General features: G+C 55.4%; 36 protein-coding genes and 1 pseudogene (2 of these 37 cut by a window edge). 17 read left to right on the top strand and 20 right to left on the bottom strand.

Annotated elements, in window-relative coordinates:
• Both SV7mr_RS15315 and SV7mr_RS15310 read left to right on the top strand, forming a co-directional pair.
• A protein-coding gene (locus SV7mr_RS15315; RefSeq protein WP_419187432.1) for a YeiH family protein crosses the window boundary here: on the top strand, positions 1-591 show its end. It extends 1,029 nt beyond the left edge of the window; 591 of the gene's 1,620 nt are visible here — the last part of the coding sequence; the start codon falls outside the window, past its left edge; it ends in the stop codon at positions 589-591.
• A 4-nt stretch (positions 592-595) separates the two neighbouring features.
• Complete coding sequence (locus SV7mr_RS15310; RefSeq protein WP_145273910.1) at positions 596-823, top strand: hypothetical protein; 228 nt, start codon at positions 596-598, stop codon at positions 821-823.
• A 54-nt stretch (positions 824-877) separates the two neighbouring features.
• On the opposite strand, the gene argS is transcribed toward SV7mr_RS15310, so the two are convergent.
• Together argS and rsfS are read right to left on the bottom strand one after the other, a co-directional pair.
• The gene (gene argS, locus SV7mr_RS15305) at positions 878-2,875 is read right to left on the bottom strand and encodes an arginine--tRNA ligase (RefSeq protein ID WP_145273907.1); all 1,998 of its coding nucleotides are present in this window, start codon (positions 2,873-2,875) and stop codon (positions 878-880) included.
• A gap of 22 nt (positions 2,876-2,897) precedes the next feature.
• On the bottom strand, positions 2,898-3,338 hold the full coding sequence (rsfS, locus tag SV7mr_RS15300; protein ID WP_419187431.1) for a ribosome silencing factor: 441 nt from the start codon (positions 3,336-3,338) through the stop codon (positions 2,898-2,900).
• 739 nt (positions 3,339-4,077) lie between these two features.
• On the opposite strand from rsfS, the gene SV7mr_RS15295 reads away from it, so the two are divergent.
• Entirely contained in the window at positions 4,078-5,412 is a 1,335-nt protein-coding gene (locus SV7mr_RS15295) for a Gfo/Idh/MocA family protein (protein WP_145273904.1), read from the top strand.
• Positions 5,413-5,587: 175 nt separating this feature from the next.
• Here the strand turns inward: SV7mr_RS15295 and SV7mr_RS15290 are convergent, their stop codons facing one another.
• Positions 5,588-6,796 carry a DUF1444 domain-containing protein gene (locus tag SV7mr_RS15290; protein ID WP_145273900.1) on the bottom strand — a complete coding sequence of 403 codons (1,209 nt, stop codon included), beginning with the start codon at positions 6,794-6,796 and terminating at the stop codon, positions 5,588-5,590.
• Positions 6,797-7,409: 613 nt separating this feature from the next.
• Between SV7mr_RS15290 and SV7mr_RS15280 the strand changes: the two genes are divergently transcribed.
• From SV7mr_RS15280 to SV7mr_RS15255, 6 genes are all read left to right on the top strand, one after another.
• Positions 7,410-8,036 carry a TetR/AcrR family transcriptional regulator gene (locus tag SV7mr_RS15280; RefSeq protein ID WP_145273894.1) on the top strand — a complete coding sequence of 209 codons (627 nt, stop codon included), beginning with the start codon at positions 7,410-7,412 and terminating at the stop codon, positions 8,034-8,036.
• Between the two features lie 4 nt (positions 8,037-8,040).
• Entirely contained in the window at positions 8,041-9,525 is a 1,485-nt protein-coding gene (locus SV7mr_RS15275; protein ID WP_145273892.1) for an efflux RND transporter periplasmic adaptor subunit, read from the top strand.
• Complete coding sequence (locus tag SV7mr_RS15270; protein WP_145273889.1) at positions 9,522-12,695, top strand: efflux RND transporter permease subunit; 3,174 nt, start codon at positions 9,522-9,524, stop codon at positions 12,693-12,695. Before SV7mr_RS15275 ends, SV7mr_RS15270 begins: the two co-directional genes overlap by 4 nt.
• 425 nt (positions 12,696-13,120) lie before the next feature.
• The gene (locus tag SV7mr_RS15265) at positions 13,121-14,842 is read left to right on the top strand and encodes a BBP7 family outer membrane beta-barrel protein (RefSeq protein ID WP_145273886.1); all 1,722 of its coding nucleotides are present in this window, start codon (positions 13,121-13,123) and stop codon (positions 14,840-14,842) included.
• A gap of 193 nt (positions 14,843-15,035) precedes the next feature.
• Complete coding sequence (locus tag SV7mr_RS15260) at positions 15,036-19,214, top strand: beta strand repeat-containing protein (RefSeq protein WP_145273884.1); 4,179 nt, start codon at positions 15,036-15,038, stop codon at positions 19,212-19,214.
• Positions 19,215-19,523: 309 nt separating this feature from the next.
• Positions 19,524-20,438, top strand: coding sequence for an alpha/beta hydrolase (locus tag SV7mr_RS15255; RefSeq protein WP_145273880.1), 915 nt, complete (start codon positions 19,524-19,526; stop codon positions 20,436-20,438).
• A gap of 151 nt (positions 20,439-20,589) precedes the next feature.
• Here SV7mr_RS15255 and SV7mr_RS15245 read toward each other — a convergent pair whose 3' ends face one another.
• From SV7mr_RS15245 to SV7mr_RS15210, 8 genes are all read right to left on the bottom strand, one after another.
• Positions 20,590-22,350, bottom strand: a complete 1,761-nt coding sequence (locus SV7mr_RS15245; protein ID WP_419187430.1) for a TolC family protein — start codon at positions 22,348-22,350, stop codon at positions 20,590-20,592.
• A 50-nt stretch (positions 22,351-22,400) separates the two neighbouring features.
• Entirely contained in the window at positions 22,401-23,759 is a 1,359-nt protein-coding gene (locus SV7mr_RS15240; protein WP_145273871.1) for an HlyD family secretion protein, read from the bottom strand.
• Positions 23,760-23,777: 18 nt separating this feature from the next.
• Positions 23,778-25,856: an ATP-binding cassette domain-containing protein gene (locus SV7mr_RS15235; RefSeq protein ID WP_419187429.1), complete on the bottom strand. Its 2,079-nt coding sequence runs from the start codon at positions 25,854-25,856 to the stop codon at positions 23,778-23,780.
• Positions 25,857-26,684: 828 nt separating this feature from the next.
• The gene (locus SV7mr_RS15230) at positions 26,685-27,881 is read right to left on the bottom strand and encodes a hypothetical protein (protein WP_419187428.1); all 1,197 of its coding nucleotides are present in this window, start codon (positions 27,879-27,881) and stop codon (positions 26,685-26,687) included.
• 91 nt (positions 27,882-27,972) lie between these two features.
• Positions 27,973-28,608, bottom strand: coding sequence for a hypothetical protein (locus tag SV7mr_RS15225; protein WP_145273865.1), 636 nt, complete (start codon positions 28,606-28,608; stop codon positions 27,973-27,975).
• A gap of 130 nt (positions 28,609-28,738) precedes the next feature.
• Positions 28,739-29,947 carry a 5-(carboxyamino)imidazole ribonucleotide synthase gene (locus SV7mr_RS15220; protein ID WP_419187427.1) on the bottom strand — a complete coding sequence of 403 codons (1,209 nt, stop codon included), beginning with the start codon at positions 29,945-29,947 and terminating at the stop codon, positions 28,739-28,741.
• Positions 29,944-30,480: a 5-(carboxyamino)imidazole ribonucleotide mutase gene (purE, locus tag SV7mr_RS15215; RefSeq protein WP_145273862.1), complete on the bottom strand. Its 537-nt coding sequence runs from the start codon at positions 30,478-30,480 to the stop codon at positions 29,944-29,946. Before purE ends, SV7mr_RS15220 begins: the two co-directional genes overlap by 4 nt.
• Before the next feature lie 31 nt (positions 30,481-30,511).
• Positions 30,512-31,192: an HAD family hydrolase gene (locus tag SV7mr_RS15210; RefSeq protein ID WP_145273859.1), complete on the bottom strand. Its 681-nt coding sequence runs from the start codon at positions 31,190-31,192 to the stop codon at positions 30,512-30,514.
• Positions 31,193-31,661: 469 nt separating this feature from the next.
• On the opposite strand from SV7mr_RS15210, the gene ubiE reads away from it, so the two are divergent.
• Genes ubiE through SV7mr_RS15195 form a run of 3 tightly spaced genes read left to right on the top strand, consistent with a single transcriptional unit; the run spans position 31,662 to position 34,217 of the window.
• Positions 31,662-32,474, top strand: coding sequence for a bifunctional demethylmenaquinone methyltransferase/2-methoxy-6-polyprenyl-1,4-benzoquinol methylase UbiE (gene ubiE / locus SV7mr_RS15205; protein WP_145273856.1), 813 nt, complete (start codon positions 31,662-31,664; stop codon positions 32,472-32,474).
• Between the two features lie 20 nt (positions 32,475-32,494).
• On the top strand, positions 32,495-33,205 hold the full coding sequence (locus SV7mr_RS15200) for a UbiX family flavin prenyltransferase (RefSeq protein ID WP_145273853.1): 711 nt from the start codon (positions 32,495-32,497) through the stop codon (positions 33,203-33,205).
• 13 nt (positions 33,206-33,218) lie between these two features.
• On the top strand, positions 33,219-34,217 hold the full coding sequence (locus SV7mr_RS15195; RefSeq protein WP_145273850.1) for a UbiA-like polyprenyltransferase: 999 nt from the start codon (positions 33,219-33,221) through the stop codon (positions 34,215-34,217).
• Positions 34,218-34,228: 11 nt separating this feature from the next.
• Here the strand turns inward: SV7mr_RS15195 and SV7mr_RS15190 are convergent, their stop codons facing one another.
• From SV7mr_RS15190 to SV7mr_RS15180, 3 genes are all read right to left on the bottom strand, one after another.
• The gene (locus SV7mr_RS15190) at positions 34,229-34,756 is read right to left on the bottom strand and encodes a hypothetical protein (RefSeq protein ID WP_145273847.1); all 528 of its coding nucleotides are present in this window, start codon (positions 34,754-34,756) and stop codon (positions 34,229-34,231) included.
• A 9-nt stretch (positions 34,757-34,765) separates the two neighbouring features.
• A complete protein-coding gene (locus tag SV7mr_RS15185; protein WP_145273844.1) occupies positions 34,766-38,227 on the bottom strand; it encodes a pyruvate carboxylase in 3,462 nt (1,153 codons plus the stop codon).
• 370 nt (positions 38,228-38,597) lie between these two features.
• Positions 38,598-39,425, bottom strand: a complete 828-nt coding sequence (locus SV7mr_RS15180) for a hypothetical protein (protein WP_145273841.1) — start codon at positions 39,423-39,425, stop codon at positions 38,598-38,600.
• 136 nt (positions 39,426-39,561) lie between these two features.
• Here SV7mr_RS15180 and SV7mr_RS15175 point away from each other — a divergent pair, with 136 nt between their 5' ends.
• Positions 39,562-41,028 (top strand): sulfatase-like hydrolase/transferase, encoded by a 1,467-nt coding sequence (locus tag SV7mr_RS15175; RefSeq protein ID WP_145273838.1) that lies wholly within the window; start codon positions 39,562-39,564, stop codon positions 41,026-41,028.
• Positions 41,029-41,070: 42 nt separating this feature from the next.
• Here SV7mr_RS15175 and SV7mr_RS15170 read toward each other — a convergent pair whose 3' ends face one another.
• The 3 genes from SV7mr_RS15170 to SV7mr_RS15160 form a co-directional block, all read right to left on the bottom strand.
• The gene (locus tag SV7mr_RS15170; RefSeq protein WP_419187426.1) at positions 41,071-42,882 is read right to left on the bottom strand and encodes a cyclic nucleotide-binding and patatin-like phospholipase domain-containing protein; all 1,812 of its coding nucleotides are present in this window, start codon (positions 42,880-42,882) and stop codon (positions 41,071-41,073) included.
• On the bottom strand, positions 42,882-43,844 hold the full coding sequence (locus SV7mr_RS15165) for a deoxyhypusine synthase family protein (protein WP_145273832.1): 963 nt from the start codon (positions 43,842-43,844) through the stop codon (positions 42,882-42,884). The genes SV7mr_RS15170 and SV7mr_RS15165 overlap by 1 nt, the downstream gene beginning before the upstream one ends.
• An 87-nt stretch (positions 43,845-43,931) precedes the next feature.
• Positions 43,932-45,518: an MBL fold metallo-hydrolase RNA specificity domain-containing protein gene (locus SV7mr_RS15160; protein WP_145273829.1), complete on the bottom strand. Its 1,587-nt coding sequence runs from the start codon at positions 45,516-45,518 to the stop codon at positions 43,932-43,934.
• 364 nt (positions 45,519-45,882) lie between these two features.
• On the opposite strand from SV7mr_RS15160, the gene recG reads away from it, so the two are divergent.
• On the top strand, positions 45,883-48,027 hold the full coding sequence (gene recG / locus SV7mr_RS15155; protein ID WP_145273826.1) for an ATP-dependent DNA helicase RecG: 2,145 nt from the start codon (positions 45,883-45,885) through the stop codon (positions 48,025-48,027).
• A gap of 2,103 nt (positions 48,028-50,130) precedes the next feature.
• On the opposite strand, the gene SV7mr_RS15150 is transcribed toward recG, so the two are convergent.
• On the bottom strand, positions 50,131-51,108 hold the full coding sequence (locus tag SV7mr_RS15150) for a hypothetical protein (protein WP_419187425.1): 978 nt from the start codon (positions 51,106-51,108) through the stop codon (positions 50,131-50,133).
• Positions 51,109-51,300: 192 nt separating this feature from the next.
• Here SV7mr_RS15150 and SV7mr_RS15145 point away from each other — a divergent pair.
• A pseudogene (locus SV7mr_RS15145) lies at positions 51,301-52,000 on the top strand (transposase); the annotation flags it as partial.
• A 666-nt stretch (positions 52,001-52,666) separates the two neighbouring features.
• Here the strand turns inward: SV7mr_RS15145 and SV7mr_RS15140 are convergent.
• On the bottom strand, positions 52,667-52,918 hold the full coding sequence (locus tag SV7mr_RS15140; RefSeq protein WP_145273819.1) for a hypothetical protein: 252 nt from the start codon (positions 52,916-52,918) through the stop codon (positions 52,667-52,669).
• Between the two features lie 1,398 nt (positions 52,919-54,316).
• Entirely contained in the window at positions 54,317-55,927 is a 1,611-nt protein-coding gene (locus tag SV7mr_RS15135) for a sialidase family protein (RefSeq protein ID WP_419187424.1), read from the bottom strand.
• A gap of 498 nt (positions 55,928-56,425) precedes the next feature.
• Between SV7mr_RS15135 and SV7mr_RS15130 the strand changes: the two genes are divergently transcribed.
• Together SV7mr_RS15130 and SV7mr_RS15125 are read left to right on the top strand one after the other, a co-directional pair.
• The gene (locus SV7mr_RS15130; RefSeq protein ID WP_145273813.1) at positions 56,426-57,514 is read left to right on the top strand and encodes a hypothetical protein; all 1,089 of its coding nucleotides are present in this window, start codon (positions 56,426-56,428) and stop codon (positions 57,512-57,514) included.
• Positions 57,515-57,618: 104 nt separating this feature from the next.
• Positions 57,619-57,671: the 5' end (the start) of a DEAD/DEAH box helicase gene (locus SV7mr_RS15125; RefSeq protein WP_419187423.1), read on the top strand. The gene runs 1,201 nt beyond the window's last position; only the first 53 of its 1,254 coding nucleotides appear in the window; it begins with the start codon at positions 57,619-57,621; the stop codon falls past the right edge of the window.

The raw sequence follows: 57,671 nt of genomic DNA, 5'->3' as shown, positions 1-57,671 counted from the left end.
GGCACGATTGATGCCACCGGAGCGGTTGCCGTGGCCGGTGACATGTTGGCATTGGAACCCGTTGCCGATGCGGCCCAGATCGGCGGGGCCCAGAGTGGCGCGGTCCCACCAACGGGCGACAGCGGCGCGGTTGCCAAAGCTGCGACCGACGAGGCCGTTCAAGTTGCGGTGACCATCAAGATGATTCAAAACATTCTGATTGGCTTGACGGCGTTTTTCGTTGCGCTGTACTGGGTGCGCTACGTCGATCGATCTGCGTCAGCAGACCAGAAATCGATTGGGCTGTCTGAAATCTGGTATCGCTTTCCCAAGTTTGTCTTTGGGTTTGTGGTCGCTTCGGTGATCTTCTCGTTGTTGTATTCGAATTTGACCGGCGGCGACGTGATGATTTCATCGATGATCAAGCAGTCATCAAAAGTGCTTCGCGGCTGGCTGTTTTGTTTGGCCTTTGTCAGTATCGGGCTGGAAATCAATTTCAAGCAGTTGTTGCCGCATTTCCGCGATGGCAAACCCGTGATGCTGTACATCTGTGGTCAGTCGCTGAACATTCTGTTGACGTTCCTGATGGCCTGGGCTGTCTTTGGAGGCTAACGTGATGTTAGAGACAACGAGCCAGTCATTGCCGAATCCTTGGCGAGGCCGATTGCAGTTGCTGTTGATCGTCCTTGCGCTGGGACTGGTCTACACGTTTGTCTTGCCTTGGTTGGCCGGCACAGATCTTGTTCGGCAACGCAACCAGCGCTATGAGGATCTGGGCATCGACCCGGCAGCAACCTTTTACACGGACCATCCGATGGTCGATCAGTTGCTGCGTGATCAATAAGGCATTGTCGCCTGCATCAGCGGGGATGGTCAGCTGAGCGCATCCGTTGGGCGATTACATGCGGGGGACGACGTTGATTCCCAGCAGGGTTAACGCTTGTTTGAGCACCCGTCCGGTCAACACGACCAAGCCCAGTCGCGTGTCTTGAATTTCCTGCGATGGGGCGTTCTTGACGTGGCACTGATTGTTGAACTTGGCGAATGCTTCAGCGGTGCTGTAGACGTAATCCACCAGTTGGTTGGGGGCGTAGTCTTGGTAGACGTTTTGCAAGGCTTCTTCGAAACGCAGCAACTCAATCGCCAGGGCGCGTTCGGCCGGTTCGGTGATTGTCAGGCCATTGGATTCAATTCGCTGTTGCACTTCGGCTTCGTCCACTCCGACGACACGGAGAATACTGCTTGCTCTGGCGTAGCTGTATTGTGCGTAGGCTGCGGTATTGCCGGTTAACTGAACCATTTTGGTCAGGCTGAATTTGTAATCGCTGGTCCGATCATGCGACAGGTCGGCATACTTAATCGCTCCGACGCCGACAGCTTCAGCAATCGCCTTTTGCTCGGTCGATTCCATCGGTGGATCAAAATTGGCGACACGATCAGGATCGCAAACGACTTGATATGCAGCATCGACGGCGTCATCAATGAGGCTTTCGAGTCCAATCAGGGAACCGCTGCGCGTCTTCATGGGCTTGCCGTCTTCGCCCAGGACGGTGCCAAAACTGACGTGAACCAGTTTGGCATCGGTCAGCTTCAGAGTATCGGCGACGACGAACAGTTTTTGGAAGTGTTCGCCTTGCCTGGCATCAACCACGTACAGCACTTCGTCCGGCTGGAAGGTGTCTTGGCGATATTTCAGAGTCGCCAGATCTGTCGTTGCGTACAGGAACGCCCCATCGCGTTTGCGGATGATCATGGGGCTATCGAATTGCTCCAAGAAGACACAGATGGCGCCATCGCTTTCGGTGGCCAGTCCTTGCTGGATCAAGTCGTCGACCAAGCCAGCCAGCATCGGATGGTAAAACGATTCACCGAGTGTGTGATCAAAATCAACGTTTAACCGCGCGTAAACGCGATTGATTTCGTCTTTGCAGTGCGGCAGGAACTCTTCCCACAGCTCCTGATTCTTGGCATCGCCCGCGTGCAATTTAGAGGTTTCCATCAGGACGGCCGTGCCGATGTCCGGATGCTGCTCGGCGCGCTGCGACATCACGGGGTCGGCTTCGGTGGCGGCGATCGATTCTTGGGCGGACTGCAGGCTAGCCTCGGTGGCTTGGACTTTCCGCCGCAGTGCTTCGGCGGATTTGCGTTTTTTCTTCGCTTCCTTTCCTTCGGCGACTTCGGCTTCTGCTGCGGCCGCCTGGTGTTGCGTTTTCAGCGTTTCGATTTCCGCCGCCAGCGTCTCTAAGCTGGCTTTGGCTTTCTGGTATCCCATCAAGTGATGCACAATGCGATACAGCTTGGCCAGTTCCGGGACAGGATCTTGGGCAACGGTTTCGGCATCACCAAAGTGTTTGTAGCCGTAGATAATGATACCGAACTGCGTTCCCCAGTCGCCAAGGTGGTTGTCGGTGACGACATCGTGTCCAAGGAATCGCAGCGTCTGGGCTAAGCAGTATCCGATGACTGTCGTGCGGATGTGCCCGACGTGCATTGGCTTGGCAACGTTCGGCGACGAGTAGTCGATCAGAATCTTCTTCGGCGCGGCCGTCTTTTGTACCAAGCAACGATCATCGCTGATCATTTGTTGCATGGTTTGCTCAAGAAACGGCTGCGACAATTTCAGGTTGATGAACCCGGGGCCGGCGATTTCGGGCGCTTCGCATCGATCATTCAAGTCGATCTGTTGGAGCACCTGTTCGGCAACTTGACGGGGATTGAGTCCCTCGACAAGTTTGCCGATCGGCATCGCGAAATTGGCCTGATAGTCACCGAACTTGGGATTCGCAGCCGGGCGAATCATGTCGGAAAACTGCTGCGGCGATTCCAGCTGTGATGCAAAAGAGCACTGAGCGATCGCTTCGGCGAAACGCTGGCTAAACAACGAGGGAAGATGCATGGGGCGGTCTAATCGTGATAGCTTACGAGGCCGAGACGCCGAGATCGGCCAATTCGATGGTGGTGCCGTCGGCCCACAGAGATTCTAGATCGTAGTATTCACGTGTTTCTTCATCGAACAGGTGAACGACCACGTTGCCGTAGTCCAAGACAATCCAGCGGCTCTCGTCGTAGCCTTCGACGCCAAGGCGGGTTTCACCCAGCTCTTTTTTCAGAGCCGCTTCGATTTGGTCGCTGATCGCGTGCAGCTGCCGACGGCTTTGCCCGGTCGCTAGCACGAATAAATCGAACTCCGAAGACTGACCGCATACGTCGATCACCGTGACATCGGTGGACTTGTTGTCCAAGGCCACCTGTGCGGCGGTGGACGCAAGTTTACGACTGCCCTCTACGCCATGTGGTCGCACGGAGCGCGAAGGAGTGGCCATGGGGTCGGCTGAATTGGATGGTTGTTGATTTGTCATGGCCACAGTCTAGCAATTTTGGGCTTTCTGTCAGGGGCCAGTTGCAATTCTGTTCGCACATCCCAGGGCAATTGGGTTAAACTATCGGCATCGGGAAAGATGACAGGGTGCAGCCCCCCTCTGGATGCCTGCCAGCTGAGCGACCCTTTCGGGGCATCGGCTTACGGCATTGTTTTGTCCGCATTGGCCGGACAGATGCACGAGGGCAATTTTTAGCAGGCGATTTTCAGAAGGCCATTTTCAGAAGGCAAGTGTCGGCGTGTTGAAGTCGCAGTGCTTCTGCGGCCGTGTTCCATGGCTGTCGCTCGGTCAACTCAGGTGAAGTGTGGCATCCGTCGCATGCGGGCAAAGTGACGCACTTACGTCGGCCAGCGAGTCGGATAGCCACCAAAAGGAGCGTTTTGCTGCTAGGAATGTTCACCGAAAGCTCGCAGAATTTCGTTTCGTTGTTAGACTTCGCACGTTGACTTAACCGGGGCCATTCGCCTTGGTTGCCGACGTCAATGCGGAGACTGGAGATTGAACCCCGCTTGGAGGCTTGCCCGTTTGAGGGGCGTCCGCCGATCGGTCGCGTGTTTCATTGTGTCACTCGGTTCCGATACATCCCACCCCCGCCACTTTGCGTTTGAATCGTCAATGGATCGTTGTTCTGTGACTTCAGAGTTGCTGAAGCACGCTACGGAATGACTTCCTGGATGGCGCTTAGTCAATCACCCCACCAACACCTTTCATTCAAGGCATGTCCGCAATGGAAAAACAATCAAAGACGCAACAAGATCAGCAAGCTGCGAACCGCCGTCAATTTCTTCGTACCGGTTCAGCAATCTCCGCTGGTGTTGCAGGTGCAGCAGCGATGACTCGTCCGGTTCGTGGTGCCGAGCCTGATTCGAAAGAAGACAACATCCGCATTGGGATCGTTGGTCTGGGTGGCCGTGGGACAGGGGCGTTGAACAATACGCTCACGATCAACAACAACATCGAAATTGTTGCCACCGCAGACATCGACCCCAACAAAAAGAACGTCCTGCAGCGTCTGAAGCAGACCTACGGTGACAAGGTGAATGTCAAAGAAGAAGACAATCACGTCGGCTTGGATGCTTACAAGCGCGTTCTGGACAACAAGAACGTTGACTTGGTGCTGATGACCACGCCTCCTGGTTTCCGCCCGCAGTACGTTTTGGAAGCCGTTGAAGCTGGCAAGCACGTTTTTGCTGAAAAGCCAAGTTGCGTTGATGTTGCTGGCTACCACACCTGCGTCAAGGCGCACGAGTTGGCCAAGAAAAACAAAACGGGCATCGTCACTGGAACTCAGTACCGTCGTCAAACCAACTACATGGAAGCGATCAAACGCATTCATGAAGGTGCGATCGGCGACGTGATCAATATGACCGCTCGCTACTGCAGTTCCGGCATTTGGTACCGTAGCCGCAAGCCCGGCATGTCGGATACTCAGTACCAATTGTACAACTGGATGCACTTCATCTGGCTCTCCGGTGACCAAATCGCCGAGCAAGCGGTGCACAACATTGACGTAATGAACTGGGTCATGCAGGGGCCACCAGAAACCGCTTACGCCAGTGGTGGACGATTCACTCGTCCCGAAGACAGCGAGATGTGGGACAGCATGTCAGTCGACTTCGGCTACTCCGGTAATCGTCAGATCTCGTTCAAGTGCCGCCAAATTCCTGGCTCAGCAGGCGACAACAGCAACCACATCTATGGTAGCGATGGGATGGCTGTGATCTACGGTGGTAACCGTGGCGCAACGATCTATGATCGTGCTGGCAAAGAAGTCTGGAAAATGGCTGGTAACATCGGTGCCGCCTATGAGCAAGAGCACAAGGATCTGATCGATTCGATCCGTGCTGGCAACCCGATTGTCGAGCTTCAGGAAACCGCTAACAGCTCGTTGACCGCTGTCATGGGACGCGTTGCGGCTTACACCGGCCAACGAGTGACCTGGGACTTCTTGACCAACAAGTCGGAACTGAACTTGTTCCCAGCGAACTTGGACCCCAACGGCGAACGCCCCGTCCCTGAATTCGCGATCCCTGGTAAGACAAAGCTGATCTAAGTGCACTGATCAAACGGTTAACCACGCCGAAATTCGCAATGTCCAACTCCGCAGTGCCGCAGTGCACTGCGGAGTTTTTCTTTGGCTGCGGAATCTGATTGATCGTTTTGCCGTGGGGCAGGTTTCCAGTGACCAACCAAAATGCAGCGGAACCAAAGGCCAAAGCACGCAGGTCTTAGTCCAGATCTAAGTCGATGTTCGCCAACTCGATCAGTTGTGGTTCGCTGGGGAACTGATCCACTAAATACCTTGAAGGGTAGATCGAGTCATCGAGCACGACAGCGTCGCCAAGGACGGTCAGCATTTGTTGCCACGACGTTGGGATGGTGACTCCTTGATCGCTGTCAAAGAGCATCACGACGTCGGTTTTCGGCAGCAGGCTCTTCGCCCCGCGGCTCCAAACGCTGTAAGTGAACACCTCGTTGTCACTGGCTCGTTGGGCGCCCGTGTAGGTCGGCAAGAAGGGAGCCTCTGGATCATTTTCCCACAACGCCTCTAGTAGCTCTTTTTGCTCGTTGTACAAACTGCCTAGAAAGTCTCGTTCGACCTGCTCGAACAGAGGACGGATGGCATGGTTTTGGGGCGGTTGCCAATCGTGCCATTGGCCGTCCCGAAAGGCCAAGGGTAAGGGACTTAGCGGCCGTTCAACCGGCTCGTCCTCGTCGGTGAGGTTGGCCACCTTATACAGCATTTCCAGGGCCTGGCGATCGTTTGCCTTGGCGACCAGGAAGCTGTCGCGAGTGGGGACCAGGGCGATCAGGTCTCCTTCTAGACCCAGTTTGCGAAGGCGATCGTTTAGCAGGATGCGTGAGGAGTCGTAGGCATCTCCGGTCATTGATGAGGCGAGAGCATCGCCAAGCTTTGCAAACGTCGTGGTGTCTTGATCCAAGTTGGCAATCGCCTGCTGCATGGCGGCGTCGAAACTGACGTCCCAGTGGGCGAGTTCCTCCTCTGAGACCGAACGCATCGCATGATCGGTATCGTAGACCAGCGTCACGGCCAAGTGGGATCCAAGCGGGACATTGGGCATGTCGAATGACTTGCCATCGGTGAGTTGTGATTTCAGGTTTTGAAACTCGAACATGGCCCGCGTCCAGATTTTGGGTCGCAGGTTGCGCTTGGCTTCTGAGAATTCACTAGGCAAGGCTTCGGGACGTTGGCCGAAAACGCCCGCGATCACCTGCAAGTGTTCTGCGCGTTCTCGTTTCTTTAGCTTGCAGTGTTCTAAATACAGATTGGCGATGTTGATCACGCCGTCGCCATCCAGCCTGCGCAATTCATTCTCGTCTGAATCATAGCCAAACTCAATTGCCGTCTGTTCTGCGATTGCACGGATGAGCCGAGTGGCAAACTGTGTTTTGGATGGTTTTCCGAAGGGAAGCATTGTCGTTGTAGAAAGTGTGGGATGGCGAGGGCACCTCTATTCTAGGGGTCAAGGATGCCGCAGTCTACGGAGTGGCAATCGCTGCCCGTCGTTTTTTGAAATCGGTTCCTGAACGAACGCCAGCATGGGCTTTGGAGTCCAGTCGTGGTGCACGGTGCTCGGTGCACGGTGCACGGTGCACGGTGCTCGGTGCTCGGTGCACGGTGCTCGGTGCTCGGTGCTCGGTGCACGGTGCTCGGTGCTTCGGGCGAGCGTTGTCGCACGCTCTGCCCCATCAGGAGGTGGCTACGGATCATGCCAGAGTCCGACGCGTCTGGATCGAGTCGGGGCTTCGAACCGTTAGGCAGTCAATGTGGAATCGCGAGCACTGTTAGACGGTCCACAAGGCGTGTGGCGGCTGGCTGTCGGGATCAGGCGTAGTCCTGTGGGCAGACTGCCGGGCGGTACAGCGATCCAGGTGGCTGGACGCCAGGTTGGCGCGCCTTGACCGCTGCCAAGACACCGCATGCGGCGACACGCCAGACAATTCTGGTGTGAAAAACACTTGCCCCGATTGCGTGCTGGGGTAGACTTTACGGTAAAGTAAAGTTTGGATGGATGGAGTGTGTCGTCAATGGCTAAAAAAGCAAACCAAAAGAAACCGCCAACTCAAGAGCTGATTCTCGCTGCGGCGATCAAGTTGTTCTTGGAGCAGGGCTACCGCGAATCCAACTTGGATGATGTTGCCAAGGTTGCCGGTGTGACCAAGCCGACGGTGTATAGCCACTTTGGATCCAAGCATGGGCTGTTGCTGGCCATTGTGCAGCAGCACGCCGAAGGCAATGCGCAGCGGATCTCCACGTCTCTTCAATCGAGCGGGGATACGGAAGCTGATTTGCTGCAGTTCGGCCACGTGTTCCTTTCGCGTTTATTGTCGCGTGATGCCATGCGTTGGCGACGCTTGGCGCTTTCCGAAACGATCGACCACCCGGAGATCGGCAAGGCGATTTACGCCGCCGGTCCGGCTCGCGTGATAAAGGCCATGACGAACTACTTGAAACAAGAGACGTTGGCCGGACGGTTGTGTTGCGAGGATCCCGCCATGGCGGCGGAGGCCTTTATCGGCATGTTGGTTGGTATTCAGCCAATTCGTGATTGCGCTGGAAAGCCAATGCCGGGAAAGGCCAAGCAAGAGAAGATTTGTCAGTCGGCGGTCAAGATGTTTCTGGCTGCGTATGGTTTAGAGGCGACAGGGAATTAGCATCATGTTGAAAAGACTTCTGCGGTCAAAGCGATTGCTGATCGTGCCGCCGATCTTGGTTGGGCTCGCTGTGATCGCAGTGTTGGTTTCTATGAAAAAAGAGATCAAACGCGTTGAACACACCGAGAAAGCCACGCCAGTGAAGGCAATCTATGCTGTCGTGTCACCTTTGGCCCCTGAGGTGGTTGGTTTTGGCACTGCCGCTGCGAATCGACGTTGGACGGCTGTGGCCGAAGTCGGGGGACAGATTGCCAAGTCGTATCTGCAGCTCAAGCCAGGGATCTCGGTGACCAAAGGGCAGCCATTGCTGCAAATCGATGACTCGGACTATCAATTGCGATTCCAGCAACGGCAGGCTGAGCTTCGCCAGGCCCAGGCTCAACTGCGCCAGTTGGAACTCGCCCGCGCGTCGGATGAAAAGTCGCTCCAGATTCAGCAGGCAATGTTGGTGGTGCGTGATCGCGACGTCAAACGCCTGGCAGAACTGCGTTTGAATCAATCGGCGTCGTGGTCCGAAGCGGACGTCGTCCAACTCAGCCAGTTGCAGCAACAACAAACGGTTCAGAATCTTCTCAACTCGCTTAGTACTTATGAGGCACAAATTGAGTCTGCTGAAGCGTCGATCGCTTTGTCAGCCGCTCGAGTCCAGGAAGCCAAACGCGATCTGGAGCGAACAACCATCGTCGCGAACTTTGATGGCCTATTGGCCAATGTTGCTCTCGAAGAAGGCCAGTATGTCGCGCCCAAAGAAACACTGTTGGACATCATTGAAACGACCAGCGTGGAAGTCGAAACGCAAATTTCTTTGGCGCAGTTGCGACGTTTAGTGGGAGGTCCGAAAACCGCTGTCCCCGATGGCGTTGCACCCAACATCGAATTCGCCCAGCAAGGCGTTTTGCAACCCGCCATGCAGTCATTGCCCGCCGTGCAGTCATTGCCCGCCGTGGAGGTCGAGGTGGTGACGCGTAGTGGCGCATCTGAGATGCGTTACTCAGGCGAAGTCGTTCGCGTCACACCGTCGCTCGACGAGCGTTCGCGAACTCTTGGATTGGTCGTTCGAGTCAGCAATGCCACAGCGGCAGGCAGGCGGGAGATCAGTCACGCCTCCGAGCTCCGGCCGGGATCATTTTGCGAAGTTCGTTTGCGATCGAATCAGCCAACGTCGGCGATTTCGGTTCCCAACGCTGCGTTGGTGGATTCCATGGTGTTTTGCATCACCGATCAGAACCGTGTGCAGCGGCGTCAGGTGCAGATCGGTTTTGAGGTCCAGGGGAGAACGACGATCACGTCGGGACTAAGTGATGGCGAGATTGTGATCTTAGATCCCGCCTCCTCGCTCGTGGATCGTCAATTGGTTGCGCCAACGTTTTCAGACGCCGCAGTGTTTTCCCCATCAAGTCCGTCTTCGTTGTTGAAAAATGCTTCGTCTGATCAAGCGGTTCGCAACAGGGCATCGGTTGGCGCGGCTCAGCAAGAGGTGGCGCGATGATTGATTTTTTTGCCAAACATCCAACCGCAGCCAACTTGCTGATGGTGATCATGCTGGCTGCCGGGCTGATGTCATTGGGCAGCCTGCGCCGCGAGACCTTTCCTGACTCGTTGCCAACCGAAGTCCAGGTCACGGTCGTCTTTCCTGGTGCGACGCCTGAAGAGGTGGACGAGTCGATTGTGTCGCGTCTGGAGGAGGAGCTGGACAGCGTGCAGTTTCTTAAAGAGATGCGCAGCCAGTCGCTTAGCAATGTTGGCACCGTCACGTTGGAGATGTCCGACCGTGGTGACTACGGGGCCTTTCGTAACGAAATTGAAAACGCTGTCACGTCCATCAATGACTTTCCTGATCTTGCAGAGCCGCCCGTTATCAAGCGTCTCAATACGCGGGACCAGGTTTTGGAAGTCCTGGTTCAAGCCACCGTTGATGATGACCTTGGCTCGCATCGCAGTTTGAAAGCCTATTGCGAATCGTTGAAAGATCGCATGATGGCACTCAAGGGGGTCTCGGACTGTCAGATTGCCGGATTCTCCGAGCCTGTTTATCGCATCAAGTTGTCCCGAGACCGCTTGTTGGCTCAGGGGTTGAGCCCCATTGATGTTGCCAATGCGGTTGGTTCTCAGAACGTCGATTTGCCGGCGGGAACGATCTCAGGGCGCGAAGAGGTCTTGATTCGCATTCAGGAAGAGCGCACGACGCCGAAAGAAATTGAGCAGATTGTTGTCAAAGCCGTCGCGGGTAACGCCGAAGTTCGCATCGGCGATCTCGGTGAAGTTGTCAGCGAGTTCGAATTTACAGAGGACCGCGTCGATGCGGACGGGAAACGCGCTGCGATCCTGAAAATTCTTAAATCAAAGTCATCCGATTCACTGACCGTGGCCGCTGAAGTCAAAGCGGTTTTGGATCAAGAACAAAGTGTCCGGCCCGATCTTGATTTTACCACGATCAATGATCGCTCATCGTTGGTCAGTGAACGTCTCTCGCTATTGATCAAGAATGGCTGGCAAGGCTGTATCTTGGTGTTTCTTGTGATGTGGTTGTTCTTCAACGCACGGCTTTCCTTTTGGGTGGTCGCCAGTCTGCCGGTCTCATTCATGGCTGCGTTTGCCATGGTGCCAGCTGCCGGGTTGACCATCAATATGTTGACCATGGTCGGCTTGTTGATGGCCATCGGATTGCTGATGGATGATGGGATCGTGATTGCCGAGAACATTGCTCGGCGGCGCGCGACCGGAGAACCAGCAATGCAGGCTGCGGTCAACGGTGTCAAAGAGGTGGCTGGTGGGGTTTTCTCCTCATTCTTGACCACGTGCAGTGTGTTGGGGCCACTGATCTTTCTTTCCGGTGACATCGGTCGAGTCTTAAAAGTGCTCCCGATGATTCTCTTGCTGGTCCTGGCGACCAGTTTGGTGGAAGCCTATTTGATCTTGCCTGCTCACCTGGGACACTCACTGCAGCACGAAAACGGTGACAGCAAAGGTTGGTTCCGGCAGCGCGTCGATGGGCTGATTGATGCCGGTCGTGATCGAGTTGGCGCGTTGGTTGGCTGGACGGTGCGCTGGCGCTACTTAACCGCCGGGTTGACCGCGATGCTGTTCCTGTTGTCAATCGGCTTGATCGTCGGCGGACGCGTTCAAGGAGAAGTCTTTCCAGACCTGGAAGGTGATTCGGTCGAAGCACGATTGTTGATGCGTGCCGGGACTCCACTCAGTCGCACTCAGCAGGTGGTCGCGGAAATGGAGGCCGCATTGGCAGCCACCAACGCGGTCTACAGTCCCCAGCAACCCGACCAACGCGATTTGGTCGAGGTTTCTCATGTGCGATTCAATTTTAATAGTGACGCTCAAGAGACCGGACCTCACGTCGCTACTCTGTCGGCTGACCTGTTGACCAACGAACTGCGGACCACAAGGATCGAGGACTTTTTACGCACCTGGCGCGAAAAAGTGGGTGAGATTCCCGATGCGCAAACCATTACATTTGATGAACCCTCCATCGGCCCCGGCGGACGAGCCATTGAAATTCAAATGATGGGTTTGCCATTGAGCGAACTGAGCCGATTGTCGCAAGACATCATCAGCGAACTGGAAACCTACGATGGCGTTTACAATGCCACCACAGACACACGTCTTGGGGCTCAAGAAGTGATTGTTAAGTTGCGACCCGGAGCGGTCGGATTGGGGATCACGGCGATCGACTTGGGGCGGCAATTGCGAGGCTCGTTTCAGGGGCTGCAAAGCGATCAAATCCAAGTCGGTGATGAAGGCTATGATATCGAAGTTCGCTTTGCCGATGAAAACCGATCCAGCGTGAGCGACTTGAAGGAGTTTCGCGTCTCGCTGCCGGGCGGACAAATGGTGCCGATTGGCGAGATCGCCACGCTTGAGTCCCGCCAAGGATGGTCGCGCATCTCTCGTTTCAATGGACGGCGCAAACTAAACGTCATCGCCAATGCCGATGCCAAACGCACCAACACGATGATCGTGCTGGCGAATCTGCGTCGGGATGTCATTGCCCCGATGGAAGCCGAATACCCGGGGCTGAGTGTCACCTATCGCGGCCAAGCCGAAGCCGCCGACGAAACGGGGACATCAATGTTGCGCGCAGCGATGATCGGGTGCTTGGGCGTGTTTGTGATTCTCTCGTTTCAGTTTCGAAGTTATCTCGAGCCGCTGGTGGTGATGGTGGCGATTCCGTTTGCCTTCGTGGGTGTCATCTGGGGACACTTCCTGTTTGGGCTCAGCATTAGTTTGCCAAGCGTGATGGGCTATGCCTCCTTGGCGGGGATCGTGGTCAATGACTCCATTCTTTTGATGCTGTTCCTGAAGTCAGAGCGTCAGCAAGGTGCTGACGTCGAGGCATCGGCTCGGGAAGCCAGTCGCGTGCGTTTCCGAGCTGTGATGATTACCTCGTTAACCACGATTGCGGGACTGATGCCGCTATTGCTGGAGAAAAGTCTGCAAGCACAGGTGTTGATTCCCATCGCTGTCAGCATCTGTTTCGGCCTGCTGGCTTCAACGCTGTTGATCCTTTTTGTGCTCCCAGCCTTGTATGTGATCCTGAATGACTTTGGTTTGACCGCTGGCGTGTCTGGGAATCCATCGCAATTGCGCAGGAATCAGGCCGCTGAAGCAATCGCCGCCAGCCGTTCCGAATCTGTCTACAAGTGAAAAGACGCGTGACTGCCGCAACTGATTCGTGGGAAATGCAGCTGAGATTCAACGGCTCTGCGGCCGGCAAGGGCAGTGCGCAACGCGGTGCGGTGATCTGTGACACGCGGCGATCTTTGAACGCCATGGCGTCTCGCTGGACCTGGCGGGCCAGTGATATGCCTATCGCACCCGGGTTCCCTAGGTTGCCCAGTCGGCTGTTGCGGTGCGGTGGTAAACTTTACGGGTTGGTAAGAGTTTGCTGATTCTGCGGATTTTTCCAGTTTTTCCTTTAGGGAAGTTTTCTAGGTCGACGATAGCTCACATGACAGGTCGGGCTCGGACAGCGTTTTGCTCATTCGCTGAACCGAGCGTGTCGGCCAATTGCGTTGTTTTCCTGCCGGAAGCAGGTTAGGCGCGAAAACCTCCCCACAAAAAGATTGGTAATGAACGTGAAGATCCCCACATCTATCACCTCATCGAAACGCACATTGGCGGTGTTTCTTTTCCTGGCTTTTAGCCTTACGACGCTTTCTCCGACGAGTCTGTTTGCCCAGTTGCCGCTAGGTGGCGACGTGGATCGGGCGCGAGCCAACTGGACGCCGGTTCGCAAAAGGCCCCAACAAGCCAGCCAACCAGCAATTCAGCAAGCAAGCAAGTCGAATCAATTGTCCAAAGCCGGGGCTGTCACGCTATCGGCGGCACCGACTCGGGCGACGACCAGGCAGGCGTCCAGCCAGCAGGCCGTGTCCAAGCATGCGGCAACTCGGATTCCGTTGACGGATCCTGTCAAGCCACAGGTCAGGCAGACCGCGCAGCAAGTTCCCGTGCCAATGGAGCTTCCAGCCGAGGCGATTGTTCCTGGGACGGTGGTCAGTGAATCGGTCAGTTATGGTTACGGCTGTGACGCGATTGGCTGCGACACCCTTGGCTGTGATGGGATCGGTTGCGACTCGATCGGCTGTGACTCGATGGGTTGTGGCGACGGTTGTGGTTGCAAGCTGTGCGGTGAAATTCCCAGTAGCCGAGCATGGCGTCCAGCAGTCACCTTTAGCCTGCCTCAGGACGGCTGGTTTAAGCTGGAAGGATTGGCGATGAAGGTTGATGGCATGGGGATGCCACCACTGGTCACCAGTTCACCGAGCGGAACGGCACAAGCTGATGCCGGCGTGTTGGGGCTGCCAACGACGACCATTCTGGTTGGGAATCACGAAGAGTTTGACAATGGGTTTGATGGAGCCCGGATTGACTTGGGATTTTGGTTTGATCGCTGCCACACCTGGGGCATGGGAATGGACATGTTCCGGTTGTCGGAGGCTTCGCACCGAGAGTCCTTCACCAGCACGGGCAATCCGATTCTAGCTCGCCCCTTTTTCAATAGCTTGACCGGGAATGAAGACGCCAACTTGTTAGCGTTTGATGACAACGCCAACCTGTCGATCACGGGACAGGTGTCTGTGGAAATGGAAAGCTTTTTGCGTGGTGGAGGATTCTACTTCCGCAAGGCGATGGGTTGTGAAGAGGGGCGACGACGATTCTTCCGGATCGGCCGCTATGACAACTTCTGCTCTCGCTCCGATTTCCGCTTTGGTTATCGATACATGGACCTGGCCGAACAGATCACGATCGCAGATTCGATTGTCAGCACCAGTTCGGTTGCACCGGGACAGATGTCCACTCTGGACGTGTTTCGCACCGAAAATCAGTTCAACGGCTTGGACTTAGCGGTTCATCACCGAGTGATTCGTGGCTTTTGGAGTTTTGAAGGCTTGGTACGCTTGGGCGTTGGCAACACGCTGCAGAAAGTGCGAATTGATGGTTCGACCACCTCGACCGACCAGTTCAATGCAACCACAACAGAGCAGGGCGGTTTGCTGGCATTGAGCAGCAACATTGGGAATTACACTCAGGACGAGTTTTCCGTGGTGCCAGAGATCAACCTGACGCTCGGTTATCAGTTGACCGAGCGGTTGAAAGCAACCATTGGTTACACGGGGATTTACTGGTCGAATGTGGTTCGCCCTGGTCAGCACATTTCGCTGGATGTGAATCCGGATTTGTTGCCACCGCCGATCCCAACCAACGGTGCCTTACGTCCTGAATTTGCCTGGGACACGACCGACTATTGGGCTCAGGGGCTTCACTACGGCCTTGAGTTCCGCTGGTAATCGGCATCCACTAAGAATCGCTAATCTTTTTCGCATTCCGTGGTCGATAAACCGATCACGCTCTGCGCTTTGAATAGCCTAGCGATTGAACAACCTTTCTTACCTAAACTGGTCCTACAGGGGCGGGTGCTAACTGACTGAATGATGGTCGTTAGCAAGTCACCTGGATGATGCAATCTGTGCAGGGAACCCTATGGCTTGGCAACAAGTGATTGAACGTTTGCGTGGTCGAAGCGGAAAGAAGAGCGACAAGAATCGCCGACGCGCCATGCGTCGACGCCTGCAGCATGAAACACTGAATCGCCGGATGTTGTTGGCCGGCGATTTGGGCGCGATCTCCGGTGTGTCGTTCGTCGACTTGACCGGTGATGGCTTGGACGTTTCCGATCCGCGACTCGATGGCGTGACGATCAACCTGTATCGCGACGTTGATGACAATGGCATTTTGGATGCCAACGACGGTGCGGCGATCGACACGACGACCAGTGACAACGACGGGTTTTACTTCTTTCGCGGCTTGACCGTTGACACGTATTTGGTCGAGCAAGAGTCCGCCGGCGCGGACTTGGTGGCTCCCGATCCGATTGTCATCGACGTGACCAACGCGGGCGGTTCGCTGTTCGAAACCATCGATGACTTCTCCGCGACCGCACAGAGCTTGATCGCTGACGGATCAGATCCGACGGATGAAGACTCTGCCCTTGCCAGCGAAGTGCTCGGAGGAGCACGTGACTTGGAGGTCACGCGTACCAGTGCGCAAGGCATTCTGTTCATTGCAGCGGATCCTAACGACGAGACACTATCGATCGGTTCGCAGACTCAAGGTGCTGGAACGCTGCTGATCCAGTACGACGGCAACGACGGATCAACGACGCTAGACCCCACGGGGCTGGGCGGTGTGTCCCTCGCTGACGGCAGTCCAGGAGATCCTGTTGATTCGGACGCTGGTTTGCTGATTCAGGCGACTCAAGAGAACGCTGGCGACACCATCGATGTTCGAATCTACACCGATGGGGCGAACTACGCCGAAGCAACCGGGATTGTGATCCCTGAACTCGGCAGCGGCGAGACGGATGTCTACCTGCGATACAATACAGACTTTACTTTGGTTGGCACTCCTGATTTCAATGACGTCGGTGCAATCGAATTCGAAGTTTCCATCGCTGCCAACAACGATAAAACCTTCGAGGCCTTTAACGTTCGCGGCCCGATGATTGAAACGGGCAACCTGCCCAACGAGCAACTGTTGACGCTTGGCGGGACGGTCTTTAACGACAACGGAACAAACGCCAATAACGGTGTTCTGGATGGAGCAGAGATTGGTGTCGCTGGTGTGACGGTTGAGCTGTACGCCGAGCCCGATGGCGGCGGAGCGATCGACCCCGACGCGCAAACTCCCGTCGCGACGACGGCCACCGATAGCAACGGTGATTACAGTTTCGACACGCTGTTGGCAGGCAACTACTTGGTTGTTGTGCCTGAATCAGAGTTTGGCAGCAGTGCGGTGTTGGAGGGCATGACTTCAAGTACCGGGAATGATCCCGCGCCAGATCCGGACGACGACGTCGACAATGATGACAATGGCACGTCCGTCTCGGGCACTGGCATTGTCACTGGCGAGATCACATTGGCTGCCGAGACCGAGCCGATCAACGATGGTGACTCGAACGCCAACACAAACTTTACCCTTGATGTGGGTGTGGTTCAGGCCGTCGATGTCAGCGTCACCAAGGTCATTGATCAAGATGACTCCAACCGAGTCGCCGGCGGCGAGGTCTTCTTTGACATTACCTATCAGAACCTCGGCACCTCTGATGCGACCGGCGTCACGGTGGTTGATACACTGCCCGCAGGTTTGACCTTGGATCAAGCCAGTTCGGACTTTGGCGGCTTCACTCCGGTGATTGTTGGCCAGGAAATCACGGTCAACGTGGGCAGCCTAGCAGCCGGCGCCGCGGGCACCATTCGCATTGCAGCCGACATCGATGTCGCTTTGGTAAACCCCGTCACCAATACGGTTGATGTCGATGCAACCGAAGCCGACGTCGATCCTAGCAACAACACGGCGACCGTGATTGTCAGTCTGTTGAATGCAGACCTGGCGATCACCAAGACAGACGACGTCACCGGTACGCTTGTTGCCGGTGACCAGATGACGTACACCATCACCGTGGTCAACAATGGGCCTGACACTGCGACTGGCATTGTCGCGATGGATACTCTGCCATCCGGTTTGTCCTTTGTCAGCAGCAGTTTCACCAGTGGTTCGGGCAGTGTCACAGACAATAGTGGCGTGTTGACCATCGACATTGATGATCTGAATGGCTCTCAATCGGCGGTTGTCGAAATCGTCGTCGATTCTGCGGTTGATGTTGCCGACACGCTGGACAACACCGTCACCGTTAGCATGACGCCGGATATTGATCCAGATCCAACCGACAACACCGCCACCGTGCAAACGGGGGTTAGCCGTGATGTCGACGCGTCTGTGACAAAGACGTTCACCGGCACGCCAACTGCCGGCGGCCAGTTGACGTTCGTCATTGATGTGACCAATGATGGCACCAGTCCCGCACGCGGCGTCCAAGTGCTCGATACGCTGGCAAGCGAGTTCACGTTTGTCAGTCTCAACGCTGGCAACAGCGGCGCGACGGTCAGCCAAAGCGGACAAGATCTGACTTTTGACCTGCCCGAAGTTGACGTGAACGAAACGCTGACCTTCGAATTCACGGTCGATATTGCTGGCTCGGCGTCCGGAACCATCAATAATCAGGCTGATGTAACGACGAGCGACAACGACACCGATGCCAGCAACGACAGCGATGATGTTGATGTGACGCTCGCAGCCGGTGTGTTTGATTTAGTCTTGACCAAGGACGTTGACCTGGCGACTGCCGTTCCCGGACAAGACAGTCTGGTGTACAGCTTCACCATTGCTCACGACACAGACAGCAATACGGATGCGGGGCAAGTCACGTTCACCGATGTGCTGCCTGCGGGCACGACGGGCTTGACCATCACCGCGCCCGACGCGACTTCAACAAACTACGATTCGGCAACGCGTACCGTCACTGTGGTCTACGATTCGGTGGCTCTTGCTGTAACCCGCTCGTTCACTGTGTCGGCCAGCATCAATGAAGAGGCAACGGGCACGCTGGATAACACCGGCAACATTGTGATCGACGGGGGCGACGACGATGCCAGCAATAACACTGCGACCGCCAGCACAACATTGACACCCCAGTTTGATGTCACCATTGATAAAACGGTTGACGATACGACTCCGGCTCCGACCACCGATGTCACCTACACCATCGAAATCGCAAACACTGGACCAAGTACAGCCACAACTGTTGAGTTGTCGGATGTGATTCCAACCGGCATGACCTTCGTCAGTGCGACGTTGGAAGGCCAAGCGGGTTCGGTCAGTGGTTCTGACATCACGTTTGCAGCGGTCTCGTTGGACAGCAACGAGACCCAGACCGCGACGATCGTGTTGACCGTTGACGCCAACGCCTCGGGCACCTTGACGAATTCAGCCAGTGTGACAGCCGACAGTGGCGAAACCGATACGACCAACAACACGGATTCGGTCAGCATCACCGCGACACCTGAGGCAGATCTGTCGATCGCCAAGACCGTTGACCAAGCGTCTGCTGAGGCTGGCGACACGTTGGTCTATAGCATTACCGTCACCAACGCCGGTCCTTCCACTGCGGTCGATGCGATCTCTGTTGATACGCTGCCTGCTGGGGTGACGTTCGTCAGCGGTACGGGGCCCGATGGAGCTCTGACCGAATCCGGCGGCACAGTGACCGTCGATGGCGGTGACCTCGACAGTGGCAGTTCCTATAACTTTACCATCACTGTCACCGTTGACAACACAACCATGGGCTCGGTCACCAACTCCGTGACAGTCAGCACAGCGACGGACGAAGACGACACCAGCAACAACACCGCGACCGCAGTGACCACGGTCACCGAAGCATCCGGTTCGATCTCGGGGCGAGTCTATCTGGACAGCAACGACAATGGCATCGTGGACGATGGCGAAGTTGGCATCTCAGGAGTCGTGATCACCGTCACCGGGACCAGCGATGATGGCGACGCGGTGGATCTTTCCACCACCACCGATGCCGATGGAAACTACGTCTTCGCTGAGCTGGCAGCCGGCACGTACGACGTTGAACAGGTGCAGCCAGCCGATTTCATCGATGGACAGACCACCGCCGGGACGGGAGCGACCGCCACGGTGATTGACAACGCGTTCATCGATCTGGATTTGGGCATCGGTGCTGACGCGATCGATTTTAACTTTGGTGAACTCGCCGCACAGTTGTCCAAGCGACGCTTCTTGGCTTCCAACGGTTAAGTCTGTTCACGCAACGTGCGATCTTTATGAATCTTCAAGGCCTCGGAACTTCCGGGGCCTTTTCTTTTGCCTCGCCGGCGGGGGCATCTGATGCACTCTGGGTGTGTTGGCCGGACTTGGGTGTGGTGCGTTTTCAGTGACCGGGTTTTGAATTGGAAACGAGTGAGCGTACCGCGGCGGATGGATCGTTTTTGTGGAATTGAGGGGACTCGTCTGCCACCTTGTGTCTTCAAGTCCAGAGTCGGTTATGATGGTCCGTCTTGATTGCCCGCTGTGACTTCCCCGCCCCCCCTTTCTTGAGAGACTTCGATGTCCATTGGTCGTTTCATTGTCGCCTGTTGGTTGCCCGTTTGTTTTTTGATAGTGATGCCCGTTGTCGCTTGTGGTCAGGATTCTGCGGCTGAGGTTGTTCGGATCTGGCCTGGGGAAACACCCACGTGGAAAGCTCCCACCGAGCCCGAGCGAGACACTAGTCAACCGAATTCACGCACTGTTGCGGGCCGGGGCGTGGTCCGATTGGGAAACGTCAGCAACGTTGAACTGCATCTGTACCCTGCCAAGGACGCGGACACCACGATTGTGGTTTGCCCCGGTGGTGGGTTTTCGATTTTGGCCTGGGACTTGGAAGGTACGGAGATTGCGCAGTGGTTACAAAAGCAGGGCATCAATGCGGCGGTGTTGAAGTACCGCGTGCCGACTCGCAATGAAGCGGTGAAATGGTTGCCGCCCGTTCAAGATGTTCAGCGAGCGATTGCCATGATCCGAGCCGGTGCAGTGAAGTCCATGCAGTGCCAGCACGTTGGCATCTTAGGCTTTTCAGCCGGTGGCCATGCCGCGACCCGAACCACGTTTGCAAAGCAGCGGCACTATGATGTTGCTCGCAAAGACGAATGGGTCGATGGCAAGCCAGTCTCGGTCAAACCAGACTTCGCCGTATTAGTGTATCCAGCTTACTTGACCACCACGCGTGACGGTGAAGCGTTGACCGATGGACTGGACGTTGATGAGAACACGCCACCGATCTTCTTTGCTCACGCCTATGACGATGGCCTGTCCTGCATGGGCTGTGTGAAGTTGTTTTCGGAGCTCAAACGCAAGGGAGTGCGCAGCAGTTTGCACATCTTTTCAACCGGTGGTCATGGATTCGGCGGCCGTCAGAGCAATCAAGAGAAAGATGCTTGGTTACCGCTCTGCAAAGCGTGGCTTAGCGACAATGGGTTCTAGACACCGAATTGACGATCGAATCGAGCGCCGCACAACGTAGCGCTCTGTGTAGTTTGGAGTGCCAGTGTAGTTTGGATTGCCAGTGTTGATTTCAGTGCCAGTGTTGATTTCAGTGCCAGTGTTGATTTGAGTGCCAGTGTTGGCCCTGGGCTCAGTCGCCATCGGCGTCGGCTTCCTCTGCTTCTTCCGAGGGCTTGATCATCGGATGCATGGGCAGTGAGTCGAGTCGCATTGCCTGTTCCAGGGGATCGAGTCCCAAGGCACGTTGCAGTTTGCTGAGGATTTGATACCAATCACGTTGGGCTTCGATCAGTTTGATTTCCGTTTCGTTGGCCTTCGTTTCGATCAGGTTCAGATAGACCAAATCGCTATAGCCTTCTTCAAATCCGATGCGATAGCGTTTCTGTGTTTCCAAGGCGTTGTAGAAAGCATTTTCGCTTTGGACGACGATCATCTGGGACAGTCGCAGTGAGTTGTACGAATTGCTGAGTTCCATGGCAACTTTGTCGCGAGCCAATCGTAGTTTCTGCTGGATCTGTGCGGCCTTGGCTTGATTGGACATGATTTTGCCAGAGGCTTTTCGTCGCTGGATCGGGACGTCACTTCGAATGCCAAGGATGAATTCGAAATCGCCTTTGTCATTGGATGACGAAGCGCGTGCACCGAGATCCTGTGACCCTTGTGTGAAGAAGTCCAGGTTGGGCAGCATCTCGTTGCGAGCTTGCCGTTGGTCCAATGAGACACGTCGCTGGTCAAGCATGATCAGGTCCAGTTCCGGACGACGTGCCAAGGCTTCCGAGAGCGCGGTTTGAAGGACAAATCCATCCAGCATGTCGATCTCTGGATAGCCTTTGGGAAGCCAGTGATCGGCGGGAACCATCGGGTTTCCCGATTCGTCACGCAAGTAGAGCGAAAGTTTAAAGCCCGCTTCGCGGTACTTTTGAATGGCCTTGAGCACGGTCGTTTTACGCTCAGCAATCAGCTGATCGTTCAGCACCATGTCGATCTCTTTGAAGGCGCCCGCTTTGACACCGGCTTCAAATTGCTTGCGACGTGCCTCGGTCAATTTCAGTAGATTGCGCTGAGTGTTGAGTACCGTTCCGGCAGCCACCCAGGACCAGTAATGGTTGACCGCGTTCAGCGAGGCATCCAGGATTGCTTGGCGAATCACGGGTTCCACCATCTGCCGATCGACGGTCGCTTGAAAGACAGCCAATCGTTCCATGTCAATCGCACGGCCTTGTAGCAGAGGCACTGTCATGGATGCTTTGAATTCACCTGCGTCGTCAGTTTGGCGTTCCTTGTACCAAGGTTCATAATAGCCGCGGCCGACGCGATAGCCTGCCGACAGGTAGCCGCCCCACCAAGTCTGACGTGCCACCCCCAGCCCGTTGCGGTAGGTTTGGTAGTAGCCCGTGGGCTGGTTCATCGATTCTGCATAGACTTTGGTATCGTAAGATCCCCAGGCCGAACGCAATTGACCAGCGGTTTGTTGCTGCATCTGTTCGGCAGCCAAAACCTCTGGATAGTAGCGATACAGACTCGCCAGCACATCGGCCAGCGCCAGGCTCTCCAGTTCCGGTGCATTGGTGCTGAGCGCTGTGGACGTCTGTTCGGTGATGTCGTCGATCGACATCATGATTGCCGTGCTCTCTCGCCAAGCAAACGCGGCGTCCGCAGAAGGCGAGCGGTTCGATTCCGCAGGGCCCTGAGCCTCGATCATTTCGGCGAGTGTGGCCGGTTGCTGGGCTGGAGCCGGTTGCTGGGCTGGAGCCGGTTGCTGGGCTGGCAGAACGGCTGGAGCCGCAGCCCCTGGGGGATCGCTTAGCAGGCCACCGGCAGGAGCCTGCAACTGGATTGGCTGTGGTGGCTGAGCAAGCGCGGCGCGCGACGGCACAATCCAGCCCAACACGGCGGCGACTAAAATGATTTTCAGGCTCGCGCTGCGGCAAGCTTTGGCAATTAGGGTTTGGGCATTTTCAGCTTGAACCCACCTTTGGCATCTTTGCCAGAGTTTGCCTTCCTGTCCTCTTGCGAAACTGTTGGCGGAAATCCGTTCATTTGACGCCATATCTCGTATCCCAGTGATACCTCATCTAACAAAACCCATCCGTTAGCACGGACACCTTGTCTTAGATAATCGTCATCTGGCCAGCCATCCTCGCGTTCAAAATGGCTATCAGGGATCACCAAGATCTTAAAGTTTCCGTAACCGTCATCAGCTGGGTAAATTCGGTCGACTTTGCCGCCAAATGTCCCGACGGCGACTGATGGCCAGCCAACGAACTGGACCGCAGGCCAGCCTTCGAATTGCAACCGGACGCGCTCACCGGGTTTCAGCAGCGGCATGTCGTTACCGCTGACAACCATTTCCACAGCGATTTCCTCGGCCACCGGAACAATTTTGAACAGCTTGTCGCCCTCTTTGAATGTGTCGCTGCCCTCGATCACCTGCCATTCAAGAATCACTCCCGAACGCGGTGCTTTGACCGTCAAACGATCCAATTCCGCACGTTTCTGTTGGATTTCCAGAAGCTCTTTTTCGACCGTGTTCAGCTTTTGCATGGCCTCGAACACTTTGATGCTTGCGTCTTGGTTTTTGATGGAAATCTCTTGTTTCTTGGCTTCGATTTCCTCCTCTTTGGCCAGCAAGTTTTCGTACTGTTCTTGTTCGGAGGCTTCCAGTCCCATGTATTTGGCGCGGGCGACTTTCACTGCCTGTTGCTTGCTAACAAGTGCTTGATTGCTGATCAGACCTTGTGGGAAAATCTTCTCGGCGACCGCCAACTGGTTTTGCTTATCGTTGAGTTCCGCTTCGGCAGCAAGGACATCCTGTTTGGCCTTATTCCATTTCTGTTTGGTGGCCTCCAGTTCCTTGTCCAGCGAGGTGGATAGGTTTCGCCCGGCCTGGACTTGGTTGGTCTCGTTTTCCTTCGCACGATTCATGCTGTCGATGGCCGAGGCTTCTTTTTCCTTCAGCACACGAATTTGGTTGTTCTGTTGTTCAACCAGGTCCGCTGCAATGGGGGTCAAACGCAGCAGTTCAGTATCCTTCGTGACATAAGTGCCTTCACGGATGCCTGCCTTGACCCAGCTAACAACTCCTTTGGCTGGGCTGACGACAACCTGGGCTCGTTGCTGCGGATCTTTTGCCACCACCATGCCGTAACCGCGCGCCGTTTGCCGCCAGGGGACAAAGATCATGGCGACAATAAACAGTATCAACAGCAGGAACGTGATCCTGCCAATCAAGCGAACAATCCGTCCAGTGCGGACCATGTGGTACGCAGGGAAGTCTTCAAATTTGCTTTTGGGAATCATGGAAGTTCCGTGACCGTGTTAGGCGCGAATCGTGATTTTGGAATTCAATTGATCGGCAACCTCATTGAGGCTGGTGATCACAATCAAGGTCCACTTCTGTTCAGGATCGGTAATCGAGCTCAGGATATTGTTGCGAGTGCTGGGGCTCAAATCATCAAGGAGCCCATCGATCACTAGCACCGAGGGGTGGCAAGCGATGGCTCTGGCAATCGACAGCATTGAACATTGCTGAGCCGAGAGCGGAGCACCACCGGTTTGCAGCCTTGCTTCAATGCCGCCCTCTAGCCGCAGAATCGTGCGATCCAAGCCTGCCATTTCTGCCGCTTGCTGGACATTCAATGTCGAGACTCGATCTCGGCCGATGTCAATGTTCTCTCGCACGGTCCCATGGAAAATCTGTGGCCGGCCTGCGTAGCCAACAATGCCGCCACTGATTGCCATCGCGGCGCGGACGGCGTCTTGCTGTTCGACTTGGACGGTCCCCGTTTGGGGAATCACCAATCCAGCAATGCTTTGGGCGAGCAGCGTTTTTGCTTCGTTTCCATCACCGATCACCGCAGATCGATCACCGGGCTCAATTTCCGCTGCTGGCACCTTGGCTGTGATGGTGCCGGCTTTGAACGACAGATCGCTCCACCGCACGGGCAGCTCATTTTCCAATTGCAGCACTGCGTCGACGAGCGGGTCCGGTGGAATGTCAACCAAATAGCCAACCTTATCGATCCCCGCCATCAACTCATAGAATTTCTCTAACGCTTTGCCAGCTTTGGCGAACGAACCGACCACGACGGTCACCACCAACTCACTGGCCACCAGTTGTCCCAGGGTCAGTTCACCTTCAATCACCAGCCAGCCACCCAAACCAAGCAATGCAGTCGAGGCGATCGCCTGAAGCGACAACGCAAAGATCACTTGTCGAATCACAACGGCAAACTTCCGCTTCCGCGCGTTGATGTATTCCGTTGTCAGTTGGTTTGCGCGGCGAACGGCAAACTGTTCCGCGCCACCGGTCTTAAATACCGTTGGCATTGCGATCACATCCTGCAACCAGTGGATCACGGCATACTTGGCGCCTGACTCTTTGATCGCTGATCCAATACCGCCACGGCCCAGCAACCAGGTGCCGCTGATCATGGTCGAAACCAGCATCAATCCGAACACACACAGCAAGGGGTGATAGAACGCCAGCAAGACCAATCCCAGCGTCGTCGTCAACGAGATGGAAACGCCATCGAGTAACAGGATCGCAGTCGCTTTTTGAATCGTCATCACATCGAACATACGATTCGAAAACTCACGCGGATACTTGCCTTCAAGCGCCTTCTGATTGGCGCGTGGGAAGCGGTGTGAGAGATCACACATGATTCGCACAAACTGCCGACGCTGAATGATTTCCACGATCCAGGTCTGCAAGACAGCTAAGATCGCCGCGATTCCCAGACAGATCAGCAACAGAAAGGCCAGCACAATCAAGGGTTGTAAATAGATCCCCCAACCGACGACATTGACCAGGGTTTCCACAAACAGCGGCGTCGCTAAACCGAGAAAGCCGGCGACGGCAGCGAAGAGGAAAACCAGCCCGATATCGCGGCGGTCCATCTTGACCAGCGATAACCAGCGCGTGAACGGTCCCGGTCGCTTGGACGCAGGCTTGGTCGATCCGGAGCCATCGAGTGCTGACATGGTCTCACACTGCAATGATTTCTCGGCAGTCAACACACGCAACCGGTCTTTGTTGCTGATCAGTTTGGCAAACGCGCTGGGCGACATCGTCTGAGCATTTGTCGCGGTGCCAAACGTCTTGACTTCAAAGTTGGAAGCCTCGCTGGATTCCACAACATGCAACGTGCCTTCGTCTTCGGCGACGACCAAGGGCAATCCCTGCTGGACCATCGACAACGCCATCTTGGCCGATGGTGGGTCGATTTCACGAAGCACGACCCCTGCCAATTGACAGTAGATGTAAACCGGCTCCAGCGGGTCATCGTATTCACTGGGAATCGAGACCGCCGAGAGGGGCTGTTTGTCAGTTCTTAGGTCCAACGCCAGCGAAAGCGCCGCGACGACTTGCTGAAGAGTTTGATTTGAAAACGACATCGAGTTCGACGATTCCTGGGGTTCATCCTGTGACGCATTCATTCCATTTTCTGGCTCGCCCATTATCCACTTAGCGACGTTCAAGTCGCGACGTTCAAGTCGCGACGTTCACTTAGCGGTGTTTTACCAAAGCGGCTTGCAGCTTGCCACCAGCGGAGATCGCTTCGCGACAACTCGCTGCAAACCTACCTGATAATCGCGAGTCATTCCAGGCAAACTGATTCGTGCGGGGACGGTTCACCCGCTACTCTATACACTAGAGTGTCGGAAAGCCCAACCTTCCCAGTGTAGCGGTTGTTCGAGAAACACCGATCGCTCCTCACCGAATCCGATCTCAGGGCTGCTTGCAGTCCCACATCGAAGTGCAAGGTGTTTTGTGGCGTCGTAAGCGCCCGGCGGCAATTCCATTGCCCTGTCCTGATTCGGCCAAGGACCCAGTTGCGGCCAAGGACGCAAGAATCCCTCAGCGGTTCGGAGCAACGCGTCCCACCTGGAACACAAAATCAGAAATGAAGACCCCGAAACGCGTTGCCTGTAAAACATTCTCGTTGCCCGTGAGCCTCTGACTGTGGTCGCCAAACGGCGTCAATTTCAATGGTTGCCTGCCGCAGGTCCTGCCCCACAAAAGACCCGCATGCAAATTTCAAGCGTTAGTGGGACACTTCAAGGCATCGCCTGAACGCCGCAGCTGTTCCACCTCTCGCCCTGGGGATGCCCCCCCTTTTGACTCGCCTGCGGGGTTTGAGCAGCAGCAAACCGGTTGGCTCTCTTTGTCTGGCCCTCGTTAGCTTGTGCCATCCTCCCCGTTGGGGCTGAGAATGGAGTTGATCAGGCTGATTGTGACCGGGTGAATTTGGCAACGGCGAATCCGATGGGGTCGTCTCGATCTCGGCAGAAGTTGGCAATCAAGTCGTATCCCGTTTCACCCTCGGCATGTTCCCCCGTCGCTTCTTGATCTCGTTTGGCAATTTCCATTAGCAAGGGGATCACGGCTTGGCTGGGGACGTCACTGGGGACTTGTTGGACGGCAAACTCAATCGCCTCGCGATGTCTGCCGACGCGATCAAGCAGGTCCACGTAGGTCTCAATCGCACCACTACCGTGCTGATCTGTATCAATCGACTTGGCTTTGCGTTCAAACAACTTCAAGCCAGCATCCACATTTTTGCCCAGCAGGATGCCATAGAACGCAGCGTAGGAGGGATAGAAGTCGACAAAGGGCTCATCGCCCGGGTATTGGAACTGATGGTTCAGCTGACGGCCATACTGGGTCAATTCCCAGGCCTTCTGCAGGAGCTCTGGATCAGTGAGCGGCATGGCAAGGCGTACGGTGGACGACAAGTGCGTGGTGTCTAGGTGATAGCCACCATCTTTCAAGACCCAGGGGCGCTTGTCGATCATGTCAAACAGAGTTTCGTCTTCAGCGGGCGCTTGATCGCGTCCGGTGATGTCTTCGCGGACGAGTGATGTCAGCTCGTCATAGAAATGATTCAGCAAGCGAGTGCCGGCGGCCTGGCGATCGGCTTTGCTACTCTGTGCCAGCGACTGGTCAAATAAAGTGATGCTATTGCAGGTGCCTTGGAAGTCCAAGATTGCCTGAAAGCCGCGTCCAACATCGACTCCTTCGTGAAGCAGAACACGCTGCATTTCGTCAAAGTTGTCGTCGGTGATTTCAATCGATGCCAAGGCTTCGCGAATCAGTTGGTTGTCACCGGTCGGACGCAGGTACGTCCAGCCTTCGAAGACGCGTCCTTGGCGAATCAGCATTTCACCCGACTCACGACAGGCCTTCAACAATCCGGACTCAAGTTTGTGTTCGATCTCGTCCGAACGGACCGGTTCGTTTTCGACCGCGAGCAACGGCAAGCCCAAGTCGGCTCGTACCAACATCTTCTGGGCTTCAAACAGCTCCATGGGTTGTTCGTTCTGCCGATAGAATTCAATCAACTCACCGAGCATCGCCACCGGTTGCTGGTCATGACGATTTAAAGCTTCGAAGAGTTCGGGCGAGATAGCTGAAGACATTTGTTTTAGAGCGGTTTTGGAAGGAGTGTGGGGGCCGAGGCGGAGCCCCGTGCATTAGGAAGGAATGAGATCGTTCGCCCAGTCAACGAGATCAGGAGTCGGCATCGTCTGTTGGTGCTTGGAGATCCGTGGAATGAGCGGCATCGTTCTCTGGCGATGCTTCGTTGGACGGGGCGGCAAGGGCTTTGCCGTCCAGTGGCTTGTCGATCGAGCCGCCTGTCGCAGCCTGATTGCTGGAAGGGGGCATTGTTTGCTGTTCAGCATACTCATGCAAGATGCGTAACAGTTCTGCTAGCTGGCGAGCGCCTTGCGGCAAAGCGTTCTCGCTTTGATCGACCATGTCTGCCAACGGTCCCAGCACGTCTTCGCAGGTTTGGCGAATCTGCAGCATCATCGTTTTGGCCAGTTTTTGCTTTTCCAGGCAGAGCTTCACTCGATCCTTGGCTCGCTTGACTCGTTTTTGAGCCTCCAGGGCCGAGCGTCGATCGCTGGCTCGTGCGGCCGACTGTTGACGTTGCAGCGAATCAAGTGCTTCGGTGTGTTCTCGTTCGGCAAGCTTCATTTCCGTCGCCCAATAGACGGGGACGCGGCGGGTGAAGTATTCTTCTGCGCGAGCAACGGACATGCGAATCTCTTGCAACGCGGATTGCCATTCTTCGCTCAATCGCAGCATCGCTCGATGCAAGCGTTCAAGAGATTCGATATCGCGGACGTCACTGGAAGACATGGGTGATCGCTACGGAGTTAAGCCGGTCCTGGCGAGGTTCAATCAAGGTCACCCAAGCAAACGCATAAACGCATGGAGGTTTGCCAGCGCGAATTGGGCTTCATCATTCGCTCTCAAGTCGACGACGTCGTCATTTTGAATCGCATGATAGTCGCTGGCGAGCGTCGCGCACATTCTGAGCCGCTTGTTCGGGCGAATCCGCGGTGGCCGTCAAATGGCCCATTTTACGTCCTTCCTTGGCGTCTCGCTTGCCATATAAGTGCAAGGACACATTTGGAACCGAAAACGCTTGGTTCCAGGGTGGGTTTCCGCCAGCTGCCTGCCACAAATCGCCCAATAGGTTCGCCATCGCTGCGCCCGAGCAACGCAGATTGGGGTCGCCCAAAGGCAGGCCGCAGATCGCACGCACGTGTTGCTGGAATTGACTGGTGTGGTTGCCTTCGATTGTTAAGTGCCCACTGTTGTGGGGGCGAGGTGCCACTTCGTTGATCAGCAGTCTGCCGTCCTCTTGCACGAAGAATTCAACACAGAGCAGGCCAACCAAGTCCAAGACCTCTGCAGCCTTGCTGGCCATTTCAGTGGCATTGGCAATCTGGGACTGCGTCAGCGTCGAGGGGCAAAAGCTAACGTCTAGGATGTGATTGTGATGCTCGTTTTCAAAGGGAGGAAAACAACGCACGGATCCGTTGCGGCTGCGAGCGACGACGACGGAGGCTTCGCGTTGAAAGGGAATGAATTGTTCGGCAATCCAAGCATCATGTTCCGCCCATGGCACTTGGGCGGCTTGTTCCGCGTCTTGCAATCGATATTGACCCTTGCCATCGTAACCACTGCGAGCCGTTTTCACGATCACCGGCCACGCATGTCGCTCTGCAAAGGCGGCGACGTCGGCTGCACTGGAGACTTGCAAAAACGGGGTCACTGCCAGTCCCGCGTCTCGAAACGTTTGTTTTTCGATCAGCCGATCCTGTGCGGTGGCCAGGACATGATGCGAGGGGAACGTCGGCGCCTGTTGGCCACAACAGGCAATGGCTTGGGCAGGAATGTTTTCAAATTCCAATGAGATCACATCACACTGTTCGGCGAACGCGGTCAGCTGTTGATGATCGTTCAAGTCACCGATCACGCAGCGTGTGGCCACTTGAGCGCCCGGGGCATCTGCTGAGTCACAATAGACGACAACGTCATAGCCCATTTGCATCGCGGCGATGGCAAACATCCGTCCCAGTTGGCCGCCACCGACCATGCCAATGGTGCCGCCTGGTAACACGATGTTTGTGTCTTCGAATCTGGTGTTGCTGGTCGACGGAGCGTCGCCCTCACTTGCTTGTTGGCTCACGCTTGGTGTGACTCCAATTCCGTGTTGTCTAAAACAGCTTGTGTTTGAGCTTGAACAAACTCATCTAAGTTGGCCGCGATGTCCTGGTTTGCAGTGGCCAAAATTCTTGCCGCCATCAAACCGGCGTTTTTGGCGCCACTGGTTCCGATGGACATGGTGGCCACTGGAATGCCACCGGGCATTTGGACGATGGAGAGCAATGAGTCCAGACCTTGCAAGGCGCGGCTTTGCACGGGAACGCCAATCACTGGCAGCAGGGTTTCCGAGGCAACCATGCCGGGCAGGTGTGCTGCACCGCCAGCCCCTGCGATGATGACTTTGATGCCTCGCTCGGAAGCCGATTGAGCATAGGCCACCATGCGTGCGGGGGTGCGGTGCGCGCTGACCACGGTTCGCTCATGTGGAATGCCCAGTGACTGCAAAACGTCACAGGCAGGCCGCATGGTTTCCCAGTCATTCTTGCTGCCCATGATCACGCCTACCAAGGCGTCGGTGGGCGGGAACTCGGTTCCCTGTTGATTTGAATCAGACATTCGTTTGTCCGGTTGCGTTCAAAAGTTGATTTCAGATTGATTCGGTTAAGTATTGCAAAGCTTGCGGGTCGGTTAAATCCTGAACCACGCAATCGGCCCCTGCAGCCTGCAAGGCTTGGCGGTCATCCGAACCAGTGCACACGGCGAGGCAGCGGGCTTCGATGGAGCGAGCGCACTTGACATCATTGGTTGTGTCCCCGATCACGATGATGTCTTGGGAGGCCTGAACGCCGTGTTTGCTTTCAATGTGGCGTTTGGTCCGCCGAGCCATGTCGCAGCGAACCGGATCCAGATCGCCGCCCATCAGCCAGGGGAAATAGTCCATCAAACCGTACGTTTCAAGTTTGATGCGAGCTGTCTCGGGGAAGTTACCGGTCATCACAGCCAAGGCAAGCTGGGGCTTTCCGCTCAATTGCTGCAGTAATTCCGTCACGCCGGGCAGAACTTGGCCGGGAATGGTCGTGATGGCGGAGCGCAAAATTTGGCTGTACCGACGACGTAGCCGCCCCACATTTTGGATTGATGGCTCTAGGTTGGCCAGTTTTAATAGTTCCGCGGTTAAGTCGCGATCCGTTCGTCCAGCAAAGGAGATTCCCTCTGTCGAAAAGGACTGAACCTGAAACTCCACACGCATTGCTTTCGCCAGAGCCTGTCCGCCAGCTCGACGCGTGATTAGAAGCGTGCCATCAATGTCAAACAGGAGAGTTCGCATGGCGGTTATCCTAACACAGCAACAATCAGAGTTATAGCCGTCAACGGAAAACTATCGTGGTCGGTGGCCGCTTTCTGGAGGCCCGGTTGAGAGGTCTGGTTGGGAGGATCGTCAAGGTCGGAATTTGCCACCAAATGCCGTGCAAGCAGCTTTTTTAGCCCCACGGGTTGGTTTCTTCCTTCGCTAACCCTGCCAGCCTGTTATGACGCCCCAACGAATGCGGACCAAGAACTTTAGGAGGCGCTTTGACGAACCGCCTGGAACGGTCTTCCAATCACCCTTGTTCGCCAATTTTAGTCGCCAGTCTTGTCGGGGCTCCAATTGCAAGGCGGCGGGTTCTCTGAACAGGCAAGATTGTGACGGCTGCGTAACTTGTGGCAATTCAAGTTAGTGGCGATACTCTGGACTGAAACTGGTCACCGAAGCCGGCGGCGATCAGGCAGGTACCCGAACGAGAGCGGTAGACAGAATGACTGAAAATGCTTCCCCCCCAACCGTCGAGGATTCGTCCGGGCTGCCCGCGGCCGGTGCGGAGCCAGCCACCGATTCGGCTAAGCCACAATCGTTGGACAAAAGCAACCAGCGCGTTCAAGAGATGTTTCGCCAGATCGCGCCTCGGTATGACTTGATGAACCATCTGTTGTCGTTGAACATTGACAAGTTGTGGCGGAAACAGGCCGTGCGTCGAATGAAGTTTGTGCCCAATGTTCCCGTGCTGGACATTTGCACCGGAACCGGCGACTTGGCCTTTGCGATGTCCGAGGCCGCTCCCGCTGGCGTCGATGTCATCGGCAGCGACTTTTGCTTTGCGATGCTGGAGTTTGCCAAGAAGAAACAAGTCGCCAAGGAGTACAAGAATCAGCTCGAATTCATTGAGGCCGATTCGCAGTGCTTGCCGTACCCCGACAATCAATTCCAGTGCGTGAGTGTTGCCTTCGGATTGCGAAATATTGCCGACACCGATCAAGGGCTGGCCGAGATGACGCGCGTTTGCCGTCCTGGGGGACAGGTTTTGGTGCTAGAGTTCTCCAAGCCCAATGTGCTCGGCTTGCGTCAAGCATACAACGCCTACTTTAAGCACGTGCTGCCACGCATCGGACAATGGTTCGCGCGAAACAATAAGGCGGCCTACAAGTACCTGCCTGAATCGGTCAGCCACTTTCCAGACGGACAAGAGCTTGCCGACCGGATGCAGGCAGCTGGTTTGACGGACGTAACGTTCAAGCCATTAACCTTTGGTGTTTGCACGATCTATATCGGTGTCAAGCCCGAAGCAAATTGAGCGTAACAAAGGGGATGGAGATGGACGAGCGATCAGCAGACTCTAGCGAGCCGTTGGTGTTAGGGATCACCGGCGCCAGTGGTGCATTTTTCGCGGTTCGTCTGATGCAAGTTCTGGCAACAGATTCGATCCCCGTTCATCTGGCCGTTAGCCCAAGTGGCGCCGCAGTGATCCGTCAGGAACTGAAGCTGGACATCGATCCGCTTGCTCCAGACGTGCAGCGTTTGCTGGAGTTCATCCCGCCCTGGACGGACGACCAGCAAGCGAGCCGCATCCGAGACTTGGTCGCCGCGTCCGACTGGCGCAAGCGGTTTGTCGCGCACGCGTACAATGACTTTATGACGCCAATCGCCAGTGGATCCTTTCGCACGCGAGCGATGGTGATCTGTCCGTGCAGCGGCAGCACGTTAAGTGGCGTCGCACGAGCGGCGGCAAGCAATCTGATTCAGCGGGCGGCCGAAGTGCACTTGAAGGAGAAACGTCCCCTGGTGATGGTGCCTCGGGAAACGCCTGTCAGTACCTTGCAGCTGGAAAACATGCACCGACTCTCCAGCGTCGGTGTGACCATGCTGCCGGCGATGCCGGGTTGGTATCATGACGTTCAGTCATTGGATTGCTTGATCAATTTTGTGGTCTCGCGAATCTTGGATCAGCTTCAGATTCGCAATGACTTAATCAATCGCTGGGGAGAGCCACCCATCAAGCCCGTTCAGCGATCAGCGGAACACTGAATTGAGAAACAACATGGCCGATCAGCATTCGGAAACGATTCCCCGCGAACTTGACGCCGGTCCTGAGAGCAAGCGACGCGCCAGCTTGTCTGACTGGTTGGGCTTGATACGTTTTAGTCACACGCTGTTTGCGTTGCCGTTTGCAGCTCTGGCCACTGTGCTGGCCATTGCAACCCCGCTTCCCGATGGCAGCCTCGCACGCCCGGGTTGGCTGGACGTCTTGGCGTTATTGTTGTGCATGGTGACTGCCCGCAGTGCCGCGATGGCGTTCAATCGGTTGGTCGATCATCGGATCGATGCCGAAAATCCACGTACCATGAAACGCCACCTCCCTGCAGGAATCCTTTCGCGTCGCGCTGTGACGCTGTTCACACTGATGTGTTCGGCCGGGTTTGTTGGCAGCACTGCGTTGTTTTTGCCCAACTGGCTTCCGCTTGCCGGTGCGGTTCCCGTGCTGGTGTTCTTGCTCAGTTATTCACTTGCCAAGCGTTTGACCAGTGCAGCGCACCTCTGGTTGGGGATTGCGCTCAGCCTGTCCCCGATTTGTGCTTGGGTTGCCATACGTGGTCCCGCCTCGCTGCAGGATGCTGGCGGAGCCTGGACGGCGCTGCCCGGAGACCTGTTGGCACCGGTGATGATTGCCTTTGCGGTGGCCATGTGGGTTGCCGGGTTTGATATCGTCTATGCTTGTCAGGATGCTGATTATGATCGCCAATCCAATCTGCACAGCGTGCCGGCCAAGTTTGGTCAGCAGGGGGCGTTTCGGATCGCGGCGGGATTCCACGCTCTGATGTTCGTGTCGCTTGTTGCCCTGCCGTTCGTTGCACCGCAACTAGGGTTTGGATGGGTGTATTCGATCGCTTTGATCGCCATCGCCGGATTGATCTTGCGTCAGCATTGGCTGGTCCGGCCGGGCGAACTCGATCGCGTCAACGAAGCCTTCTTCCACGCCAATGTCGCCATCAGCGTGCTGTTATTAGTCGCTGGCAGCGTTGACAGTTTGTGGTTGTAGTTGCCAGAAGCTTATTTGACGGCATCCGATGCCACTGCGGGATGCATTTTGACTCGCAATCGAATGTGCGGTCCGCCTCGGTACACGCGCTGCGTGATGATGGGCTGGTATCCTTCGGCGATCAGTTTGAATCGCATGACACTGTAGCCACTGGTGCGCGGCCATTTCAATTGGTCACGCATGTTGCGTTTCAGGTTCTCTCGCCAGCGGACCACCGTTTTTCCGCTTTGGTCCCGTGACAATGATCCGGGGATCATGGTCACCTGGGGAATCGGTTTTCCGGTCAGGGCATCATGGACCGTTCCCTGAATCAGCCACATCGATCGCGTGAGCGAATCGACCGACTCCACCGGCCGGAGCTGTTGGTCGGGTTTGGTTGGTTCAGCCTGCTGCGAGGCGGTTGCCTGCTGGGCATCGCTGGTCGATGGGATCGCCAGGCAAGCCACGCCGATCAGCGTGGCGGAGACGGCGAACCGGCGCAGCGTTGCCGGGTTGCAGTTGTCAAGGAACCAACGATTGCGCGGCGGCGAGTGAAGCATGCCGCTAGTTTACTCCAAAATCACCAGCAGATCGCCAGCTTCGACTTGGGTTCCCGCAGGTGCTTGGATGGTCTTGATCGTTCCGGTCTTGGGGGCGTTGATGGTGGTTTCCATCTTCATCGCTTCCAGGACCATTAACTTCTGACCTTCCTTGACCTTGTCGCCTTCGGCACCGGCCACAGTGATCACCATGCCTGGCATACTGGCTGCGACGTGGTTTTCGTTGGCAGCATCAGCTTTGACAGCGGCTTTGGTCTCTGGTTCCAAGGATTTGTCCAGGACGGAGACTTCGCGAGGCTGGCCGTTGAGTTCAAAGAAGACTGTGCGGGTTCCGTCGGGGTGTGGCTGGCCAACGGTCAGGAACTTGATGATCAAGCGTTTGCCTTCTTCGATGTCGACTGCGATCTCTTCTCCTGGAGTCATACCATAGAAGAAGTTTGGTGTCGGCATTTTGGAAACGTCGCCAAAGGACTGCACATGTGCGGCGAAGTCGGCGAACACCTTGGGGTACAGCAAGTTCGTCACGGCCAGCTGATCGGACTCTGTTTCACCAATCAGTTCCGCAGCCTGTTTGCTGGACTCGCCGACATCAGCATCCGGCATCGATTCACCGGGACGCGTCAGCACAGGTGCCTGATCGCCAAGGATTTTGTCCATTACCGGTTGTGGGAATCCGCCTGGTGGCTGTCCCATGCGACCGCCGATCAAGTCCAGAACGCTGGTCGGGTAGGCCAGCGCTTTGTCACTGGTCAAGACTTCCTGAGCGGACATTTCGTTGGCAACCAGGAACAGTGCCATGTCGCCAACGGCTTTACTGGTCGGAGTCACTTTGACGATGTCGCCGAACAACTGATTGACTTGTGCATACGCTTTGCAGACATTGGCCCACTGATCGGCCAGTCCCAATGCACGAGCTTGTTGAAACAAGTTCGTGTACTGGCCACCGGGCATTTCGTGTTCATACAAGTCACCGGTTGCGGGCAAGACGTCGCTTTCAAAGGGACGATAGAACTCGCGTGCGGCCTGCCAGTAAGTGGCCAGCTGAGTCAACGCTTCGGTGGACAAATCACTTTCACGCGGCGTGTCACGCAGTGCTTCAACGATCGCATTGAGGTTCACTTGGCTGGTGCCGCCAGACATCGGTGCCAGGGCAGCATCGGCGATCTGCAAGCCTTCGTCAGCAGCTGCCAAAATGGTTGATGCTTGGATGCCCGCTGTGTCGTGCGTGTGCAAGTGAATCGGAATGCCAATTTCTTGCTTGAGCGTTTTGACTAACTCGGTCGCTGCCTTGGGCTTGAGCAACCCTGCCATGTCTTTAATGGCCAACAGGTGAGCACCCATCTTTTCCAGGTTCTTGGCCAAGTCGACATAGTACTGCATGTCATACTTGGTACGGCCTGGGTTCTGTAAATCGCCGGTGTAGCAGATCGAGGCTTCGCAGATGCCGCCTTCTTCGATCACCGCTTCCATTGCGACACGCATGTTGTCTTGCCAGTTCAGGGCATCAAAAACGCGGAAGACATCCATGCCGGCCTGGACCGCTTCACGCACAAACAAACGCACGACGTTATCGGGATAGTTTGTGTAGCCCACGGCGTTGCTGGCACGCAGCAACATTTGGGTCAGAACATTGGGAATCGCTTGACGCAAATCGGCCAGACGCTGCCAGGGGGATTCTTTCAAGAATCGCATGCTGGTGTCAAAGGTGGCACCGCCCCACATTTCTAAAGAAAATAATTGCGAGGCATGCTGAGCGTACGCGGGGGCAATTTGCAACATGTCGTAGGTTCGGACACGAGTGGCCAGCAAAGACTGGTGCGCGTCTCGCATCGTGGTATCGGTCAGCAGCAGACCCTTTTGCTGGTTGATCCACTTGACCAGTCCTTCGACACCTGATTCACGGAAGATATCCTTGGTGCCCTTGGGCAAGGGGGCCAGTGGGTTCGTTTCAGGCAGCGGTGCAGGCACACGTCGCGTCGCTTCAGGGCGACCGACAACCAGCGAATTCGAGTTGACGATGGTTTCCCCAATGTACGTCAACAGCTTGGTTGCGCGGTCACGTCGCTTAGGAAGTTCAAACAGCTCTGGCGTGTTGTCGATCATTCGCGTCGTTGCTTCGCCAGCCAAGAAGGTCGGGTGGCTGATCAGTTTCATCAAAAACGGAATGTTCGTTTTGACGCCGCGAATTCGGAATTCTTGGAGACACCGATCCATCCGCGAGGCAGCTGCCGCCAGCGAGGAAGCCCGCGCGGTGACTTTGACCAGCATCGAATCGTAGAACGGGTTGACCACCGCACCACTGAATGCGGTGCCAGCATCCAGGCGAATGCCTAGGCCGGCCGCCGATCGATAGTGGCTGATCCGTCCGTAATCGGGACGGAACTGGCTGCTGGGGTCTTCGGTGGTCACGCGGCATTGCATGGCAAAGCCGGTGGTGTGGATGTCTTTTTGTGCCGGGACGCCGACGACTGTGTCGCTCAGTTTGTGGCCTTGAGCAATCAAAATTTGCGTGCGGACGATGTCGATCCCAGTGACTTCTTCGGTCACCGTGTGTTCGACTTGGATCCGTGGATTGACTTCGATGAAGTAAAATTTGTTGGTCTCGGTGTCTAGCAAGAACTCAACGGTTCCGGCGTTTTCATAGCAACCGGTTTCCGTGCCGACAGCATGACCGATCCGCAGCGCGGCTTCGCATAGCGCGTCTCGAACATCGGCATCAAGGTTGGGCGCCGGTGCGAGTTCAACGACCTTCTGGTGGCGGCGCTGAACACTGCAATCACGTTCATACAGGTGCACCAGATTGTCACCATCACCAACGATCTGAACTTCAATGTGACGGGCTCGCTGGACAAATTTCTCCAGGAAGACTTCGTCGCTACCGAAGGCGGTTTGCGATTCGCGTCGAGCGGCTTCCAGTTGTGCGGGCAATTCATCAGCGGATTGCACCACGCGCATCCCACGCCCACCGCCACCGTGGGCGGCTTTCAACATCACGGGAAAACCCATGTTTTCCGCTAGTGCGACAGCTTCATCGGGATCCGTCAGTGGCTTGTTTTCTCCGCCCAAGACCGGTACATCGGCTTTCTGGGCCAGAATCCGCGCCGACATCTTGTCGCCAAGTTGATTGAGCGAATTGACGCTGGGCCCAACAAAGGTGATGCCGGCCTCTTCCAAGGCTTGGGCAAAGGCTGATCGTTCGGATAAAAAGCCATAGCCAGGGTGCACCGCATCGATGTCGTGCTTTTTGCAGAGCGCAACGATTGCTTCAACGTTCAAGTACGATCGAATCGGCTCGCCCGGCTGACCAATCTGGTACGCTTCGTCCGCCTTGAAACGATGCAACGCATAGCGATCTTCATGCGAATAAATCGCTACCGTGCGAATGCCCAATTCCGAGGCACTGCGGAAGACTCGAGTCGCAATTTCGCTGCGGTTGGCAACAAGAAGTTTTTTGAAGGGACGAATTGTCATGAACCGGATTTCCTAGCTCGAAATTTCCTATCGTTTCAACAATCAACAGCAGTCGGCGTGACGTCAACCGCCAACCACAGGCATCCAGAGAGCGTGTGGGTTGCAGGATGTCCGCAGAGGGGGCAATGACTCACTGTGATGACGTGCTGTGAGTCCAGAATTTAACCCATCGCTGCCAAATGGTCACCGTGGGCAGACCCATGAAAATGGTATTTCCTGCGGCTCGACGCTAAAACTTGCCAGTTTTGAGTCCTCTGCGGGGGTGTGCCTGCCAACACCGATTGCTTCTCGCTCGATGCATGGCAAATTGCCGCAGCCTGATGGCAAACACGATCCCAAAATCACGATCCCAAAAACACGGGCCAGTGTCTTAGGCCTTTTCCTCTGTGGCCGTCAATTGGATGAGCGAGCGGAATCGTAACCGGCAACCGATGGCCAACCAGAGCATGAATCCCAGCACAACAGACAGCACCGCCACACTGAGACCGCTGGCAACTGGCTCGCTGGCAAACTGAAACCCAAATCGCAACTCACGGGCCATTGCCAGTGTCGTGGTGGCAACCCCAGAGACGGCGAAGCAAAAGATCGCCAATCCCGTCAGCTTTACCGGCACAGCATCGTGGCACATCTTGGCCAGCTCGCGCTGTGTTAGCAGCATCAATGCCACGGCGATCAGAAACGTGGAATATGCCGACGCCAGGAACAGCGGAGTCAATCCGATCAAAGCCCCGATGCGGTGGACTTGCATGACACCGACCAGTACCAAGATGCCGGCGACGTAATACAGGACAATTGCTAACAGTGATAACTGGCGATGTTTGCTAACCGCTTGAGCAACTCGCAGGCAACTGAATGGAAGGAAGATTGCAAGCAGCAGGACCACCAAGTAGGGCAGGATTCCCCAGCCGCCGATCATTCTCAAAACATGCGTGAGGACGGACCGTTGATTGTCAGCCGTCCCATTTTGAAAAAGCAAGCCGAACAAAGTGGACAGCATGACTGCGGTTGCCAGGGCGACGCAAACAATCACGCCGCTCAGCCCCTGTCGTGCCATCACGATCTGAGCCGCCGTGACGTTTCCTTGGTTTTGATCAAGTGATTCAGGGGGCGCCTCAAGAACGGTCTCAGGACTACGGTAAGGGTTTTCAAGTTGCATCTCTAAATGGGTGCTCACAGACTGGTCTGGCAAACAATCCATTCAAGCTCCGGCTACAATAGCGGCGACCATTGAATTGCGCTGATGGTAAAAATCATAACGCCTCCATTGGTCCATGCGGAACATGTTGTTCCCCTGTTTGTTCCCATGACGCTTCAATCCTTACCAAAACTTAACCATGGCTTTCGTTCGACTTTCTTTTAGACAAGTGTTTCTTGCCTTACTGAGTTTCTCTCTGGTGGTCGTTGGATTGCCAACGGGGCCAAAGGTGAATGCTGAAACGAAACAAACAAAGCGACCGAATGTGATCTTGGTGTTCATTGACGACATGGGCTGGGGCGATTTTTCCTCCTTTGGTGGCCAAGCTGTTCAGACGCAACACATTGACCGTTTGGCAAAAGAAGGCCTTCGCTTTGAACAGTTCTATGTGAACTCACCGATCTGTTCCCCGTCGCGGGCCGCGATCTCCACTGGCCAGTATCCACAACGCTGGCAAATCACGTCGTATCTCAGTAACCGTCGGGCCAATGATGATCGTGGCATGGCCCAGTGGCTGGACCTGTCGGCGCCAATGTTGGTGCGTTCACTGCATGAATCCGGCTATGCAACGGGCCACTTTGGAAAATGGCACCTGGGCGGCCAGCGCGATGTCGGGGAAGCTCCGTTGATCAGCGAGTATGGCTTTGATGAATCATTGACCAACTTTGAAGGCCTCGGGCCACGTGTGTTGCCGTTGAAAGATGCCTATGATGGCAAACCGCCACAAAAGCACGGCTTGGGAAGCGATAACCTTGGCCGCGGCCCAATTACCTGGGAAGACCGTTCAACCATTACCGAAACCTTTTGCGAAGCCGCCGTCGAGTTCATCAAGTGGGCAGATAAACGGGACCAACCGTTCTACGTCAACCTGTGGCCGGACGACGTTCATAGCCCGTATTTTCCACCTCGCGCCCGCCGAGGAACCAACCTGCGCCGCGACTTGTATCATGCCGTGCTGGATACCATGGATGAACAATTGGGCGTCCTGTTCGACCATGTCCGTCAGTCGCCGCGCTTGCGAGACAACACCATTATCGTCGTCTGCAGTGATAACGGACCTGACGTCCAGGCTGGTTCGGCGGGGCCATTCCGAGGCATGAAGGCGACGCTCTTCGAAGGCGGGATTCGTTCACCGCTGATTGTTTGGGCTCCCGGTCTGATCGATCCATCCCAGGCGGGAACAACCAATGATGAATCCGTGTTTAGCGCGATTGACCTGGTGCCTTCGCTGCTCGATTTAACGGGGACGGAGTGTCCCGCTGGAGTGGAATTCGACGGCGAACCACTCAGCAAGGTATTGCTCGGTCAGTCCAACGAATCACGGTCCAAGCCGATTTTCTTCCGCCGTCCTCCTGATCGCAAGCGTTTTCAACAGTACAACCATTTGCCCGATTTGGCTGTTCGGCACCGCCAGTGGAAACTGCTCTGCGACTACGACGGCGATCGGATTGAACTGTATGATGTCGTTAGCGATCCCGGTGAATCGCAGAATTTGGCCGCCGATAATCCAGAGGTCGCTCAGCAGTTGAAAACGCAACTCCTGAAGTGGCATGAGTCCATGCCGGCCGACAACGGTCCTCAATTTAAACCGAAAAAACGCAAGTAGAATCCGCGCCCTGCCACTTACTGGCTGGCAACACGCAACGCGCTAAACGCTCGTTGACGTTTCGGGCAACGGAAATAACTTGGCGTCAAGCTGGTGCAGGGCCTGTTTGAGGTCCGGGATCACTGGCTCACACGCGTGACGGCCAATTTCGGCAATGCGTCGGGTGGCACCAAAGTTGGTGATGTCGATCTCGGCAACGTTTGGATTGATGCACAGATCGGCTTGCTGAACCGAATGTTGGCTGATGTTGCAGGTGTGAACATCCAAAACGCGGCCCCAAACCTGCCCCAGGTTTGGCGGCTTCATGTCGTCGGTTGGCGTCTGTGAGGTGTTGCCTTCGAAGTTGCGTGACAGGCGATTGGAAAGGTTGACTGCAATCACGTAGTCACAACCTTGGTTAATCAGCACATCGGTGGGCACGACGTTGGTCAGCCCGCCATCGACCATGACTTTTCCATCCCGGCAAATCGGCACGGCCATGAAGGGCAGGTTGATGCTTTCCAGGATCGCATGAACGGCATCCCCGTCCTGGCGAACCAGTTGTTTCCCTGTGATCAAATCCACGCACACGGTGCTGATCGGGATCTGCGCTTGAGCCAGTGTCCAGTCGTTTAAGTGTTCGCGTAACATGGACTCCCACGAGCGTTTACGGAACTTGCGCAGCAGGAACAACCGCCCGCCGTTAGGCAGTTTCGTGTACGGCCAAGGCAGTTTCAGTGACTGTGTAAAGTGATCAATGCCGTAATCAACACTGTGACCGCAGCAATAGATCACTCCCACCATCGCTCCGACACTGGTGCCCGCCATGCGATCGATCACGATGCCGGCATTTTCAAGGGTTCGCAGAACTCCAAAGTGAGACATCCCTCGCGCGGCGCCTCCGCCCATCGCGATCCCGATGCTAACGTTTCGCAGGGCATGAATCACGCGTTCCAAGCTAACGCTCTCATCGCAATGGACTTTGAAGTCACGGCGAAACTGCAATTCAGTCTTTGGGGCAACTTGTGTGTTGGTGGCCAGTTGCCAGATAAAGTCGATGTGGCGCTGTTGCTCATTCAGTCGGTCGATCAGTTTGCTGATCAACGGCGCTAGCGTTTGATGGCAGTCCGGTGTCAGTAACAGATAGAATTGATCCATCTGTTCGACCAGCCAGGAGATCGCGGCTGGCGAATCCATCAGCGTGCTGAATGAAAAATCGTAAACGATCCGATCCGCAGGTTCGCCCTCTGTTTCAACGACGGGGAACGTTTGTGGCACAGAGGTTTGTTGCGCAAGTTTGACAGGTCTTGCACGGGGAAGTTTGCTGTCGGGTTGATCGCTGACACACACGATGGACTCATCCAACTGGTGCAAGCGATTGACAAGCTGAACGGAGGTGTGACGCGTGCTTTCGCCGGTGTGCAAGAAGGCGACTCGCTTGGCGATCGGTTTAAGACGCTGGCGGACCAGTGTATCGGTCTTGGTTAAGCCAACGCAACGCAGCAGGTTGCGCATCAAGATTGGATGTCGCTGCAAAACGGTTGGCAGTTGGCGTGCGTCTAGCCTGAACGCGACCAATTCGCGGTCAGCAAAAACGTTGACCTTGCTGGCAGTGTTTTGCAGAAAGGGCAAGAACCCGATCGCTGCGCCTGCGCCGCGGTAGTCCAGCGGTTCAGCGCTGTCAGGCAAGCAGCTTCGAACGCGACCGGAGGCGATCAGAAAGACGTCATTGTCGCGACGGCCCGCTTCGATGATCGCCTCGTCGATCTGGAAACGTTGCATGCTGCAATCGCCAGCCAGCGATTGCAGGGCATGCTCGTTCATCCCGGCGGTCAGGTCTAGTTGCCGGAGCTGTTTCAGCGTTTCGTCGCTCATCACCATTCCAAAACGTAGGCGAAGATCAAAGGGGCAACAATCGAAGCGTCGCTTTGGATCATGAACTTTGGTGTTTCCAGCGACAACTTTTCCCAGGTGATTTTTTCATTCGGAACGGCTCCGCTGTAGCCCCCGTAGCTGGTCACCGCGTCGCTGATCTGGCAGAAATAACTCCACAGGGGAACGTCCAGCTTGAGGTCTTGCCGCATCATTGGCACGACACAGATGGGGAAATCACCCGCGATGCCACCGCCGATTTGAAAGAACCCGACGGGCGACTGGGCGGTTGTTGCCTGGTACCACTGTGCCAGTTGCTGCATTTGATAAGTGCCGCTTCGCATCGCGTTGTGATCACCGATCGAGCCGTCCATCACTCGGGCGGCAAAGATGTTTCCCAGCGTGCTGTCTTCGACGCCAGGCACGATCACGGGAATGTTCTTGTCCTTCGCTGCCGCTAGCCAGCTGTTCTCCCGCGGAACCTGGAAGTGTTGCGGCAGGTCTGGATCATCCAGTAATTCAAAGAAGAACTCAGCCGGCGTTTTGGGAGCTTTGTCTTGATCCGCCTGTTGCCACAGTTTCAGCAAGCGGCCTTCAATGTGCCGCATCACTGTCTCCGGGATGCACGTGTCAGTGACTCGGTTAAAGCCTTGTTCAAGAAGTTTGCATTCGTCTTCGGCGGAAAGCGCGCGCCAGTTTTCGATCAATTGGTATTCATCGTGGGCGACTAAGTTAAAGACATCTTCTTCCAGGTTTGCAGCCGTACAGGTGATTGCATGGACCTTGTCTTGGCGAATCATTTCCGCCAAGGACAGTCCGAGTTCACCGGTGCTCATCGCCCCGGCAAGCGTGACCATCATCTTTCCATCTTGTGCCAGCAATTCGCGGTAAGCCTTGGCAGCGGCCAAGGTTTCTCGGGCGTTGAAGTGACGAAAGTGACGTTCTAAAAACTCGCTAACGTTCAATCTTGATTCTCCGGTCAACAAAATTTGGACAGCATGGTGGTGCAGAAGCCGGTGCGCGCTGGCACTGAGCTGCGTTGTCAAGGCGTGCTAACGGTTCCCAAGAACCTGTTTCAATTCTTTAAGCAGTTGATAACGCTGTGCGTCGGTGTTCTTTTCTAGCGTCGCGGATAAACCGAGCATGAATTCTGCGTAATCGTTGTGCCAGTCATGTCCTGCGACGGTCACGTCCAGTCTCGGCTGGGCGTTGCCTTGGGAGAGCGGGCCGGTGCCTGGACGCAGTTCAAAGGTCTCATCAAATTCTGGCAAGTAGATCCTGGTTTCGTCGAGGCCCTTTTCGGCCAGGTTTTGACGCAATCCCTGGCGGGCCTCGTCTTCGCCATGATTCAGAAACAGTCCGCCAGTGATCGGGCAGCGGTCCAAAATCCACTGCAGCAGTTCGCTTCGATCGGCATGGGCTGAATAGTTTCCCAGCTGACGAACCTTGGCGGCAACTTTGTACGACTTGCCGTGAATGCGGACTTCTGAGGCCCCATCGACGATGATCCGCCCCAGGCTTCCAGGGGCTTGATAACCGACAAACAGGATCGTCGCCTCGGGGCGGTAAAGATTGTTTGCCAAATGGTGTTTGATTCGCCCTGCGGTACACATGCCGCTGGCTGAAATGATGATGGCCCCACGAGTGATCCGGTTAATGGCTTTGCTTTCATCTAGAGACTGGACCAGGTGAAAGCGTTTGTTGCGAAACAGTTCACTCTCGTCCATCTCCACATCGTGAAGCTCACCGGCGTACTTGATGAACACTTCGGTCGCTCGCCGGGCCATCGGTGAATCCAAGTACACGTCGGCTTGAGGAATTTGTCCCTCGCGAAGCAGGAATCCAATGTCGTGCAAGAGCTCCTGGCTTCGCTCGACAGCAAACGAGGGAATCACCACGTTGCCGCCCCGCGCCAGAGCTTCGGTCAACTCTTCTCGCAGAGCTTCGCGACGATTCTCCAGTGTGTAATCGTCACGTTCGCGGTTGCCATAAGTGGATTCGCAGACGATGTAATCAAATCCAACGGGCGCGTCCGGCTCCGGGTGAAAGGCTTTCTCTTCCGGGCCGAGGTCGCCAGAGAATAAAAGTGACAGAGGTTCCGATGATGGCTTTTCCTTGACCTTCAGTTCTACCGAAGCAGAGCCTAGTAAATGTCCGGCGTTCCAAAACCGAGCTTGAATGCCATCCTGGGGACTGAACCAAGTCTCATAAGGCTGCCGAGACAGGAGCTTTAACGTGTTCTCGGCGTCTTGAAGCGTGTAGATCGGTTGCACAGCAGGCAACCCGCGACGACGAAGATTGCGATTGTACCGCTTGACACCCGATTCTTGAATGTAGGCTGAATCGGCAAGCATGAAGTTCAGTAAATCACAGGTCGCTTCTGTGGCATAGATTTTGCCCTGAAAGCCTTGCTTGACCAGTTTGGGCAATAACCCAGAGTGGTCAATGTGAGCGTGTGTAAGCAACAGAAAATCCAGCGACGCCGGGTCGAACGGGAACTCGCCGTAATTCAGTTCTTGAGTCGTCTTGCTGCCCTGGAACATGCCACAGTCAACCAAGAACTTGAGGCCAGCTGTGTTCAACAAAGAGCAAGAACCGGTGACGGTACCAACGGCACCGCAAAATTTTAGCGTCGTCATGAAACTCTGTCCGAGCAGGGATCGTCCAGGGCAACGTAGCGAAGCGCCCTGACGAATGATTTCACCGGCCAATGATCTGACCGTCCAATTTAGGTCGCCAAACAATTATCTCATTCGTCCAGTTGCTGAACAGGGGGCGCGAGGACGGTCTGGGCGGCGGTTGCTCAGCTGACGCGGGGTGTTCTGTGGCTGACGCTCAGATTGACGCCGCAATGGCGAGTGTCCAGAGTGCCTGCACCCAAATTTGTCGCCGCGAAGTGAGTCGTCGGTGGCACCGGTGGTATTTTGTAGAATGGCCGTTAAAGTGGCACTTCACTTCGTTGGATTGGTTAGAAGTTTCTCCCTCTGGTCTTGCTAGCATTTAATGGAAGATAGCAAATCCGAACCGTCGATCACTCTCGGCAGCCCTGCGGCAAGCATTGCCGGCATCGGCAATCTCCGCGCTCAGTTATTGCAGCGATTGAATCTGCGGACGGCGGGAGACATGCTGTTTTTCTTTCCACGGGATTATGAGTTCCCAGCGCCACCGTGCCGAATCGATCAGCTCAAGGAGGGGGTCGAGGCGTCCTTAATTGGAACGATCGCTGATGTGGAACTGCGTTCGTCTTCACCGACCCGATCGATCTTGGGTGCGGTGCTCGAAAACGAGACCGGCGCCATTCGGATCGTTTTCTTCAATCAACCCTTTCGTGCCGAGCAGCTGACCTACGGGCGTAAGCTGATGATCCAAGGCACACCAAAGGTCAGCGGGATGGGGCTGCAAATGTCCCATCCAAAGATTACGTACCTAGATAAAACCGACGGCGAGATCGAAACGCCACGCATTCTGCCCATCTATCCATTGACCGAAGGGATGAAGCAGCATGAGATTCGCCGCATCATCCAGTTGGTTATCGAACCGCTGGCGGACGATCTGCCGGAGGTCCTGCCTACTGAATTGCGTGACTTAGCCACCCAGCGGCTCCGCGCCGCTGAATTCTCGTTGCAGCTGCCGTTGCTGGAGATCAACCAGGCAATCAAGCAGATCCACTGGCCTGACGATAAGGATCATTTGAAGGCCGCGCGGATGCGTTTTGTATTCCAAGAGTTGTTGGTGATGCAGTTGGCGCTGGCAACACGCCGAAAATCACTCCAGGACAGCATGCAATCCGTTTCGATGGAAACCTCCAATCTGCTAGACACGCGGATCATCAATCGGTTTCCCTTTGAACTGACCGATGATCAACGCAGCGCGATGCGGCAGATCAGTGAAGACATGTCGCGAAAGTATCCCATGAATCGCCTGTTACAAGGCGACGTTGGCAGCGGCAAAACCGTGGTTGCAATCTATGGAATGATGCTAGCGGTTGGTAACAAGCAGCAAGCGGCGTTGATGGCGCCCACGGAAGTGCTTGCGCGACAGCATTATGAAACCTTGACGCGAATGTTGGCCGATAGTCGTGTGACGATCGGACTGTTATGCGGATCTTTGTCGGCAAAGGAACGCCGCGACACCTTGGCTGCAGTGGCCGGTGGAGAGGTTGATCTGATTGTTGGCACTCAATCGCTTTTGCATGGCATCGAGTTCGCCAATCTGGGACTCTGTGTGATTGACGAACAGCACAAGTTCGGCGTGGGCCAACGTGGTTCTTTTCGCAGCGGCGGTGTCGATCCGCATTACCTCGTCATGAGTGCGACGCCGATTCCACGTTCGGTTGCGATGACTGTGTTTGGCGATACTGAATTGACGACCCTGCGCGAAAAGCCGCCGGGGCGAGGCACGGTGAAGACTTATCTGGGACGCGGACAATGGACACAGCGTTGGTGGGGCTTTGTCAAGCAACGTTTGGATGAAGGGCGACAAGCCTATGTCGTGGCTCCACGCGTCGCTTCGTCCAGTGACAGCGACGAAGACGAAGATGTCTCGTCGGTGCTGACGGTGTTCAAGGAGCTTTCCCAGAAACAGTTCGCCGACTACAGCGTCGCCTTGTTGCACGGCAAAATGCCGAATGATGAAAAGCAACGCGTCATGGAATCATTCGCCGATGGCGAAATCGATCTGCTGGTCACGACCACCGTGATCGAGGTTGGCATTGACGTTCCCAACGCCACCGTGATGACGATCATGAGCGCTGAGCGTTTCGGGTTGGCCCAGTTGCACCAGCTGCGCGGTCGTATCTCACGAAGCTCACACACCGGACATGTCTGTGTGTTCACCAGTGGTGAGCAAAACCCCGACGAGATTGAGCGTCTGAAAACGTTTGAAACAGTTCATGATGGATTCGAACTGGCCGAGGCCGATTTCAAGCTGCGAGGACCAGGGGATGTCTTGGGTTGGCGGCAAAGCGGAATGCCAGCGATGCGCATCGCAGACATCGTCGAAGACATCGATGTGCTACAAGTTGCCCGGCAAATCGCACAGGACATCATTGATCAAGATCCCAAGTTGGAATCAGAATCCTACCAATCGCTACGAAAACAAATGATGCGCCGATATGCATCGACCCTCAACGTTGGAGACGTCACGTAATGACACCTATTTGCAAGGGGATCCAGTTGGGATGGTCGATACAACGGGGCTGTAGACTGTTGGGAGCGTTCTAGGATTGTTTTCGTTGGGCGCTGCAATAAATGCCCAGTCTTGTCGGGTGCCGTACTTGCACGCACCACTGCTTTGAACATGTTCGCATTCGGTAGAACCACTGTCCCCCAAAAACCAAATGTAGCACTCGTTGGTCCTGCATGCTGGTTGGACAGCCTCGAGCGGGAATGGAGGCAGTCGCAGGAAATGCAGAACGCTAATAAGCACTCATCCGCACTCATCAATTAGCGTTGATTAGTGCCTATGAGTGTTCCTGACTCGGCACGTCGAACATTGCGTCTTTTGTACGACCAGCATAGCATGGGGCAGCGTGAGCCACTGATCGAAACGAGACATCCCACCGTCCCCATTGCCCGACGCTAAAAAGAGCTTACATAAACTAGTTGGTCACCAGAAACTACGGGCTTTTATCAAGGCACTGGCACGTCTCAGGGAAGTCGGCACCTGATCGTCTTCGCCCCAGTAAGATCAACAAAGTCATCACACCGAAGTTTCCGAACGCCGAAGGTGTTCTACCCCATAGCCCAGGGTCGCGCAGCGCACCCTGGGGACAGACCCCACACACATCGTCTCCGAACGCCGAAGGTGTTCTACAAATGGAGCTGTTAAGCCCATGAGAACACAAGCAAGTACAAGGCATCTCGCCCAAACCCTTGCACTAGAAAGCTGACACCAGCGCCGCTGGCCATGCAAACGCTCATAATCTGTCGGGGACAGTCCGCTGAAACTTGCAATCGTCGCAAAACCGGGAATGAACCACGAAGGACACGAAGAGCACGAAGGGGGGAGTTGCGATAGACATCTCGGCTCATTGGACTGGGACCGTCCCCAGTCTCGAATGCCAGTCCGGATCGAATGCCTGAACGCCGAAGGTGTTCTACCCCATAGCCCAGGGTCGCGCAGCGCACCCTGGGGGCAGGCCCCAGGCACAAGATTTCCGAACGCCGAAGGTGTTCTACAACGGGTTCGGGATAGCCGCTTGGAATACAAGGAACGCCAAGGCATCTCGCCCAAACCCTTGCACTAGAAAGCTGACACCAGCGCCGCTGGCCATGCAAACGCTGATAATCTGCCTGGGACAGTCCGCTGAAACTCGCAATCGCCGCGAAGACGGGGATAAACCACAAAGGACGCGAAGAGCACAAAGGAGGAGGTCGCTACAAACGATGGAATCGCTCGACGAACTGCGGCCGGCCAACCAGGAGCGACCACCACCATGATCGACAACAACGGGGCCACGACCGATGAGCGAAAAATAGAGCCGATGAAACTCGATCTGGCTAGCGGTTTGTCTTTACTGACTCCAAAGCCGTCAAAACCAAGCCATTTCAATCCACCGGGCCAAGCAAACGCACTCTTACCGCGTCAACACATCGCCACAGCGTCAAACGCACGGCCCTTCTAGCACAGCCGCCCAACCCAAAAACGCCTTGGACACCCAAGTGAAACCAGGCAACCCATCAGGGCTCAAAATCCGTCCCCACATCAGAACTCGGTTGATGGCCTGTTAAGTCAAGTCCACAGCCTCGAATGCGAATGGAGGCAATTGCTGGAAATGGAGAACGCTAATCAGCACTTATCAACACGAATCAATGAGTGCCTACTGGTGTTCCCGATTCGAGACGTCGAACATTCCGTCTCTTGTACGACGAGCGTGAAGCATGGGGCAGCGTGAGCCACTTTTCGAAACGCGACATTCCACCGTCCCCATTGCCCAACGCTAAAAAGGGCCTCCGCAAGCTTGCTGGTCACCAGTCACTCTCGGCCTGGATCACAGTTCCGGACGTCCCGGGGACGTCGGCACCTGATCGGTTTCGCCCCTGCAAGCTCCACTAAGTCATCATCAGACAGGCCATCAGCAGTTTTAAGAACAGATGGGACATCCCCTGTGGTTGCACCAGTGTCCTTATCGACAACAGCTTCAATTGCACCTGTCACCGAAATAGGTTCATCACCTTCAATCGCATCAGCTTGCCCATTGAGGAAAGCAGTTAACACCCAAACACATTAGAACATTCAACATTGGATTACCTACTTCGTTTTGCTTTGGGCTATCGGAGGGAGGATGACGCCGTGCATCGCCGGATCGAAAAATGCCTCCAATCTTGAATCACCCTTGTTGAGCATGAAAAACTTGTTGCTAATGCGAACAACCCCAGCGTTGCCGAATGCGGTTGATTCAATGCTTTGAGAAAGGGTGCAGTCGACTATTTCGACTGCGGAAGTTTTTGGGTCCACCGTCCAACTAGATACGGTCGATTGAAAAATGTACCTAGACTCGAATTTGCTTAACTCAGCAAACTCTTCTTCGCTCATCTTGGCAGTTCTGACAGGCTTGCCAAGTGCGTAACGCTCCAATCGAAAAGGCATGTGATGTTTTGCATGCAAATATAGACTCGTATGCAAGCCCGTTTTGGTGTTGAAATAAACTAACTCCCGCTCGCCAGATTCAAATTCACGAATCTCATCAGGAAGCTTCGCGAGAAATTCGCGGTACTTGCGTTCACTCGGAAGCCCCACGAAAATTCCCGATGCGGACGCGACAGGATAAAGCTCTGGAGGAATATATACCATTAACCTGAGCAAATCCGATCCACCAGTCACCTTTTCTTTCATACCATCGAAGATCGCTTCGCCGGTTCCTGCAATAACCAAGGCCACTCCGCATTTGCGAGTCATTCCTGATGGAACAAGTGCAGGCGATTCACTCTCAGCATCTCCATCCCCCCCCTTTTTTAAAATGCAATCCGCTCTACCCACAACGCCCTTACCTGGCACGAGATTAACCAAACCAACATGAAGAATGGCGTTTTTGGGGTCGCGAGCGACAAACCCTGTCGACCAAATACTTTCGTTCAAAGCTGTTGCTGCAGTTTGGAAAATCCTTTGCTCGACAATTTGAACTCTACGCTCGTTCTGAATAAGAACATCTTTGTAGGGCTTCAGGGTTTTCTCGAACTCAAGAGCGTAGCGTTTCTTAGCCTGGACATCGCCCTCCCCCTTCCACACTTTCGTGCCTGGTCCCGGGACGGGAACCCTAACGATACGCGAGGGGTCTATTCGAGGAGGTGGCGACTTCCTCTCCTCCTGCGCAGAAGTAACTTGCCCGAAACCGAGCGCACAAGAAGCCAAAAATAGAACACTAAGCTTTGCGCGAAAATATAACACCATCATCAACCCCACATGGAAGTGTCCCGCGAATTGCTAAAACTTGAAAGATGGTCTCCCGGAGGGCAGAATCTGCCCTCCGGAAACCTTTCAATTTACGTCGGCTGCAACCGACGGGGAGACCATCTTAACGAAGTTAATCTTATTGAATCCCTTGGACAAGTTCCTGCGTCGGAAACCGTCCGCGTCTTTCGAGACTTTTTGCGTGGTCATGTGCGGGAGATGAGCTGTGAAGTCTGGCCTCTGAAGTCACTGAGCTTTGTGGCATCAAGCATGCTCCGGCCGAGGGGAGCTACTATCGAGCAGGCTCGAGCCCAGGTCGCGTTCTCGACGAAGGTGAACGCGAAGACGTGATTCACCCGCGCGTCGGAAAAAGTCTGGCGACGGAAAGAGTCAAGAAGTTGAACTGGCGAGCGATCGTGCTGCCAAGGATCCACAGCAGCTTCAACATCAGATTATCCAGGCGATTGTTTCGGGTGCTAGCACTCGGGAGATGCAGGAGATCAAGCCAACTTCTCCCGGCGTCAAACGTTCCAACGTGTCGCGATTGTGGCAAGAAGCTGGAAGCAAGTTTGTGCAGGAACTGCGTAGCAGAGGCCTGGCATCAACGACGTGGTGTGCTTTGATGCTCGACGGGATTCGGCTAAGCAAAGAACAAACCGCTGTGGTTGCACTGGGGGTCGATGACCAAGGCCGCAAGCACGTCTTGGACTTTGCTCTTGGAAGTAGTGAAAAGGGGATGTCCCATCTGTTGTTAAAACTCTTGATGGTCTCTCTGGTGATGACTTGATGGAGCTTGCAGGGGGTGTCGATGCCCCTGGGGCGTCCGGAGTTGTGGTCAAGGCCGAGAGTGACTGGTGACCAGCAAGTTTGCGGAAGCTCTTTTTAGCGTTGGGCAAGGGGGACGGTGGAGTGTCCCGTTTTGATCAGTGGCTCACGCTGCCCCCATGCTTCACGCTCGTCGTACAAGAGATGGAGTGTTTGATGTCTGGAATCGGGAACACTAATAGGCACTAATCAAGGCTAATCGATGAGTGCCTATTAGTGCTTATTAGCGTTCTCCATTTCCAGCAATTGCCTCCATTCGCATTCGAGGCAGTGGACTTGACTTAACAGGCCATCAACCGAGTTCTGATGTGGGGACGGAGGTTGAGCGTTGATGGGTTGCCTGGTTTCACTTGGGTGTACAAGGCGTTTTTGAACGGGCGGCTGAGCTAGAAGGGCCGTGCGTTTGATGCCGTGGCGGTGTGTTGACGCGGTAAGAGTGCGTTTGATTGGCCCGCTGGATGAAAATCGCTTGGTTTTAACGCGTTTGGATTCACTGAAAACATAGAGCTAGCCGGATCGAGGTTTACCAGCTCGATTTTTCGCTCTTCAGTCGTGGCCCCGTTGTTGTTGATCATGGGGGTGGCCGCTCCTGGTCGGCTGGCCGCAGCTCGTCGAGCAATTCCATCGTTTGGAGCACTCGGCTCAGCCACTGGTCATCCAGTACCATCACCCCGCGTTGAAAACTCTCAATCAGCGTGCTCGAGCTTTCCGCTTGCACAATCGCCACTCCGACCGCCTGCCGCCAGTGTTCCCAGTGTTCGGTGTCCTGCCAGCGTTCAAGCTGATCCAGCGCCCGCTGGCCAAGCTCCAGCAGCGGCTTCATGTAACTGCACACGCCCGTCACAGGTTTTGCAGCGGAGGATGATTGTGATTACCTCCTTCGTGCTCTTCGCGTCCTTCGTGGTTCATTCCCGGTTTTGCGACGATTGCAAGTTTCGGTGGACTGTCCCCGGCAGATTCTCAGAGTTTGCATGGCCAGCGGCGCTGGTGTCAGTTTTCTAGTGCAAGGGTTTGGGCAAGATGCCTTGGCGTTCCTTGCATTCCAAGCGGCTCTCCCGAATCCGTTGTAGAACACCTACGGCGTTCGGACACGATGTGCCTGGGGCCTGTCCCCAGGGTGCGCTGCGCGACCCTGGGCTATGGGGTAGAACACCTTCGGCGTTCGGAAATCGGGATGCGATTGTGAAAGCCACCGCCTTTGCTTTGGCAGGTTACCGAAGTGCGTTTCTCTGATCATGTGCTTCGAAGGAACGTCAGCCTGGCCTGCCGAACGCCGTAGGTGTTCCATTTTCACAGCCCAAGGTCGCGAAGCGCACCTTGGGTCAGTGGAACGATCAAACCTGCGAACGCCGTAGGTGTTCTACATGCGGTTTGGGCACACCGACCGGAGAGCAAGTGTTCTCTGCTGCACATGGACGATTCGGCGACAGTTCCGGGAGGATGATTGTGTCCTCCTCCTTCGTGCTCTTCGTGTCCTTCGTGGTTTATTCCTCACTTCACCACAATTGCCAGGGGACGCAACCTTTCAGTGCTACCCACTATTGGGGACGCTTCCACACCATCGATCGATTTGGGGGATGTCCCAGCAGCTGTTAAAGCTCTTGCTGGTCTCTCTGGTGATGACTTGATGGAGCTTACAGGGGCGAAGCCGATCCGGTGCCGACTTTTCTGGGGCGTGCCAGAGCTGCGATCAAGTCCGGGAGTGACTGGTGACCAGCAAGTTTGCGGAAGCTCTTTTTAGCGTTGGGCAATGGGGACGGTGAAATTTCGCGTTTCGCTCAGTGGCTCACGCTGCCCCCATGCTTCACGCTCGTCGTACAAGAGATGGAGTGTTTGACGTCTCGAATCGGGAACACTAATAGGCACTAATCAAGGCTAATCGATGAGTGCCTATTAGTGCTTATTAGCGTTCTCCATTTCCAGCAATTGCTTCCATTCGCATTCGAGGCTGTCGCCTTGACTTAACAAGCCATCAACCGAGTTCTGACGTGGGGCCGGAGGTTGAGCCTTGATGGGTTGCCTGGTTTGACTTGGGTGTCCAAGGCGTGTTTGGGCTGGTGGCTTTGTTAGAAGGGCCGTGCGTTTGACGACTTGGCGATGGATTGACGCGGTGAGAGTGCGTTTGATTGGCCAGGCGGATTGAAATGGCTTGTCCAACAACCGATCAACCCGGGGTTTGATGCAAGCACGGCACGTTATGATTTTTGGTGCGTGCAAGCTGTTATGGTTGCCAGGGCTTTTGCAATTTGTCTTGATCAGCGGTGATGGCTGGCAGATCGAAACGCACGAATTTGACTTCGCCATAGCCGGGCTCGTAGAGCACGCCCAAGGTGCCGTCATGGAGGACGGTGATTTCGCTGTAGGCCGATGCGCCGGGATCGATGACGCCGCCTTCGGACCATGTCTTGCCACCGTCGTAACTGATTCGTACAGCAAGGTTCTTGCGCCCGTTGTTGCTCGCTGCATTACAAAATAGCAGTCGATTTTTGCTGAATCCATCTTGCTTGGCCGTGTACTGAATGATGCACGCGTTGCAGCGTGGATCGATCAGTGAAAGGTCGTTTTCGGTGTCCCATTTTAAACCCTTGGCATCACTGCGATGGATCACGCGTTTTCCGGGTTGCCAGCGGCAGTTAATCATCAAGCTGTCGTCGTGGAGTTGAACCAGTTTGGATTCGTCCGCTGGGGCGCAGTCGCTCAGTGCATGCCAGCTTTCGCCGTGATCGTCGCTGCAGAACACAGTTAGACCGCGACCGACACGCACGTAGTTTTGCAGGAGCCGACCGTCACGGGTTTGGATTCCACGGCCAGACGTGATGAACTTAAAAGCGTTCTTCAGTTCAGGGCCGGCGACTTGGTCAGTGATGTCCTGAGGCGCTTGCCAGGTCTGGCCGTTGTCGGTGCTCTTCTGAACATAGAACCGATACTCTCGGTTGGCTTTGTTCATGGGCAGGTAGTTGTAAAAACAGAAGATCGCCCCCGTTTCGCGATCGACAATCAACGAAGGATCGCTGCAACCACCATCGGTGACGGGATCCATGACCTGCATTGGCGTCCAGGTTTTTCCGTTATCGGTGCTGCGTCGATAGACAATGTCAATGGTGCGTTGGTGGACAAGGTCTGCGCCGTTTTTGCGTCGGGCGTCGCATGCGGCAATCAAGTCGCCGTTGACGGCTGTGTCGATCGCGGGAATGCGAAAGGTGTGTGTGTCATTGGTGCCCGAAACAAACAGCGACTCGCTGTGAAGCAACGCGATTCGTCTGGTCGGTGGTGGTGCTGGTAGTCGAGTAGGATTCGCCGGTGGCTCGGCAAGTAACGCCAGTTGGTCCAGCAGGATGCCGGAGTCCTTGGGAGAGACCACTTGAATCCGAATCATCGTTGGCTTCGCGTCATTGGGAATTGCCAAGCGAATGTCACTCAGGAATCTGGCACCGACAGCGATCACTTGATCAAGCTTAACAAGCGTTTGCCACTGGCCCGAGCTTAGGATGTCGACGTGGCACTCAAATGGGGCGTGATTGGTCCAGCGTTCGGCTTTGAAGGTTAAGCCGCGCACCGGTTGTTTCAGTGCCGTGGTCGAGATGGCCAGCGTGGTGGTTTCGCCGCCGGCAAGTTGCAGGCTCTGTTTGCCATCGCTGGCGAATTTCGCTGTGACCGCAGCCTTTCCCTGGACTCGCATCATGACTGGCCCAGAACTGATGCCAGTGAACGCACCGGCCGGCAGTGTCTCGAAGGAGGTTTGATAGAGTGTCTTTTCAGCTGATTGTGCAGCGGACAGGCAGAGGCAATGGCAGGCAAGCGACAGAACAGCTGCGGCGAGACGAAGACGCATGGTGATGGACCTTTGGGTGCGATGATCGGGTGGTCGATTGGCCAAGGATAGCTCACCGAATACAGATCCGTGACCGCTTCTCCGGTCCCTTTTTTGGGGCCAATTCGCTGGTTCCATTTTGAGTGATCTCCCTGGCGCGGTCTGCCTCGCGTGGTCTGCCTGGCGTGGTCTCCCTGGCGTGGTCTCCCTGGCGTGGTCTCCCTGGCGTGGTCTCCCTGGCGTGGTCTCCCTGGCACCCTGAGTTCGGCATTGGGGAATGCAGTCAGTGGCCGTCGGATGCGCTGGTTGGCATGGCATGGGGGAAAACGGTTGCAGTTGCGGGAGCTAAATTTGCGTGATCGGGCTTTACCGCAATCGTGTCTCGCAAGAACCGGGGGCGCCACCCGTTGAGTTTCTCTTGACCTCGACCGCCTTGGCTTGGTAATCCCTGGTTTGCACCGGCTCTCGGTTCGCGCGAGCCAAATGTTGAGTCGATTCCAGCCGTTTTTCGATAGATTTGTGAAGTTTTTGCCTCGCCATTTTCCGAGTGTTTCGCCACGACTCCATCAATGCATGGTGCTGCAATGGATCCGTATCGGGATGCAGTCACCTGAGTGGCAGCGTGGCGTCGGCAGGTTGTCGCTGGTTGCAGGGCTTCTTTTCGGCGGTCTGCTGATGGCCGGTCCGGGGTGCCGTGGTCGAGCCTATGACAGCGTTTACCAGGCCAAAATGGCTCAGCGGATTCGCAAGCTTGAAGACGAGCTGTACCAGAGCGAATACGACAATCGCGTGCTCCGAGATCAGATGGGGCAGGTCAGCGAAGACGAAGACCCCTACCAGAATTTGCCTCAGACTCCCGCTTTTAAAGCCACAGAGGGCGTGAATTCCGAGCCGCCAGCCGGTGTTCCGCTGGCGGATCCGATTGAACAGGGCGCGCCAGTTCCCGTGCCTGATCCCAAGTTTCAAGACCTGGAGAACCAGCCCGACCAACCGGGTTCAGGGAAGCCCATGGTGGTGCCGGATCCAGACATGTTGGAACCACCCAGGCCGGAACAGCTGCAAGAAATCGATCCGATTGTGCCCGGGGATGTTAGCCCTCCGGCCATGCTTGATCCGCCGTCACCGGGCAAAATTCCGCTGCCGCCTTTGGGCGATGCCAGTGATGCGATGCCGGAACTGAGCATGCCGGATCACCTGGAGCTACACGAAACACTCTCTGGAGGTCACCACGAGGACAGCGATTCAGTCCCCGAGGGGCTGTATTTGGTGATCACCGTCAAGGATGATCAAGATGAAATGGTGAATCTGCAGAACTTTGATATCGACGCCAGCATGACCGTCGTGATCACAGAGCCGGCCGCGGATGAACAGCAGGCAGCCGCAGAGATTGCCCGTTGGGACTTCGATGCTCAGCAGGTACGCGATTTTGTTCGCAACTCGCCGGTGGATGGCTTTCACGTGCTGTGTGACTTTAGGCAACAGTTACCGACTGGAAAGAAAGTGCAGGTTGACGTACGGCTTTCATCGGGTGAAGAACAGATGAGCTGCCAGGGCAGTGTCGGTTTGCAGCAGTCCATCGCCGCCAGCAAGTGGTTGCCACGAGGCTGATTGGCGGCTGGCACCCTACAATCCCAACCTGAATGCTGGCCAATCCTGCTGTGGGCGCGTAAGCCGGATGGAGCGAAATTGAATTGGCCGCTATGCTATGCGGCATGAATAGAAAGCAGAACAAAAAAGAGTCTCAGCCCGCGTCCTCGTTTGATCA

This window comes from Stieleria bergensis (assembly GCA_007745635.1).
GTDB lineage: Bacteria > Planctomycetota > Planctomycetia > Pirellulales > Pirellulaceae > Stieleria > Stieleria bergensis.
The sequence above is the reverse complement of the archived record's forward strand: the minus strand, read 5'-3'. Positions and strand labels throughout refer to the sequence as shown.

Bases quoted from the DNA above. Each gene is read 5' to 3' on its own strand.
- SV7mr_RS15275 (WP_145273892.1), top strand. From the start codon at position 8,041: ATGTTGAAAAGACTTCTGCGGTCAAAGCGATTGCTGATCGTGCCGCCG.
- SV7mr_RS15180 (WP_145273841.1), bottom strand. From the start codon at position 39,425: ATGGATTGTTTGCCAGACCAGTCTGTGAGCACCCATTTAGAGATGCAA.
- SV7mr_RS15295 (WP_145273904.1), top strand. From the start codon at position 4,078: ATGTCCGCAATGGAAAAACAATCAAAGACGCAACAAGATCAGCAAGCT.
- SV7mr_RS15310 (WP_145273910.1), top strand. From the start codon at position 596: ATGTTAGAGACAACGAGCCAGTCATTGCCGAATCCTTGGCGAGGCCGA.
- SV7mr_RS15210 (WP_145273859.1), bottom strand. From the start codon at position 31,192: ATGCGAACTCTCCTGTTTGACATTGATGGCACGCTTCTAATCACGCGT.
- SV7mr_RS15170 (WP_419187426.1), bottom strand. From the start codon at position 42,882: ATGAGCGACGAAACGCTGAAACAGCTCCGGCAACTAGACCTGACCGCC.
- SV7mr_RS15255 (WP_145273880.1), top strand. From the start codon at position 19,524: ATGTCCATTGGTCGTTTCATTGTCGCCTGTTGGTTGCCCGTTTGTTTT.
- SV7mr_RS15280 (WP_145273894.1), top strand. From the start codon at position 7,410: ATGGCTAAAAAAGCAAACCAAAAGAAACCGCCAACTCAAGAGCTGATT.
- SV7mr_RS15195 (WP_145273850.1), top strand. From the start codon at position 33,219: ATGGCCGATCAGCATTCGGAAACGATTCCCCGCGAACTTGACGCCGGT.
- ubiE (WP_145273856.1), top strand. From the start codon at position 31,662: ATGACTGAAAATGCTTCCCCCCCAACCGTCGAGGATTCGTCCGGGCTG.
- SV7mr_RS15230 (WP_419187428.1), bottom strand. From the start codon at position 27,881: ATGTCTTCAGCTATCTCGCCCGAACTCTTCGAAGCTTTAAATCGTCAT.
- SV7mr_RS15175 (WP_145273838.1), top strand. From the start codon at position 39,562: ATGGCTTTCGTTCGACTTTCTTTTAGACAAGTGTTTCTTGCCTTACTG.
- SV7mr_RS15290 (WP_145273900.1), bottom strand. From the start codon at position 6,796: ATGCTTCCCTTCGGAAAACCATCCAAAACACAGTTTGCCACTCGGCTC.
- purE (WP_145273862.1), bottom strand. From the start codon at position 30,480: ATGTCTGATTCAAATCAACAGGGAACCGAGTTCCCGCCCACCGACGCC.
- SV7mr_RS15190 (WP_145273847.1), bottom strand. From the start codon at position 34,756: ATGCTTCACTCGCCGCCGCGCAATCGTTGGTTCCTTGACAACTGCAAC.
- SV7mr_RS15185 (WP_145273844.1), bottom strand. From the start codon at position 38,227: ATGACAATTCGTCCCTTCAAAAAACTTCTTGTTGCCAACCGCAGCGAA.
- SV7mr_RS15270 (WP_145273889.1), top strand. From the start codon at position 9,522: ATGATTGATTTTTTTGCCAAACATCCAACCGCAGCCAACTTGCTGATG.
- rsfS (WP_419187431.1), bottom strand. From the start codon at position 3,338: ATGACAAATCAACAACCATCCAATTCAGCCGACCCCATGGCCACTCCT.
- SV7mr_RS15260 (WP_145273884.1), top strand. From the start codon at position 15,036: ATGGCTTGGCAACAAGTGATTGAACGTTTGCGTGGTCGAAGCGGAAAG.
- argS (WP_145273907.1), bottom strand. From the start codon at position 2,875: ATGCATCTTCCCTCGTTGTTTAGCCAGCGTTTCGCCGAAGCGATCGCT.
- SV7mr_RS15160 (WP_145273829.1), bottom strand. From the start codon at position 45,518: ATGACGACGCTAAAATTTTGCGGTGCCGTTGGTACCGTCACCGGTTCT.
- SV7mr_RS15225 (WP_145273865.1), bottom strand. From the start codon at position 28,608: ATGTCTTCCAGTGACGTCCGCGATATCGAATCTCTTGAACGCTTGCAT.
- recG (WP_145273826.1), top strand. From the start codon at position 45,883: ATGGAAGATAGCAAATCCGAACCGTCGATCACTCTCGGCAGCCCTGCG.
- SV7mr_RS15200 (WP_145273853.1), top strand. From the start codon at position 32,495: ATGGACGAGCGATCAGCAGACTCTAGCGAGCCGTTGGTGTTAGGGATC.
- SV7mr_RS15265 (WP_145273886.1), top strand. From the start codon at position 13,121: ATGAACGTGAAGATCCCCACATCTATCACCTCATCGAAACGCACATTG.
- SV7mr_RS15135 (WP_419187424.1), bottom strand. From the start codon at position 55,927: ATGCGTCTTCGTCTCGCCGCAGCTGTTCTGTCGCTTGCCTGCCATTGC.
- SV7mr_RS15140 (WP_145273819.1), bottom strand. From the start codon at position 52,918: ATGAAGCCGCTGCTGGAGCTTGGCCAGCGGGCGCTGGATCAGCTTGAA.
- SV7mr_RS15240 (WP_145273871.1), bottom strand. From the start codon at position 23,759: ATGATTCCCAAAAGCAAATTTGAAGACTTCCCTGCGTACCACATGGTC.
- SV7mr_RS15235 (WP_419187429.1), bottom strand. From the start codon at position 25,856: ATGTCGTTTTCAAATCAAACTCTTCAGCAAGTCGTCGCGGCGCTTTCG.